The sequence below is a fragment of the Pectobacterium colocasium genome (assembly GCF_020181655.1).
Lineage (GTDB): Bacteria > Pseudomonadota > Gammaproteobacteria > Enterobacterales > Enterobacteriaceae > Pectobacterium > Pectobacterium colocasium.
The window spans coordinates 4,778,909-4,836,579 of the sequence record NZ_CP084032.1 but is presented as its reverse complement, the minus strand read 5'-3'; the positions used below and the strand labels follow the sequence as shown (position 1 = coordinate 4,836,579).

At 52.1% G+C, this 57,671-nt stretch carries 44 protein-coding genes, 1 tRNA gene and 2 rRNA genes (2 of these 47 running past the window's edge); 25 read left to right on the top strand and 22 right to left on the bottom strand.

Going from position 1 to position 57,671, the window contains the following annotated elements; translation table 11 throughout:
• Both LCF41_RS21820 and rrf read left to right on the top strand, forming a co-directional pair.
• Positions 1 to 1,760, top strand: a 23S ribosomal RNA gene (locus tag LCF41_RS21820); it begins 1,146 nt to the left of the window's first position.
• A gap of 135 nt (positions 1,761 to 1,895) precedes the next feature.
• Positions 1,896 to 2,011 (top strand): 5S ribosomal RNA (gene rrf, locus LCF41_RS21815).
• A gap of 192 nt (positions 2,012 to 2,203) precedes the next feature.
• Here the strand turns inward: rrf and LCF41_RS21810 are convergent.
• The 3 genes from LCF41_RS21810 to mobA form a co-directional block, all read right to left on the bottom strand.
• Positions 2,204 to 3,409: an ISL3 family transposase gene (locus LCF41_RS21810; protein WP_225086319.1), complete on the bottom strand. Its 1,206-nt coding sequence runs from the start codon at positions 3,407 to 3,409 to the stop codon at positions 2,204 to 2,206.
• A gap of 70 nt (positions 3,410 to 3,479) precedes the next feature.
• Complete coding sequence (mobB, locus tag LCF41_RS21805; protein ID WP_225086318.1) at positions 3,480 to 4,019, bottom strand: molybdopterin-guanine dinucleotide biosynthesis protein MobB; 540 nt, start codon at positions 4,017 to 4,019, stop codon at positions 3,480 to 3,482.
• A complete protein-coding gene (gene mobA, locus LCF41_RS21800) occupies positions 4,009 to 4,587 on the bottom strand; it encodes a molybdenum cofactor guanylyltransferase MobA (protein WP_225086317.1) in 579 nt (192 codons plus the stop codon). The genes mobB and mobA overlap by 11 nt, the downstream gene beginning before the upstream one ends.
• 407 nt (positions 4,588 to 4,994) lie before the next feature.
• Here mobA and LCF41_RS21795 point away from each other — a divergent pair, with 407 nt between their 5' ends.
• From LCF41_RS21795 to spfP, 5 genes are all read left to right on the top strand, one after another.
• Positions 4,995 to 5,264, top strand: coding sequence for a YihD family protein (locus LCF41_RS21795; protein ID WP_225086316.1), 270 nt, complete (start codon positions 4,995 to 4,997; stop codon positions 5,262 to 5,264).
• 78 nt (positions 5,265 to 5,342) lie between these two features.
• A complete protein-coding gene (locus LCF41_RS21790) occupies positions 5,343 to 6,329 on the top strand; it encodes a serine/threonine protein kinase (RefSeq protein WP_225086315.1) in 987 nt (328 codons plus the stop codon).
• Positions 6,330 to 6,353: 24 nt separating this feature from the next.
• Positions 6,354 to 6,977: a thiol:disulfide interchange protein DsbA gene (gene dsbA / locus LCF41_RS21785; protein WP_225086314.1), complete on the top strand. Its 624-nt coding sequence runs from the start codon at positions 6,354 to 6,356 to the stop codon at positions 6,975 to 6,977.
• A 376-nt stretch (positions 6,978 to 7,353) separates the two neighbouring features.
• On the top strand, positions 7,354 to 10,143 hold the full coding sequence (gene polA / locus LCF41_RS21780; RefSeq protein ID WP_225086313.1) for a DNA polymerase I: 2,790 nt from the start codon (positions 7,354 to 7,356) through the stop codon (positions 10,141 to 10,143).
• Positions 10,144 to 10,305: 162 nt separating this feature from the next.
• The gene (gene spfP, locus LCF41_RS22480) at positions 10,306 to 10,353 is read left to right on the top strand and encodes a small protein SpfP (protein WP_071892919.1); all 48 of its coding nucleotides are present in this window, start codon (positions 10,306 to 10,308) and stop codon (positions 10,351 to 10,353) included.
• A gap of 220 nt (positions 10,354 to 10,573) precedes the next feature.
• Here spfP and yihA read toward each other — a convergent pair whose 3' ends face one another.
• On the bottom strand, positions 10,574 to 11,209 hold the full coding sequence (gene yihA / locus LCF41_RS21775) for a ribosome biogenesis GTP-binding protein YihA/YsxC (protein WP_225086312.1): 636 nt from the start codon (positions 11,207 to 11,209) through the stop codon (positions 10,574 to 10,576).
• Positions 11,210 to 11,385: 176 nt separating this feature from the next.
• On the opposite strand from yihA, the gene yihI reads away from it, so the two are divergent.
• Entirely contained in the window at positions 11,386 to 11,940 is a 555-nt protein-coding gene (gene yihI / locus LCF41_RS21770; protein ID WP_225086311.1) for a Der GTPase-activating protein YihI, read from the top strand.
• 401 nt (positions 11,941 to 12,341) lie between these two features.
• The gene (hemN, locus tag LCF41_RS21765) at positions 12,342 to 13,715 is read left to right on the top strand and encodes an oxygen-independent coproporphyrinogen III oxidase (RefSeq protein ID WP_225086310.1); all 1,374 of its coding nucleotides are present in this window, start codon (positions 12,342 to 12,344) and stop codon (positions 13,713 to 13,715) included.
• A 56-nt stretch (positions 13,716 to 13,771) separates the two neighbouring features.
• Here the strand turns inward: hemN and LCF41_RS21760 are convergent, their stop codons facing one another.
• The 4 genes from LCF41_RS21760 to glnA all read right to left on the bottom strand — a co-directional run bounded on the left by LCF41_RS21760 (position 13,772) and on the right by glnA (position 18,147).
• Entirely contained in the window at positions 13,772 to 13,909 is a 138-nt protein-coding gene (locus LCF41_RS21760) for a YshB family small membrane protein (protein WP_145962345.1), read from the bottom strand.
• Positions 13,910 to 14,052: 143 nt separating this feature from the next.
• The gene (gene glnG / locus LCF41_RS21755; RefSeq protein WP_010298133.1) at positions 14,053 to 15,465 is read right to left on the bottom strand and encodes a nitrogen regulation protein NR(I); all 1,413 of its coding nucleotides are present in this window, start codon (positions 15,463 to 15,465) and stop codon (positions 14,053 to 14,055) included.
• An 8-nt stretch (positions 15,466 to 15,473) separates the two neighbouring features.
• Positions 15,474 to 16,523 carry a nitrogen regulation protein NR(II) gene (gene glnL / locus LCF41_RS21750; RefSeq protein ID WP_010298136.1) on the bottom strand — a complete coding sequence of 350 codons (1,050 nt, stop codon included), beginning with the start codon at positions 16,521 to 16,523 and terminating at the stop codon, positions 15,474 to 15,476.
• 214 nt (positions 16,524 to 16,737) lie between these two features.
• On the bottom strand, positions 16,738 to 18,147 hold the full coding sequence (gene glnA / locus LCF41_RS21745; RefSeq protein WP_015842300.1) for a glutamate--ammonia ligase: 1,410 nt from the start codon (positions 18,145 to 18,147) through the stop codon (positions 16,738 to 16,740).
• Positions 18,148 to 18,516: 369 nt separating this feature from the next.
• Here glnA and typA point away from each other — a divergent pair, with 369 nt between their 5' ends.
• The 4 genes from typA (at position 18,517) to fabY (ending at position 22,675) form a co-directional block, all read left to right on the top strand.
• Positions 18,517 to 20,340, top strand: coding sequence for a ribosome-dependent GTPase TypA (gene typA, locus LCF41_RS21740; protein WP_225086309.1), 1,824 nt, complete (start codon positions 18,517 to 18,519; stop codon positions 20,338 to 20,340).
• A gap of 160 nt (positions 20,341 to 20,500) precedes the next feature.
• Entirely contained in the window at positions 20,501 to 21,112 is a 612-nt protein-coding gene (gene yihX, locus LCF41_RS21735; protein WP_225086308.1) for a glucose-1-phosphatase, read from the top strand.
• A 64-nt stretch (positions 21,113 to 21,176) separates the two neighbouring features.
• Positions 21,177 to 21,614 carry a D-aminoacyl-tRNA deacylase gene (dtd, locus tag LCF41_RS21730; RefSeq protein WP_225086307.1) on the top strand — a complete coding sequence of 146 codons (438 nt, stop codon included), beginning with the start codon at positions 21,177 to 21,179 and terminating at the stop codon, positions 21,612 to 21,614.
• A 119-nt stretch (positions 21,615 to 21,733) separates the two neighbouring features.
• Positions 21,734 to 22,675 (top strand): fatty acid biosynthesis protein FabY, encoded by a 942-nt coding sequence (gene fabY / locus LCF41_RS21725; protein WP_225086306.1) that lies wholly within the window; start codon positions 21,734 to 21,736, stop codon positions 22,673 to 22,675.
• Between the two features lie 289 nt (positions 22,676 to 22,964).
• On the opposite strand, the gene LCF41_RS21720 is transcribed toward fabY, so the two are convergent.
• The 7 genes from LCF41_RS21720 to gmk form a co-directional block, all read right to left on the bottom strand.
• The gene (locus tag LCF41_RS21720) at positions 22,965 to 24,656 is read right to left on the bottom strand and encodes an AsmA family protein (RefSeq protein ID WP_225086305.1); all 1,692 of its coding nucleotides are present in this window, start codon (positions 24,654 to 24,656) and stop codon (positions 22,965 to 22,967) included.
• A gap of 158 nt (positions 24,657 to 24,814) precedes the next feature.
• A complete protein-coding gene (locus tag LCF41_RS21715) occupies positions 24,815 to 26,203 on the bottom strand; it encodes a nucleobase:cation symporter-2 family protein (protein ID WP_225086304.1) in 1,389 nt (462 codons plus the stop codon).
• 208 nt (positions 26,204 to 26,411) lie between these two features.
• Positions 26,412 to 28,493 (bottom strand): ATP-dependent DNA helicase RecG, encoded by a 2,082-nt coding sequence (recG, locus tag LCF41_RS21710; protein ID WP_225086303.1) that lies wholly within the window; start codon positions 28,491 to 28,493, stop codon positions 26,412 to 26,414.
• Entirely contained in the window at positions 28,493 to 29,185 is a 693-nt protein-coding gene (gene trmH / locus LCF41_RS21705; protein WP_225086302.1) for a tRNA (guanosine(18)-2'-O)-methyltransferase TrmH, read from the bottom strand. The genes recG and trmH overlap by 1 nt, the downstream gene beginning before the upstream one ends.
• A 5-nt stretch (positions 29,186 to 29,190) precedes the next feature.
• Complete coding sequence (gene spoT, locus LCF41_RS21700; protein ID WP_225086301.1) at positions 29,191 to 31,290, bottom strand: bifunctional GTP diphosphokinase/guanosine-3',5'-bis pyrophosphate 3'-pyrophosphohydrolase; 2,100 nt, start codon at positions 31,288 to 31,290, stop codon at positions 29,191 to 29,193.
• Positions 31,291 to 31,308: 18 nt separating this feature from the next.
• A complete protein-coding gene (rpoZ, locus tag LCF41_RS21695) occupies positions 31,309 to 31,584 on the bottom strand; it encodes a DNA-directed RNA polymerase subunit omega (protein WP_005968230.1) in 276 nt (91 codons plus the stop codon).
• Between the two features lie 53 nt (positions 31,585 to 31,637).
• Positions 31,638 to 32,261, bottom strand: a complete 624-nt coding sequence (gmk, locus tag LCF41_RS21690) for a guanylate kinase (RefSeq protein WP_039279976.1) — start codon at positions 32,259 to 32,261, stop codon at positions 31,638 to 31,640.
• A gap of 321 nt (positions 32,262 to 32,582) precedes the next feature.
• Between gmk and ligB the strand changes: the two genes are divergently transcribed.
• The 4 genes from ligB to LCF41_RS21670 all read left to right on the top strand — a co-directional run bounded on the left by ligB (position 32,583) and on the right by LCF41_RS21670 (position 37,358).
• Entirely contained in the window at positions 32,583 to 34,274 is a 1,692-nt protein-coding gene (gene ligB / locus LCF41_RS21685) for an NAD-dependent DNA ligase LigB (RefSeq protein ID WP_225086300.1), read from the top strand.
• Between the two features lie 257 nt (positions 34,275 to 34,531).
• On the top strand, positions 34,532 to 36,211 hold the full coding sequence (gene eptB / locus LCF41_RS21680) for a kdo(2)-lipid A phosphoethanolamine 7''-transferase (protein ID WP_225086299.1): 1,680 nt from the start codon (positions 34,532 to 34,534) through the stop codon (positions 36,209 to 36,211).
• 131 nt (positions 36,212 to 36,342) lie between these two features.
• Positions 36,343 to 36,419, top strand: a tRNA-Pro gene (locus tag LCF41_RS21675).
• 414 nt (positions 36,420 to 36,833) lie between these two features.
• Positions 36,834 to 37,358: an Ail/Lom family outer membrane beta-barrel protein gene (locus LCF41_RS21670; protein WP_225086298.1), complete on the top strand. Its 525-nt coding sequence runs from the start codon at positions 36,834 to 36,836 to the stop codon at positions 37,356 to 37,358.
• A gap of 40 nt (positions 37,359 to 37,398) precedes the next feature.
• Here LCF41_RS21670 and LCF41_RS21665 read toward each other — a convergent pair whose 3' ends face one another.
• Positions 37,399 to 39,006: an EAL domain-containing protein gene (locus LCF41_RS21665; RefSeq protein WP_225086297.1), complete on the bottom strand. Its 1,608-nt coding sequence runs from the start codon at positions 39,004 to 39,006 to the stop codon at positions 37,399 to 37,401.
• A 92-nt stretch (positions 39,007 to 39,098) separates the two neighbouring features.
• Positions 39,099 to 40,298, bottom strand: a complete 1,200-nt coding sequence (locus tag LCF41_RS21660) for a BaiN/RdsA family NAD(P)/FAD-dependent oxidoreductase (RefSeq protein ID WP_225086296.1) — start codon at positions 40,296 to 40,298, stop codon at positions 39,099 to 39,101.
• 279 nt (positions 40,299 to 40,577) lie between these two features.
• On the opposite strand from LCF41_RS21660, the gene pitA reads away from it, so the two are divergent.
• Positions 40,578 to 42,083 (top strand): inorganic phosphate transporter PitA, encoded by a 1,506-nt coding sequence (pitA, locus tag LCF41_RS21655; protein WP_225086295.1) that lies wholly within the window; start codon positions 40,578 to 40,580, stop codon positions 42,081 to 42,083.
• 166 nt (positions 42,084 to 42,249) lie between these two features.
• On the opposite strand, the gene uspB is transcribed toward pitA, so the two are convergent.
• Positions 42,250 to 42,585 carry a universal stress protein UspB gene (gene uspB / locus LCF41_RS21650; RefSeq protein WP_225086294.1) on the bottom strand — a complete coding sequence of 112 codons (336 nt, stop codon included), beginning with the start codon at positions 42,583 to 42,585 and terminating at the stop codon, positions 42,250 to 42,252.
• A gap of 574 nt (positions 42,586 to 43,159) precedes the next feature.
• Here uspB and uspA point away from each other — a divergent pair.
• The 3 genes from uspA (at position 43,160) to LCF41_RS21635 (ending at position 46,892) form a co-directional block, all read left to right on the top strand.
• Entirely contained in the window at positions 43,160 to 43,597 is a 438-nt protein-coding gene (gene uspA, locus LCF41_RS21645; RefSeq protein WP_180742131.1) for a universal stress protein UspA, read from the top strand.
• A 291-nt stretch (positions 43,598 to 43,888) separates the two neighbouring features.
• Entirely contained in the window at positions 43,889 to 45,232 is a 1,344-nt protein-coding gene (gene gdhA, locus LCF41_RS21640) for an NADP-specific glutamate dehydrogenase (RefSeq protein WP_203470588.1), read from the top strand.
• A gap of 346 nt (positions 45,233 to 45,578) precedes the next feature.
• Positions 45,579 to 46,892, top strand: a complete 1,314-nt coding sequence (locus tag LCF41_RS21635) for an NAD(P)/FAD-dependent oxidoreductase (protein ID WP_225086293.1) — start codon at positions 45,579 to 45,581, stop codon at positions 46,890 to 46,892.
• Positions 46,893 to 47,080: 188 nt separating this feature from the next.
• Here the strand turns inward: LCF41_RS21635 and LCF41_RS21630 are convergent, their stop codons facing one another.
• The 3 genes from LCF41_RS21630 to prlC all read right to left on the bottom strand — a co-directional run bounded on the left by LCF41_RS21630 (position 47,081) and on the right by prlC (position 51,914).
• Positions 47,081 to 48,976 carry a bifunctional metallophosphatase/5'-nucleotidase gene (locus tag LCF41_RS21630; protein WP_225086292.1) on the bottom strand — a complete coding sequence of 632 codons (1,896 nt, stop codon included), beginning with the start codon at positions 48,974 to 48,976 and terminating at the stop codon, positions 47,081 to 47,083.
• A 152-nt stretch (positions 48,977 to 49,128) separates the two neighbouring features.
• Positions 49,129 to 49,875 (bottom strand): 16S rRNA (guanine(1516)-N(2))-methyltransferase RsmJ, encoded by a 747-nt coding sequence (gene rsmJ / locus LCF41_RS21625; RefSeq protein ID WP_225086291.1) that lies wholly within the window; start codon positions 49,873 to 49,875, stop codon positions 49,129 to 49,131.
• Positions 49,872 to 51,914: an oligopeptidase A gene (gene prlC, locus LCF41_RS21620; protein WP_225086290.1), complete on the bottom strand. Its 2,043-nt coding sequence runs from the start codon at positions 51,912 to 51,914 to the stop codon at positions 49,872 to 49,874. Before prlC ends, rsmJ begins: the two co-directional genes overlap by 4 nt.
• Positions 51,915 to 52,272: 358 nt before the next feature.
• Here prlC and LCF41_RS21615 point away from each other — a divergent pair, with 358 nt between their 5' ends.
• The 4 genes from LCF41_RS21615 (at position 52,273) to LCF41_RS21600 (ending at position 57,523) form a co-directional block, all read left to right on the top strand.
• The gene (locus tag LCF41_RS21615; protein ID WP_225086289.1) at positions 52,273 to 54,822 is read left to right on the top strand and encodes a TonB-dependent receptor; all 2,550 of its coding nucleotides are present in this window, start codon (positions 52,273 to 52,275) and stop codon (positions 54,820 to 54,822) included.
• Between the two features lie 180 nt (positions 54,823 to 55,002).
• On the top strand, positions 55,003 to 55,515 hold the full coding sequence (locus tag LCF41_RS21610) for a sigma-70 family RNA polymerase sigma factor (protein WP_225086288.1): 513 nt from the start codon (positions 55,003 to 55,005) through the stop codon (positions 55,513 to 55,515).
• Positions 55,512 to 56,501 carry a FecR domain-containing protein gene (locus tag LCF41_RS21605; RefSeq protein ID WP_225086287.1) on the top strand — a complete coding sequence of 330 codons (990 nt, stop codon included), beginning with the start codon at positions 55,512 to 55,514 and terminating at the stop codon, positions 56,499 to 56,501. Before LCF41_RS21610 ends, LCF41_RS21605 begins: the two co-directional genes overlap by 4 nt.
• Positions 56,502 to 56,701: 200 nt before the next feature.
• Positions 56,702 to 57,523 carry an energy transducer TonB gene (locus LCF41_RS21600; RefSeq protein WP_225086286.1) on the top strand — a complete coding sequence of 274 codons (822 nt, stop codon included), beginning with the start codon at positions 56,702 to 56,704 and terminating at the stop codon, positions 57,521 to 57,523.
• Here LCF41_RS21600 and LCF41_RS21595 read toward each other — a convergent pair.
• Positions 57,520 to 57,671, bottom strand: partial view of a DUF2623 family protein gene (locus LCF41_RS21595; RefSeq protein WP_225086285.1) — the 3' portion only. The gene runs 148 nt beyond the window's last position; 152 of the gene's 300 nt are visible here — the last part of the coding sequence; its start codon lies beyond the right edge, outside the window; it ends in the stop codon at positions 57,520 to 57,522. The two genes, LCF41_RS21600 and LCF41_RS21595, sit on opposite strands and share 4 nt — an antisense overlap.

Here is a 57,671-nt window from a genome sequence, read left to right as displayed (position 1 = left end):
GCACCGAAGCTGCGGCAGCGACACTCAGGTGTTGTTGGGTAGGGGAGCGTTCTGTAAGCCTGCGAAGGTGGCCTGTGAGGGTTGCTGGAGGTATCAGAAGTGCGAATGCTGACATAAGTAACGATAATGCGGGTGAAAAACCCGCACGCCGGAAGACCAAGGGTTCCTGTCCAACGTTAATCGGGGCAGGGTGAGTCGACCCCTAAGGCGAGGCTGAAAAGCGTAGTCGATGGGAAACAGGTTAATATTCCTGTACTGGGTGTTACTGCGAAGGGGGGACGGAGAAAGCTAGGTTATCCGGGCGACGGTTGTCCCGGTTTAAGCGTGAAGGTGGGTGACTTTGGTAAATCCGGGTCATCGTTAACACTGAGGCGTGATGACGAGTCACTACGGTGATGAAGTAACTGATGCTACGCTTCCAGGAAAAGCCTCTAAGCTCCAGGTAACACCGAATCGTACCCCAAACCGACACAGGTGGTCAGGTAGAGAATACTCAGGCGCTTGAGAGAACTCGGGTGAAGGAACTAGGCAAAATGGTGCCGTAACTTCGGGAGAAGGCACGCTGGTGTAAGGTGAAGTCCCTTGCGGATGGAGCTGAGACCAGTCGAAGATACCAGCTGGCTGCAACTGTTTAATAAAAACACAGCACTGTGCAAACACGAAAGTGGACGTATACGGTGTGACGCCTGCCCGGTGCCGGAAGGTTAATTGATGGGGTCAGCCGCAAGGCGAAGCTCTTGATCGAAGCCCCGGTAAACGGCGGCCGTAACTATAACGGTCCTAAGGTAGCGAAATTCCTTGTCGGGTAAGTTCCGACCTGCACGAATGGCGTAATGATGGCCAGGCTGTCTCCACCCGAGACTCAGTGAAATTGAACTCGCTGTGAAGATGCAGTGTACCCGCGGCAAGACGGAAAGACCCCGTGAACCTTTACTATAGCTTGACACTGAACCTTGAGCCTTGATGTGTAGGATAGGTGGGAGGCTTTGAAGCGTGGACGCCAGTCTGCGTGGAGCCGACCTTGAAATACCACCCTTTAATGTTTGATGTTCTAACGTGGGCCCGTAAACCGGGTTGCGGACAGTGTCTGGTGGGTAGTTTGACTGGGGCGGTCTCCTCCCAAAGCGTAACGGAGGAGCACGAAGGTTAGCTAATCCTGGTCGGACATCAGGAGGTTAGTGCAAAGGCATAAGCTAGCTTGACTGCGAGAGTGACAGCTCGAGCAGGTGCGAAAGCAGGTCTTAGTGATCCGGTGGTTCTGAATGGAAGGGCCATCGCTCAACGGATAAAAGGTACTCCGGGGATAACAGGCTGATACCGCCCAAGAGTTCATATCGACGGCGGTGTTTGGCACCTCGATGTCGGCTCATCACATCCTGGGGCTGAAGTAGGTCCCAAGGGTATGGCTGTTCGCCATTTAAAGTGGTACGCGAGCTGGGTTTAGAACGTCGTGAGACAGTTCGGTCCCTATCTGCCGTGGGCGCTGGAAGATTGAGAGGGGTTGCTCCTAGTACGAGAGGACCGGAGTGAACGCACCACTGGTGTACGGGTTGTGATGCCAATTGCATTGCCCGGTAGCTAAGTGCGGAAGAGATAACCGCTGAAAGCATCTAAGCGGGAAACTTGCCTCGAGATGAGTCTTCCCTGGGTACTTGATACCCCTGAAGGGCCGTTGAAGACGACGACGTAGATAGGCTGGGTGTGTAAGCGTAGCGATACGTTGAGCTGACCAGTACTAATGACCCGAGAGGCTTAACCTTACAACACCGAAGGTGTTTTGAGTGATGATGACTCATAAAAAACAATACTCAGCTTGTTCGAAGATTGGTTCTGATGGTTGTGCAGAGAGAAGCGAAAGCGACTGAAGTGCGACGGTTGGAATGAAACAGAATTTGCCTGGCGGCGATAGCGCGGTGGTCCCACCTGACCCCATGCCGAACTCAGAAGTGAAACGCCGTAGCGCCGATGGTAGTGTGGGGCTTCCCCATGTGAGAGTAGGGAACTGCCAGGCATCAAATAGTGGAAGCCCCCTGTCGAAAGACAGGGGCTTTTTGCTTTCTGCGTTTTGGAGAAGACAACACCGTCAGGAAGACCCATCATGAATCTCTATACTGTGGTGAAAGATCGCCGCTATCAGCCGATTACTGAATGGCTTAGTGTAAACGGCGACCTACTCCGAACTACAGACGGTTATTTTTAAGGTTCATCGCGCTTTACCGGGGAACGCTGCTTTAATTTTCAGGAAGAAGTAGTCGTTATCCCGGTATCCATAAGCCATTCGCTTTAGTACCTTGATTTTGTTATTCATCCCCTCCAGCACACTCGTATTCAGACGATGTTCAGCACTGGCGATTATCCCGCTCACGTAGCCCTTGAGCTTATCTGCGAACTGCTGCAGCGCTTTTATATCGCTCTCCTGAGACTGCCTGTACCATTCATCCCAGCGATGCCGGGCCACCTCCTTATCCGGCGCATACCACAGCTCTTTCAGCGCAGTTTTCATCACGTACACGGTGTTCAGCGGCTGGTTGGCCTCCAGCAACTCTGCCAGCTTTACATCATGACCTGCTGGCAGATTTTCAGCGTTACGCAGCAACAGCCAGCGGCTGCGCTTGATAACCTTCCGGGCTTTCGCGTTGTCACGTAGCTGATTCGCCTGGTCAACCCGCACCCTGTCGATGACCTCGCGACCGAACTTCGCCACCACGTGGAACAAGTCATAGACCACTTCCGCCTGTGGGCATTGCTCCCTGACTTCAAGGTCCAGCGCCGTGTTCATGTCCATTGCGACAGACTCGATAGCCGCGCAGCCTTCCGGTCCCAGCCAGGTGAAGAACGGGCGGAAGGCCGCGCGGCTGCGACCTTCCCCGACCCACAGCACCTGCTGCGTATCAGCGTCCACGACCACAGTGGCATAGCGATGACCTTTAAACAGGGCGAACTCATCCATTATCAGGCGGCGAAGTGTATGTCGCTCTGGCTCCTGCAATTCCCGACGCAAACGGCGGAGGTCGATATTCTTGATGGTGTGCCAGTGCAGGCCTGTCAGCTGTGCTACGTGCTTCACGGGGAGTAGACGGCTAAGAGACTCAACCCAGACGGATAATGTAGAGGTGTAACGCTGCCTCTCAGGCAACCAGGAGATACGTTCGGTGGCAACACCGCAGCAGGCGCAGCGAAGACGACGAACAGGAACCAGAAGGGTGACGCGCCAGTGCAGCAAATCCCGCTCACGAACCTGACGTACAGAGACATCATGAACGGCACAGTCTCTTCGGCCACATCGGCGGCACTGGGGTGCAAAACGGGGGTCTGGGCGAAGCGTAATAAGCAGCGCATCAGATGAGGAATGGGAAAAGGAGTCAACGGTAAAGCCTTCCCAGAAAAGGGAAGAGAGGTTAGCATTCATGGCAGACGGCGGTTGAGTGGTCGGTTAGTGTTTTGGCGAATACAAAACTAACCACTTTTACCGCCGTTTTCTATTGGTTCACGCTTAAGCGCGATGAACCATTTTTAAGCCATTGGTGAATAAAATCAGCAACTTGCTCAGGCTGATTGATATCAAGCACCGGAAGTATGGTGCGTATCTCGGTATCTGCCGCAATAGCGATAACATATTCATCGATCAAATCACTTAATTCTCTGCCCAACGATTGGCGAAATAGGGCTATTTTAGCGATCTTTTCATGTTTAAAGCCCTCAACCAGCACTAGGTCGAGAGTCGAGGCATCCATTTTCTCTACCAGATTGTAAATATTTGGCTCTTCCTGCTCTGGGGTCTCCGTCATTAATGCCCACCTTTGATTGCTGGCAACGATGGTTTGCGCCGCGCCAGCTTTACGCAATTCATAGCTGTCTTTGCCTGGTGTATCAATGTCCATTTGGTGGTGCGTATGTTTAATTAACCCGACTCTAACACCATGATTCATCAGCAGAGGAATGACGTATTTAAGTAACGTTGTTTTACCTGTACCGCTATAAGCGGCGACAGCGAGTAAAGGGAGATGATTAGAACCCACTGCGTTGATCCTCCCAATTAGATAAATCTTCAGGTGAGTTCAGATTGTGAAACGCTTCAGGCTGTTCGTTAAATGAAACGGCTTTTGCTCCAACCTGTTCCATAAATAGCATCAGCTTACGATTTCCGAGATGTAGATAGGTCTCTAGTGGTTCAATAAGATTTTTATTAATTAAGAGTAATGTGGGATGTGGACGCTCTCCGTCAGTGGCATAAGCCGCATTTTCTTCCCCCCGTTTTTGCCACAAGCGATGCACCAGATCGAGGGGGAAGGCAGGGACATCGCAGGGGACGAACACCACCCATTCAGACGTGGCGGCATGTAGTCCACTTAGAATGCCCGCCAGCGGGCCTAAAAAACGCGTATCAGCATCGCTAATAATGCGGCATCCACTTTGCGCATACACAGCCTGATTGCGGTTGGCACTGATAATAACCTCATCGACCTGCGCTCTAAGCCGAGATAGAACGTGTAGATATAGCGGCTTACCGTTCAGTGCTACCAGACCCTTATCGTGTCCGCCCATACGCGTTGCCCGTCCGCCTGCGAGAATAACCCCTGTAATCATTTTACTTCCCAATTATCTATGCCCACTTTCCTCTGTTCTGAAGGTTTCTGAGGGATAACCCTGCACTATTCTCTGAAAACTTTTGTAGAAGACCAAGTTCTTTCCTCATGTACGCAAGGCTGTTATTTTTATCACTATATACCCGTCATACTTCAAGTTGCATGTGCGTTGGCCGCGTTCGGTCACCCGAATCACTTACCAGTGTAAGCTCATCGGGATTCCCTCGCTTGCCGCATTACGAGACTCATAAATGAGCCTCGCCCTAGCGGGTCAACGCATAGCGTTGTTCAAAACGCTAACGTTTTGTCCTGAAACTCGAATTATTTAGGGTATATGCTCAATATCTCTTAGGTAACTTACTGCATATTGAAATTTATTGAGTACAAATCGTTTTTAAGGAGAAAAAAATGAAATGTCATCGCGTTAATGAGTTGATTGAACTGCTGCACTCAGCCTGGCAAAAAGAACCCGATTTAAATCTTGTGCAATTTTTACAAAACCTTGCACAGGAGGCGGGGTTCGAGGGGCAGTTAAATGAACTGACTGATGATATCCTTATTTACCATCTAAAAATGCGTGATGCAGATAAAGAACAAGTCATTCCCGGTTTGAAGAAAGACTATGAAGAGGACTTCAAGACCGCTTTGCTTCGTGCCCGGGGAGTTATTAAAGACTAGTGGAAAGGAATAACACGTTCATGATGCTAACTATTGCACGCATATGTTTTACGTCGTCTCTGACCTATTGTGGCCGCGATGAATAGTTCAGTCTTTAATTTCCAGACGCTGTTCCCTGAGCTGATCATGGATGCCTTGCTGAACGTTGGGCTGCGCGTTGATTCCGGCCTGACGGCGCTAAACAGCTATGAAAATCGGGTGTATCAGTTTACGGATGAAGATCGTAAACGCTTTGTGGTGAAATTTTATCGCCCGGAACGGTGGATCACGGCACAGATTCAGGAAGAGCATATTTTTGCCCAGCAGTTGGCAGAAGATGAAGTCCCTGTTGTCGCGCCCGTTTTGCTTAATGGACAGACACTGAATGTCTATGAAGGCTTTCATTTTGCCGTATTCCCCAGTGTGGGGGGGCGGCAGTATGAAATGGATAATGAAGATCAGCTAGAGTGGGTCGGTCGTTTTCTTGGCCGGATTCACCAAACGGGGCAGAAAGCGTTATTCGCCGAGCGTCCGACGATTGGGGTAAATGAATATCTGCATGAGCCTTATCGGTTGTTGGAAACATGTCCGTTAATACCGCAAATACATCGACATGATTTTTTACAGGCAACCCGTCAACTGATTGATACAGTTGAAACTTATTGGCACAGCGACTGGCGGCCACTGCGTTTGCATGGAGATTGTCACCCTGGCAATATTTTGTGGCGTGATGGCCCGCTATTTGTAGATTTGGATGATGCCCGCAATGGCCCGGCAATACAGGATTTATGGATGTTGTTGCACGGTGACCGACGTGAACAACGTATTCAACTGGATATTTTGTTAGAGGCCTATAGCGAATTTGCGGAGTTTCAGGAGAAAGAGCTCGCACTGATCGAACCGCTTCGTGCGATGCGACAGATTTATTATTTAGCTTGGGTGGCTCGTCGCTGGGAAGACCCAGCTTTTCCGAAAAATTTCCCCTGGATGACGGATGCTGATTTTTGGTTGAAGCAAACGGCAATATTTATTGGGCAAACTCAGCTGTTACAGGAACCTCCTCTGCAGCTAATGCCAATGTACTGAAATTAAATGGAGAGAGTTAAATTTATGAAGAAATTATGGCTTGTGCTGGCTGGCATTGTGTTTGCGTTTAGTGCGTCTGCTGCTGATTTTTCTGATGGTAAGCAGTATGTTACGCTGGATAAACCTGCTACTCAATCCCCTCAGGTGTTGGAGTTCTTCTCATTCTATTGTCCACATTGTTACCAGTTCTCTCAGGTTTACCATATTCCTGATGCTATTCAGAAATCCCTTCCGACTGATGCTAAATTAACAAAGTACCATGTCGATTTTCTGGGGCCATTAGGTAAGGACTTGACTCAGGCTTGGGCGGTGGCAATTGCCTTGGGAGTAGAAGACAAAGTCTCCACACTGATGTTTGATGCTGTCCAAAAAACTCAGACGGTGAAACAACCTCAAGACATTCGTCAGGTTTTTGTCGCTGCGGGTGTAAAAGCGGAAGACTACGACAGTGCATTGAATAGTTTTGTGGTGAAATCTCTGGTTGCACAACAGGAAAAAGCGGCTGCCGATTTGCAACTGCGAGGTGTTCCGGCTGTGTTCGTGAACGGCAAATACATGATAAAAAGCGATGGCCTTGATACCAGTTCAATGGATAATTATGCCAAACAGTACGCTGACGTTGTGAATTTCCTCCTTACTAAAAAGTAATTATTTAATAAGTCATGCGGTTTACCCGCATGACTGTATACCTTTTCGCTGTTCACCTTCTTATCTTTATATCACCCTAACCTACAATGGCTATTTATCTGTTTATTTATATCCACAAATTGGATGACGGTTTATCATGTCTCAAAAATAAACAGTTTATATTATAAATGTATGAAATTAATGAATATAAAAAAAATTCGTAAGATAACAGAAGAGATTAATAATTAACGGGATAAAACTATTCACAAAGTTATCCACAGAAAGATCTTGCGAGGATCCATGCAAAATCAGCCAATATCTTACGTTAAGGATCGTCTCTTTCCCTGACCTATGGCATGCTTAGCGCCATGACAGACAACAACGATCACGGCAGGCTATGGCTCAGATTGCAGAAAACCCTTTAATACTGGTAGACGGTTCATCCTATTTGTATCGTGCTTATCACGCTTTTCCACCGCTAACAAACAGCGCGGGAGAAGCAACCGGTGCAATGTATGGCGTACTGAATATGCTACGCAGTTTGCTGCTGCAATATCAGCCCAGCCATGTTGCCGTTGTTTTTGATGCGAAAGGAAAAACGTTTCGCGATGAACTGTTCGAAAACTATAAGGCTCACCGACCACCGATGCCAGAGGATCTACGCGAACAGATAGAACCTTTGCATAGTATGGTGAAAGCGATGGGACTGCCGCTTTTGGCCGTTTCCGGCGTAGAAGCGGACGATGTGATTGGCACGCTCGCCGTTCAGGCGGAAAAAGCGGGTAAGTCGGTGCTGATTAGTACCGGCGATAAAGATATGGCACAGTTGGTGACGCCAAGCGTGACGCTCATTAATACCATGAATAACACGATTCTGGGCCCGCAAGAAGTGTGTGATAAATATGGTATTCCCCCTGAGTTGATTATCGATTTCCTAGCGCTGATGGGAGATGCATCGGATAACATTCCTGGCGTACCCGGCGTGGGTGAAAAAACGGCGCAGGCGCTATTGCAAGGTCTCGGTGGGTTGGATGCGCTGTATGCCAATCTGGATAAAATTGCCGAGCTTTCTTTCCGTGGTGCGAAAACCATGGCGCCGAAGCTGGAACAGCATAAAGATGTGGCCTACCTCTCTTATCAGCTTGCCACTATTAAAACGGATGTTGAGCTGGATCTCAGCAGCGAGCAGCTTACCGTTAATGAACCGGACGTGGATGAACTGCATCGTCTTTTTTCCCGTTATGAATTCAAACGCTGGTTATCAGATGTTGAATCTGGCACCTGGCTGGAAGGTAAAAAAAGTAGCCAGCCAGTTCAGGCTGTGAGCAAGGCTGTGGTCGAGCAGGCTGCTGAAGAGGGGGATGCTCCTGCGCTTTCTGCCGACGGTTATGTCACGATTCTTGATGAGAAAACGCTGCTCGATTGGGTTGAGCGTTTAAAACAGGCTGACGTTTTCGCTTTTGATACGGAAACCGACGGGCTGGATACGCTTACTGCTAACCTGATAGGTCTATCATTTGCGATTAAACCGGGTGAAGCGGCTTATTTGCCGTTGGCGCATGATTATCTGGATGCACCAGAACAGCTGGATCGCGACAAGGTTTTGGCTTTGTTCAAACCACTGTTGGAAGATGAGAAGCTGCTTAAGGTTGGTCAGAATCTCAAATTTGATAAAGGCATGATGCAGCGGTACGGCATCGATTTACGCGGTATCGCGTTTGATACCATGTTGGAATCCTACGTACTCGACAGCGTGGCCGGTCGCCACGATATGGATAGCCTGGCCGAACGTTATCTGAACCACAAAACCATTACCTTTGAAGAGATCGCGGGTAAGGGGAAAAATCAGCTGACGTTTAATCAGATCGCACTGGAACAGGCTGGGCCTTATGCGGCCGAGGATGCGGACGTCACGCTGCATCTGCACCAGAAACTGTGGGGGAAACTTCAGCCGCATGCAGACCTGTGTCAGGTCTTCCAGACTATCGATATGCCGCTGGTGCCAGTTTTATCCCGCATCGAACGTACTGGCGTGCTGATCGATCCCGCAATTCTGGCGGAGCACTCAAAAGAGCTGACAATCCGTTTGGCGGAGCTGGAAACACAAGCGTATGAGCTGGCGGGCGAAGAGTTCAATCTCTCATCGACCAAGCAGCTACAGGGCATTCTGTATGAAAAGCAAAAGCTGCCAATTCTGAAGAAAACGCCAAAAGGCGCACCGTCAACCAATGAGGAAGTGCTGGCTGAGCTGGCGCTGGATTACCCTCTGCCGAAGCTGATCCTGGAATATCGTGGGTTGGCCAAGCTGAAATCTACTTACACCGATAAGCTACCGCTGATGATCAATCCGGCGACGAAGCGCGTACATACGTCCTATCATCAGGCTGTTACTGCGACCGGGCGTTTGTCTTCCAGCGATCCGAACCTGCAAAATATCCCGGTGCGTAATGATGAAGGGCGCCGTATTCGTCAGGCATTTATCGCGCCGAAGGGCTACAGCATTGTGGCGGCGGACTATTCCCAAATCGAACTGCGTATCATGGCGCACCTATCGGGTGATAAAGGGCTGTTGAACGCATTCGCGAACGGGCTGGATATCCATCGGGCAACGGCGTCAGAAGTGTTTGGTACTGCGCTGGATAAGGTGACATCAGAACAGCGTCGCAGTGCGAAAGCGATCAACTTTGGTCTGATCTACGGTATGAGCGCGTTTGGTCTGTCGCGTCAGTTGAATATTCCCCGTAGCGAATCGCAGAAATACATGAACCTGTATTTTGAGCGTTACCCCGGTGTGCAGGATTACATGGAGCGAACGCGCCAACAGGCCGCGGAACATGGCTATGTGTCTACATTGGATGGTCGCCGCCTCTACCTGCCTGATATCCATTCTCGCAATGCGATGGCGCGTAAAGGTGCGGAGCGTGCGGCGATTAACGCCCCGATGCAGGGCACTGCTGCTGATATTATTAAGAAAGCGATGATCGCGATTGACGACTGGCTACAGAAAGATGCGCCGCAGGTGAAGATGATCATGCAGGTTCACGATGAGCTGGTTTTCGAGATCCACGATTCGGTTATTGAAGAATCAATCAGTAAAATCAAAGCATTAATGGAAGGTTGTATGCAACTGAATGTCCCGTTACAGGTTGATATCGGTACGGGCATGAACTGGGATGAAGCACATTAATGGCTGATTCTCGCGCTATTTCTGTAATTAAATAACAGTATTGTGTGACCTGGTTTAACTTTGTGTAATCGATAACCATTTTCTATGAAAGTAAACAACAAAAAATCCTTTGTTCCCGTGAAAAAATAGGGTAGAGTTAAAGACGTAGGGTACAGAGGTAAGATGTTCTATCTTTCAGACCTTTTACTTCACGTAATCGGATTTGGCTGAATATTAGCCGCCCCGCTCAGTTTTGAGCGGGGCGTTTTTTATGGGGCTTATCCGGGTTTTACCCTCAAAACATTTTTACCACTTAACACACTGGTAGCTACGTGCTGGGTAGCTCGGTGTCAGCACGGTTTCGAGGGTGAAAAGAGCGTCTCTGGTGGGGGAGCATTACGGGAAAGTGGGGCGTGATGCGAGTGAGGATGCTCTGCACCACGCGAAAGGATTATTCTGCTTCTTGTTCTTCTTCAGCGTGTTCCAGCGTACTGAACCAGTTATCCAATTTCTGCCGTAGTTTATCGACGCCGAGTTTTTTCAGTGACGAAAACGCTTCGACCTGAATATCACCCATAAATGGCAAGACAGCCTCGCGAACCGTATTCAACTGTGCCTTACGTGCGCCTGAAGCCAGCTTATCGGCTTTGGTCAGCAGCACTAAGACTGGAAGCTCGACATCGACTGCCCACTGAATCATTTGCTGATCAAGATCTTTCAGCGGATGGCGAATATCCATTAGCACCACAAGTCCCTTCAGGCTGTTACGCTTTTGCAGGTATTCACCGAGCGCACGTTGCCATTTGATCTTCATTTGCTCGGGCACTTCGGCGTAGCCATAGCCGGGGAGATCGACCAAACGCACGCCGTCGGTCACCTCGAACAGGTTGATCAACTGGGTACGACCTGGCGTTTTACTGGTTCGTGCCAGGTTCTTCTGGTTGGTCAGCGTGTTCAGCGCGCTGGATTTTCCGGCGTTAGAGCGCCCAGCAAAGGCCACTTCAATACCGCTATCTGTTGCCAGATGGCGAATATCCGGGGCGCTGATGATAAAACGCGTCATGTGGTAGTTATATTGCTGGGTCACGATGGTTATCTCTATCTGGATCTCTGTCTGGTTGGGGATTATACCTGTAACTGACAATAAAGGCGGGTTTATCTGCCTCAAAGCTCAGCCGTCTGATGTGGACGCTTTTTTATTCGCGGGCTTTCTGCTAGATTCCGCCGGACTTCCCTTATATCTGTGTACCTGAGAACAACATTATGAACCGACCTGTCAAAGGGGCTGCCGATAAGGCAGGAAAACCCAAAGTAAAAAGAAAGACTCGCGAAGAGTTAGAGCGCGAAGCGCGCGATCGGAAGAAAGATAAAAAGCATCGTGGCCACGCGGCGGGTAGCCGAACTCAGGAAAAAGCGTCCACCGACCAGCGTTCTGGTCAGCGTAAAGCAGCCGATCCACGTATTGGTAGTAAAAAACCTGTACAGCTTGGCGTGTTAGACAGCGCCATTGAGAAACCGAAGCCAAAATCGAAGCCTTCTGCGCCTGTAGAGAAAGTCGTTGCTGCCAAGCCGGCAATGTCACCCGAAGAAGAGCTGGAAATGTTAGAAAACGATTCACGTCTGGATGCTTTATTAGATCGTCTGGATAGCGGTGAAACGCTGAGCGCCAAAGATCAGTCATGGGTTGATGAAACGCTGGATCGTATCGATATCCTGATGGAAGAGCTTGGCATTGAGCTGGGTGATGATGACGAAGAAGAACAGCAGGAAGATATGTTGCAGCTTTTAAAACGCAATAATCCGAAAGACGCGTTCTAATCAATGAAATGGCTGTTTCTGTTCCTGATATTGCTGGTTGCGTTTTATCTGCTCTGTCTGTTCAGTAAACTATGGCTATTGTCGAAGCGTAAGCACCGATTGCACCGCGCCTTGTTTAACGGGCGTATGAATCATGCGCGACGCCAACGCCCAAGACAAAAACGCCGGGAGCGTTTTTGAACGTCACAAGGTGACGGCCCTTTAGGGCGAGTCTCAAGGATGAGACGAGTAACAAAACGCCGGGAGCGTTTTTGAACGTCACAAGGTGACGACCCTTTAGGGCGAGTCTCAGGGATGAGACGAGTAACAAAACGTAGGAAACGTTTTTGAGCGCCATTTTTGGTGATCTAAAGGAGGGGAAGGATAACCCACCGAGTAAAAACTGGAAGGAGTGAGCGAATATGTCGATACCGTCCGTTGACTGGGATCTGGCCCTGATTCAAAAATATAACTATTCTGGGCCGCGTTATACGTCTTATCCCACAGCGTTAGAATTCAATGAAGCTTACGATGAGCCTGCGTTTCAACAGGCCATCGTCCGTTATCCGCAGCGACCGCTGTCGCTGTACATCCATATCCCTTTTTGCCATCGGCTGTGCTATTTCTGCGGCTGTAATAAGCTGGTTACGCGTCAGCAGCATAAAGCGGATGAGTACCTTGATGTGCTGGAGCAGGAAATTCGCCAGCGTGCGCCGCTATTCGCCGGGCGAACGGTGACGCAATTGCATTGGGGCGGTGGTACGCCAACCTACCTGAATAAAGCACAAATTAGTCGACTGATGTCACTGCTGCGTGAGCTGTTCTCTTTTTCCGAGCAGGCTGAGCTGTCGCTTGAAGTCGATCCACGAGAAATTGAGCTGGACGTCCTCGATCATCTGCGCGCCGAAGGGTTTAACCGCTTGAGCATGGGCGTTCAGGATTTTAATAAAGACGTTCAGAAGCTGGTCAATCGTGAGCAGGATGAAGACTTTATTTTTGCCCTTATTGAGCGGGCAAAGGCGCTGTGCTTCACCTCAACCAATATCGATTTGATTTACGGCCTGCCGAAGCAAACGCCGGAAAGCTTCGCTTTTACACTACAGCGCGTTGCGGAATTAAGCCCGCACCGGCTTAGCGTCTTTAACTATGCGCATTTACCCAGCCTGTTCGCTGCGCAGCGCAAGATCAAAGAAGCGGATTTACCGAGCGCGGAGCAAAAGCTGGATATTCTGCAACAGACGATTGGGTCGCTGACACAATCGGGCTATCAGTTTATCGGTATGGATCACTTTGCTCGCCCGGACGATGAACTGGCCGTGGCGCAGCGAGAAGGGAAGCTGCATCGCAATTTTCAGGGCTATACGACGCAGGGCGATAGCGATCTGCTTGGGATGGGGGTGTCTGCGATTAGTATGATCGGTGATAGCTATGCCCAGAACCAGAAGGAACTGAAGCAGTATTATGCGCAGGTTAAAGACAAAGGAAATGCCTTGTGGCGCGGGCTGCAATTGACGCGTGACGACTGCCTTCGTCGCGATGTGATTAAGACGCTAATTTGTAATTTCCAGCTTAGCTATGCGCCCATTGAAGCAGAATATACGATCGATTTTAAAACCTACTTTGAGCAGGATTTAGCGTTGCTGGCTCCGCTGGTGGCTGATGGGCTGGTGGATAGTCAGGAGGACGGGCTGGTGGTGACGCCGAAAGGACGTTTGCTGATCCGCAATATCTGTATGTGCTTTGACGTCTATCTGCGTAGCAAGCTCAGAACACAGCAGTTTTCCCGCGTGATTTAGTCAAAAAAACAGCCAGTCGATGTTAGTACCGACTGGCTGTTCTCAAACTTTTGTGATCAACTAAAGAAATTAATCAGTGCAGCACACAATACGGCGGCAATAGCAGCCTGCGGCGAATGGCTTGCCGCGGAGCCAATTTCAGCGCCATGTGTTGCAACGGAAAGTGTTGCAACGGAAATCAATGAGTCCAGCATGGTGTTCCTCCCGAATCAGCGACACGATCATACTGCTGACTCGAGGCAAGTAAAGGACAAATTAGTGACAATTTCGTGCGCCAGATTGTATTTTTTATCACCAGTTTGTTTGTTAACAATTGAGTAATAAAAAAGCAATCTCGCTACTCCATTCCCAGCTCTTTTAGTTTACGCGTCAGAGTATTTCTACCCCACCCCAGCAATCTTGCCGCTTCCTGCTTATGACCCTGCGTATGCCGCAGTGCTGTTGTCAGCAGCGTCCTTTCCATTTCCGGTTGGGCCTCCGCCAGCAGGTTTTGATGACCGGAACGCAGCGCGCGATCGGCCCATTGTGCCAATAGCGTAGCCCAGCTGTCCGGCAGAATATGTACAGTGGAATCTGGTGCCGTGGTCTCGAACAGTTCGGGCGGCAGATCCTGAATCAGTACTTCCTGACCGGCGGCCATGACCGTCAACCAACGACAGGTGTTTTCCAATTGGCGCACGTTGCCGGGCCACGGCAAACGGGTTAGCGCCGTTTCCGCTTCTGGATGCAGATTCTTCGGCTCGACGCCCAGCTCTTTTGCTGTGGCCTGCAAGAAATAACGCGCCAGACGAGGGATATCTTCTCGACGCTCACGCAGCGGCGGTAAATGAACGCGGATCACGTTCAGGCGGTGAAACAGATCCTCACGGAACTTGCCTTCCTGCACGCGCTGTTCAAGGTTTTGGTGCGTTGCCGCGATAATGCGGACGTCTACTTTCACCGCCGCATAGCCGCCAACGCGATAAAACTGTCCGTCTGCCAAGACGCGCAACAGACGTGTTTGCACGTCTAGCGGCATGTCACCGATTTCATCCAAAAATAGCGTTCCGCCATCAGCCTGCTCAAAGCGACCCTGACGAATCTGGTTCGCTCCCGTAAACGCGCCTTTTTCGTGGCCGAACAGTTCTGATTCGATCAGATCTTTGGGAATAGCTGCCATATTCAGGGCGATAAAAGGGGCTTTGGTGCGCGGGCTGTGGCGATGCAGGGCATGTGCTACCAGCTCTTTACCCGTTCCCGATTCGCCGTTAATCAGCACGCTGATCGATGAGCGAGACAGACGGCCAATGATGCGGAAGACATCCTGCATCGCGGGCGCTTCGCCGATAATGTCCGTTGTCGGGCCATTGATCGGCTGGTTACGTACCGGCTGCTGCTGTTCCAGATAATGGCTGATCGCGCGCTCAACCAGCGCAACGGCTTCATCAATATCGAACGGCTTCGGCAAATAGTCGAACGCACCCTGTTGGTAAGCACTGACGGCGGCATCCAAATCAGAATGTGCCGTCATAATGATGACCGGGAGCATCGGGTGGCGCTGTTTGATTTGCTGTAAGAGCGCTAATCCATCCATCCCTGGCATGCGGATGTCGGACAGCAGAACGTCGGGGGTTTGTGTTGCTAACGCATGTAGTACCTGATTTCCGTTCTCAAACGTTGCGCAGGTTAAACCCGCACCAGCAAGCGCGCGCTCAAGCACCCAACGGATGGAGCTATCGTCATCGACAATCCAGACTATCCCTCGTTGCATTGTGAACCTCACTGGCGAATGGGCAGGTAAACCGAGAATTCGGTGTGTCCTGGCCAACTGTTAAATTCAATTTTACCGGAGTGCTGGTCGATCAGACTGCGGGCGATGGAAAGCCCTAAACCGGTTCCCCCTTCGCGCCCGCTCACCATCGGGTAAAACAGGGTGTCCTGGAGTTGAGCGGGTACGCCGGGGCCGTCATCTTCCACGTCAATACGTGCGGCAAGCCGATAGCGCACGCCGTGTAACGTCAGCTGAAAAGCCGTGCGGGTACGAATCGTAATCGTCCCGCCTTCCTCGCCCAGCGCCTGTAGCGCATTGCGGGTAATATTCAGCAGTACCTGTTCAATCTGGTCAGGGTCGTGCGTCAATTCTGGCAGACTGGGGTCATAGTCTTTCACCAGCGTCACGTTATCTGGTTTTTCCAGTGAAACGAGCTGGCAAACGCGTTCGGCGACCTGATGGATACTTTGAGTGACGTGCAGGCCGGGCTGTTGTGGCCCGAGCAGGCGATCGACCAGATTACGCAGGCGATCCGCCTGTTCGATGATGACCTTGGTATATTCCGTCAACGCCGGATCGGGCAACGCTTTAGCAAGCAACTGCGCGGCGCCACGCAATCCGCCAAGCGGATTTTTTATCTCATGCGCTAAACCCCGGACTAAATCACGGGCGGCCTGCTGTTGTGCATGTTGAAGCTGTTCCTGACTGAGACGGCGCTGATTATCCATCGGCGCCATTTCCAGCAGGATAAAATCGTTTTGTACCCGCTGAGCGGTGAGCGACATGATGTGCGCTTTACCATCTACGACGATGGTGACTTCGTTATCCGTAAAACCTTGCCCTGAATCCAGACTTTCACGCAATAAATCGATATTCAGAGAAAAGTATCCCAGCAAATCGGGCAGTGGCGTGCCGGATAATTTACGCGAGCTTTGTGCCAGTAATTGCTGTGCTGCCGGGTTGGAATAGTGAATCGCCAGATCGTTATCCAGCAATAAGATGCTGTTTATCAGGGAATTGAGGATCTGCCCAGCATCGGGCAGCGTGCCTGTTGCCATAACGCAGACTCCCGCACCATCGTGGTGCATTGTAGTGTGAATGATGGATGTTACGTCGCAACGGCCAATGCCGGTGGTGAAAAAAGCCCATCCGAAGATGGGCTGAAGCGTTTCCACGGCAACAAGAACAAACTTCTTAGTATTCTGTTGTTTATCGGGCATGGTTGGGTATCAGCACACCCAACCATGCTGTCGTTATTAAACGCTGTTGTTATTAAACGCTATAGTACAGTTCGAACTCAACTGGGTGCGGCGTCATACGAACGCGGTCAATCTCAGATTTACGCAGTTCGATATACGCTTCGATAGCGTCGTCGGTGAACACGCCACCACGGGTCAGGAACTCGCGGTCTTCGTTCAGTGCAGCCAGGGCTTCGTCCAGAGAACCTGCAACTTTTGGAATCTCTGCTTCTTCTTCTGGAGGCAGATCGTACAGGTTTTTGTCCATCGCATCGCCAGGGTGGATTTTGTTGATGATGCCGTCGAGGCCAGCCATCAGCAGTGCAGCGAAGCACAGGTATGGGTTAGCTGCTGGATCCGGGAAGCGCGCTTCGATACGACGTGCTTTCGGGCTGGCAACAACCGGAATACGGATTGAAGCAGAACGGTTACGGGCAGAGTAAGCCAGCATAACTGGAGCTTCGTAACCAGGGACCAGACGCTTGTAGGAGTTGGTGGTCGGGTTCGCCAAGGCGTTGATGGCTTTAGCGTGCTTGATAACACCGCCGATGTAGAACAGAGCCAGTTCAGACAGGCCGCCGTATTTGTCGCCAGCGAACAGGTTAGTGCCGTCTTTAGACAGAGACATGTGGCAGTGCATACCAGAACCGTTATCACCGAACATAGGTTTTGGCATAAAGGTCGCAGTTTTGCCGTAGGCGTGAGCCACGTTATGCACGACATATTTGTAGATCTGAATTTCGTCAGCTTTTTTGGTCATGGTGTTGAAGCGGGTAGCCACTTCGTTCTGACCAGCGGTTGCGACTTCGTGGTGATGAGCTTCAACAACCAGACCCATCTGCTCCATAGTCAGACACATAGCAGAACGGATGTCCTGTGATGAATCGACTGGTGGAACCGGGAAGTAGCCGCCTTTCAGACCTGGACGGTGACCTTTGTTACCGCCTTCGTATTCTTTACCGGAGTTCCAGTAAGCTTCAACATCGTCGATAGCAACGTGAGAACCGGACGTGCTGCTGCCGAAACGGATGTCATCGAACAGGAAGAATTCTGGCTCAGGCCCAAACAGAACGGTATCGGCAATGCCAGAAGAACGCAGGAAATCTTCCGCACGTTTCGCGATAGAACGCGGGTCGCGGTCATAACCCTGCATGGTGCCTGGTTCAAGAATGTCACAACGAATGATCAGCGTAGAATCTTCGAAGAACGGGTCGATCATCGCTGTGCTGGCATCGGGCATCAGAACCATGTCTGACTCGTTGATACCTTTCCAGCCGCCAATCGAGGAACCATCAAACATTTTACCTTCTTCGAAGAAGTCGGCATTAACTTGATGAGCCGGAATGGTGACGTGCTGTTCTTTACCTTTAGTATCCGTGAAGCGTAAATCAACAAACTTCACTTCGTGCTCATTCAGCATCGTCAAAACATGTTCTGCGGACATACTTGGTTCTCCCGATTGGTCATTTATCGTCGTGGAACGAATATCGTTGTGGATTGATGTTGTTGCCGTGAGTAGACTAAAGCTAAAAGTGTGCCAACTTTTTAAATGTGTGCAATGTGTTGCTACTTGGGGCTTTCTCACGGAAATCCACTGCACCATTATAGTTTAAAGCACCAAAACGGTGCCCTGTATGTGAATTATTGCACTTATTTAGTGCATTTGTGTTCGCTTGTAGCGCTTTTGCACCGTGAAAGGGATCACAAAGCAAGCAGCTCTAGGTTGTTTATCATAGATGCTTGTGATCTTGTTTAGTCCCTCGATTAATACGTGTACAATAGCGCGCTATTTCTAAATGCCTGAGGCAAAGCTGTGATCGAAAATTTGCGTAACATCGCCATTATTGCGCACGTTGACCATGGGAAAACCACCCTGGTTGACAAGCTGTTGCAACAATCCGGAACGTTCGGTGAACGTGTCGAAGCAACCGAGCGTGTAATGGACTCCAACGATTTGGAGAAAGAGCGTGGAATTACCATCCTCGCAAAAAATACCGCCATTAATTGGAAAGACTACCGCATTAACATCGTAGATACCCCGGGACACGCCGACTTCGGCGGCGAGGTTGAGCGTGTAATGTCGATGGTTGACTCGGTACTGCTGGTTGTTGATGCGATGGATGGCCCGATGCCGCAAACGCGTTTCGTGACCAAAAAAGCATTTGCCAACGGTCTGAAACCGATTGTGGTTATCAACAAAGTTGACCGTCCTGGCGCGCGTCCTGACTGGGTTGTCGATCAGGTATTCGACCTGTTCGTGAACCTGGATGCAACTGACGAGCAGCTGGATTTCCCGATCATTTATGCTTCTGCGCTGAATGGTATCGCGGGTCTCGATCATACCGACATGGCGGAAGACATGACCCCGCTGTATCAGGCGATTGTCGATCACGTGTCTCCGCCTCAGGTTGAGATGAATGCACCGTTCCAGATGCAAATTTCTCAGCTGGACTACAACAACTATGTTGGCGTTATCGGCATCGGCCGTATCAAGCGCGGTAAAGTTAAGCCTAACCAACAAGTGATTATTGTTGATAGCGAAGGCAAAACCCGTAACGGTAAAGTCGGTAAAGTTCTGACTCACCTGGGTCTGGAGCGTATCGACGCAACCGAAGCGGAAGCTGGCGATATCATCGCGATCACCGGTCTGGGCGAGCTGAATATTTCCGACACCATCTGCGATCCGCAGAATGTCGAAGCGCTGCCAGCACTGAGCGTCGATGAACCTACCGTTACCATGTTCTTCAACGTCAATACTTCACCGTTCTGTGGTAAAGAAGGTAAGTATGTTACGTCGCGCCAGATTCTGGAGCGTTTGAACAAAGAACTGGTACACAACGTTGCCCTGCGCGTTGACGAAACCGAAGACGCTGATGCGTTCCGCGTTTCTGGCCGTGGTGAATTGCACCTGTCGGTTCTGATCGAAAACATGCGTCGTGAAGGCTTTGAACTGGCCGTATCACGTCCAAAAGTTATTAACCGCGTTATCGACGGCCGTAATCAGGAACCGTTTGAAAACGTGACGCTGGATATCGAAGAACAGCACCAGGGTTCAGTCATGCAAGCCATGGGTGAGCGTAAAGGTGATGTGAAAGACATGATTCCAGATGGCAAGGGTCGTATCCGTCTGGATTACCTGATCCCTGCTCGTGGCCTGATCGGTTTCCGTACCGAATTCATGACCATGACGTCTGGTACGGGTCTGCTGTACTCCACGTTCAGCCACTACGATGACGTGCGTCCAGGCGATATCGGCCAACGTCAGAACGGCGTGCTGATCTCTAACGGTCAAGGTAAAGCCGTCGCGTTTGCGCTGTTCAGCCTGCAAGATCGCGGTAAGCTGTTCCTCGGACACGGTGCAGAAGTGTATGAAGGCCAGATCATCGGTATTCACTCACGTTCTAACGATCTGACAGTAAACTGTCTGACCGGTAAGAAACTGACCAACATGCGTGCATCAGGTACTGACGAAGCAACCACGCTGGTTCCGGCGATCAAAATGTCTCTGGAACAAGCGCTGGAGTTTATTGATGACGACGAACTGGTTGAAGTAACGCCACAGTCTATCCGTATTCGTAAGCGTCATCTGACCGAAAACGACCGTAAACGCGCTAGCCGCGGCAGCAAAGACGTCTAATTTCAGACGGGTTTGTCTGTTACGCAACAGGGCACCTTCGGGTGCCCTGAATTTTATGCGTTTTCTTCCACTTTAACCTTTCCTTATATTTCCTCCCTGTTCAGTTTCGCCATTTCCCGCTACAGTGAAAATCCTACGATTACGTCAGGAGGAGGCTGCCATGCTGTATATTTTTGATTTAGGTAATGTCGTCATTGATATTGATTTCAAAAGAGTATTAGGCGTCTGGAGTAATCTGAGCAGTGCGCCGCTCGCGACGTTGCAAGAACGTTTTGTGATGGGGGAAGCATTTGAACAGCATGAGCGGGGCGAGATTAGCGATGAAGAATTTGCGACCAGACTGTGTCAGGAAATGGGCATCGCCCTGAGCTTCGAGCAATTCACCGCTGGCTGGCAGGCTATCTTTGTCGCATTGCGTTCTGAGGTTATCGACATCATGCAGCGCCTGCGTCAGGAAGGTCACCGCGTGGTGATTCTGTCGAATACCAATCGCCTCCATTGTTCACACTGGCCGGCATTGTTCCCGGAAGTGGGGGCGGCGGCCGACAGAATCTATCTGTCACAAGACATTGGATTACGTAAGCCAGAATTGGCGATTTATCAGTATGTTCTGACGCAGGAAGGCGTGACGCCAGCGCAGGCCGTCTTTTTTGACGATAATGCCGCAAACGTTGATGCTGCCCAGAGTTTGGGCATTCACAGCATTCTGGTGACCGATCGTCAGGTGGTGCCGGATTTTTTTGCTATGCAGGCAACGACAGCTAAAGCATGATTTATATCGCAGGGGCGGACACGGCCTCTATTGGGAATGATGACATCAGGAGTAGTTGGGTTTTATGATTGCGCTAATTCAGCGAGTATCCAGCGCCAGCGTTACGGTAGAAGGCAGTGTGGTTGGGGAAATCGATAAAGGTTTGCTGATCTTACTGGGCGTTGAGCAGGGCGATGACGAACAAAAAGCCACGCGGCTCTGCGAGCGTGTGTTGGGTTACCGCATATTCGGTGACGATAACGGGAAAATGAATCTCAATGTTCGTCAGGCTGGCGGCAACGTGCTGGTGGTTTCGCAGTTTACGCTGGTTGCTGATACGCAGCGTGGCATGCGGCCTGGGTTTTCTCGCGGCGCGTACCCCTCGGAGGCCGACCGTCTCTATCAGTATTTTGTCGGACAGTGCCGTGAGCAAGGCGTTCACACGGAAACAGGGCAGTTTGCGGCGGATATGAAAGTGGCATTGGTGAATGACGGCCCGGTGACGTTCTGGCTACAAACATAGCATTCTACAAACATAGCGTTGCAGGCTCCACCATGGTTATCGCGTGATGTATCAGTTTGTCAGCGGTCTGATTTTATGAACCCCGATGCAATGGGGCATCTCGGTATAGAGGAAGGGTTATGTATCATCTGAGAGTACCTGAAAGCGCAGAAGAACTGGATGCGTACTATCAATTCCGCTGGGAAATGCTGCGTAAACCTCTGCGCCAGCCGCTAGGCTCCGAGCGCGATGCCTATGATGCCTTGGCACATCACCAAACCGTGGTGGATGAGCAGGGAAGGCTGGTCGCAATTGGCCGTCTTTCCATCAATGCGGATAACGAAGCGGCAATCCGCTTTTTAGCGGTTCATCCCGACGTGCGAGGGAAAGGGTTAGGGACGTTGCTTGCGATTACTCTGGAGTCTGTCGCGCGTCAGGAAGGCGTCAAGCGTGTGGTCTGTAGCGCCCGTGAAGACGCAATGGATTTCTTCTCCAAGCTGGGTTTTGTTAATCAGGGGGAGATCACTGCGCCACAAACAACGCCTGTGCGGCACTTTCTGATGATCAAACCGGTGGCGACGCTGGATGATATTTTGCACCGCCCTGACTGGTGCGGACAGCTACAACAGGCCTGGTACGAGCACATCCCTCTGAGTGAAAAGATGGGGGTGCGTATAAGCCAGTACACCGGGAAAAAATTTATCACCACCATGCCTGAAACGGGCAATCAGAACCCGCATCACACGCTTTTTGCCGGCAGCATGTTTTCTCTCGCGACGCTCACCGGTTGGGGATTGATCTGGCTACTTCTGCGTGAGCGGCACCTCGGCGGAACGATTATTCTGGCGGACGCGCACATTCGTTACAGCACACCGGTGAGCGGTCGGCCGAGCGCTGTTGCTGACTTAGGGTCACTGAGTGGCGATCTGGATCGTCTGGCGCGGGGGCGCAAGGCACGCGTGCAGCTAAATGTCGAGCTCTTCGGTGATGACAGTAAAGGGGCGTTATTTGAAGGGGTGTATATCGTGCTGCCTGCTCAACCGGATGCGCCACTGGAAGCAGGCGGGTCGGAAGCGGATTAACTCGCAGTGACCATATTATGATGGCCTTCCTATCGGAACATCACGCTGCATGTTAGCCAGCAGCATCTCGCCATAATAATACACGTGATTCTGACTGTGTGATGTTGCTGATAAAGTCCGTAGAGCGGGAGTAACGGATAGATCGTAAAGACGCTGCAAGTACGTCCATGTAAGCTCGGCTTGCGCCATCCCTGGCGCAAACGCTTTACTCTTCTATTCCGTTACTCCCGTTTCCATTTGGAAAATAGATTTGCCAACGATCTGGCCCCGTGTTTTGAATACCCGATAGTTATTGCGTTTCTGTCACGGTTCCCTGATGCATTTGCTGCCTGATTGGGTGGTCGTTGCTATCCACACCCTGCAACGTACCGTTTAGCGTCGGCTTCAACGGCGTATCGGCGGCGAGCCGCCCATTCAATTGCAGTTGCAGATTCGTATTACCGGTCGGTGCGGTTGCGGGTTCTGGCCATCCCCAACGCGTCAGAACATCCAGCGGTACGGCGCGCCCTGTCAGAGACAGGGAGAAATTACGTGCCGGTTGCTGGCTGATGGCCGCTTTAGCGTCCAGCATGCCATTTTGCGTAAAGGCGCTAAGTTCGTTAATGGCGATCTGGTTATCGTCGGCCACTAGTGCCAGTGAAGGGCGACGCACATCGACTTTATTGAACGTCGCGTCGCTGGCATTAAGATTCAGCGATCCTGCCCATACACCCCACTGGTGGTTGCGAGCCAGCAACAGATTACTGCCGTACCCATCCAGCGCGGTCAATTGGAAGGGGAAATCAGGGTTGATATCGATCAGCAGGTTGCGATTAGCCGTGAATTTCTGCACATTCACTTCTGCCAGCCAGGATGGCAGCGTCGCTTGCCACCGCTGACGCCAATCGCCGGGGAGTGTGTACTCCATCCCTGCGACAACAAACTCATTCAGTTGTAAACGTTGGTTGCTACGTTGCCAGTTGCCGTTGGTTCGCAGTAAACCGCCTTCCCAGCGCGTAGAAAACTGCTTGATGTTAACGCCTGCCGGTGACAAATCCAGATTCACGATAGGGTCGATGAGGTGCATGTTGCCGTTCACAATGTCGGTTGCATTGAACGACAGCGTTCCGCCTTCGCTCTGCCAATCATTCTGCTTAAACGTGACATTTTGCAGGGCAACATCGAGGTCGATAAACGCCCACCCCGGCCCTTCGATACGGGCATCAATCAGATCAAAGCGAGCAACCGTAACGGAAGGTAATTCGGTCACGGGTTGCCAGAAGGCTTCCGGCGTTCTCTGCGTTTGCAAACGGACATTGCTGAGCCGGAGGTTACCGATCTGCCAACTGCCATCTTCTGCGCGACTGGCGTTGCCTGTTAGCTGCCCTTGAGCAACATCGGCACCGAAATTGCTCAGAATCAGCTGGTTATGGTTGATTTCGCCCTGAACCAAGACCTGACTGGCAGGAATATCGTTGAGTTCGAGTGAACGGGCGCTGAGCTGGAATTGCCCCTGTTTGCCTAGCAGATAACCCGCTTCGGGCTGCCAGGGTGCCATTCCACCGTTAATCTGTTGACCATTCAGCCGCCAATCGCCGTCTTTCGCCTGCAGTGCCATCGTGCGCAGCTGTAGCACATCGGCTTCGATAGGGAGTGTGGCGGCCTGAGAGGAAAGATTTAGCGTGCCCCCTTCCAGCTCCAAACTGGCGAAATGGCGCGGATCGGTAATCTGGCGCACGCTAAACCCGGCTGAAACCCGCTTTGCAGCGAGTGTCGGCGGCTGGTTTTTCTGACCGAAACTGACGTCGGTGAATTGGATATGATCGGCTGTTGACCAGTCATGATTGATCTTGCCCAGTGACAACTGGTAGTCGGTGTTCTGGTTTACCCAATTACTCACCCAGCCTGCTACCCAACTGGTTTGCAGTAATACGTATACGACTACCAGCGCTAAAAAGGCCAGCAGCAGTAGGGTCAGCAATAATTTCCCGATAAATTTCATCGTGTCAGTCCATGCCAATCGTCAGGGAGAACTGTTCTTATGCCGCAATTTCCCTGAAGGCTCAATAGGTAATGCTGTTACAGACAGTAAAAAGCGAGCGGTGTTGCATCACCGCTCGCTTTTACATGAAACTGAACAGAAATTATTGCGGGCTGGCGCTATTTTTCTTCGTGTGGGAAGACCAAATTCAGCACGATTGCGGTAATCCCACCAGCGGCAATACCGGAAGACAGTAATGTTTTAATCCAATCCGGCGCGAATTGCAGAATCAGTGGCTGTTGTGATACGCCAAGGCCAACGGCCAGCGACAGCGCAATAATCATGATAGCGCGACGGTTTAGCGGCTCGCGGGACACAATGCGCACACCGGAAGCGGCGATCGTACCAAACATCACGATAGTGGCGCCGCCCAGAACCGGCTCTGGAATATGCTGCACAAATCCGCTAACGGCAGGGAACAGCCCCAGTGCGATCAGCATCAGCGACACCACGAAACCCACATAGCGGCTGGCAACACCAGTAAGCTGGATGACGCCGTTATTCTGGCCGAAGCAAGAATTAGGGAAGGTATTGAATACGGCGGAAAGGCAAGAGTTCAGACCGTTTGCCAGCACGCCGCCTTTTAAGCGTTTCATGTACAGCGGGCCTTTGACCGGCTGCTCAGACACGTCGGAGGTCGCGGTGATGTCGCCGATGGTTTCTAACGATGTCACCATGAAGACCAGCATCAGTGGGATCAACAGGTTCCAGTCAAAGCCTAAACCGTAATACAGCGGTGTTGGCACCATGATGGCCGTATCGTGTTGCGAAGACGTATTTTCCGGCAGCATTCCCATCATCCAGGCACCCAGATAGCCCACCGCCATGGCAATCACCAGCGAAGCAACACGCAGGTAGGGGTTACGTTGGCGGTTCAGCAGAATGATAACCAGTAACACCACTCCAGCCAGCAGTAAATTCTTGGGTGCGCCGAAGGTGTTATTCCCCATTGCGGCATAGCCGCCGCCGATAGAAGTCAGGCCGACCTGAATCAGCGACAGACCAATGATCATCACCACAATGCCGGAAACCAGCGGGGTGATGATACGGCGGGTTAAATGCAGAAAGCGTGAAAGAATGATTTCGGTGAAGGACGCGACCATCAGCGTACCGAACAGCGCCGCCATCATCGTGGGAACGTCCGCGCCACCATTTTTCAGCGCCAGTCCGCCCATAATCAGTGGTGTCACGAAGTTAAAGCTGGTGCCTTGAATAGACAGCAGACCAGAACCGACGGGACCCCAGGTTTTAATTTGCAGAATAGAGGCCAGACCGGAAGCGAAAAGCGACATGCTGATAATGCGCTGCGTATCCTGAGCGGGTAAACCTAATGCCTGACAGATCAGTAGTGCGGGGGTAATCACCGCAACAAACATGGCCAACAGGTGCTGGCTGGCGGCGAACAGCGTTTGCGGCAGCGGCGGCCTGTCTTCAAGACGATAGATGAGTTCACTGCGCTGAGGTGTGGCAGCGGTTTCTGTTTGGGACGTTTCCGTGGTGGTAGTCATGATGTAAGTTGGCGTTCCTGAAACGACAAAGAGCGCATTTTAATGATCTCTTTGTCGAAAGCAAACGTTTGCTAACTCATCTCTTCGATATGAATTTTGTCTGAATGGGCAAGACCTTATTATTTAAGGGGATATGCAATGTCATACTTTCCGCTGCATGCGGGTTGGCGGCGAGGTTTTTAGAAAAAGGAAGAATCTGTGGCTGTGATTAGGCGTTAGTGTAGCGTGCGCGCTCTGGCAGCCAGCGTTCAATGAGCGCAATGGCATGCTCGGGATAGTGCTCATGCAGGTGGCGTGCAACGCGCTGCACCTGTGGGATCAGGTCCTGATCGCGCAGGAGGTCGGCTACTTTGAACTCGGCATTGCCGGTTTGTCGCGTCCCTAATAATTCGCCTGGTCCGCGAATTTCCAGATCGCGCTGAGCGATAACAAAACCATCGTTACTATCGCGTAGAACCTGAAGCCGTTTCTGGGCGGTTTTGCTCATTGGTGTTTTGTAGAGTAGTACGCAGTGAGACGCCACTGCGCCGCGTCCGACGCGACCGCGTAATTGGTGCAGCTGTGCCAGACCCAGACGCTCTGGGTTCTCGATGATCATCAGGCTGGCATTCGGTACATCCACTCCGACCTCAATGACGGTGGTGGCCACCAGCAGTTGCAGCTCGCCCTGTTTGAAAGCCTGCATCACTGCCTGCTTTTCCTGCGCTTTCATGCGGCCGTGAACCAATCCGACCTTGAGATTCGGCAGAGCAGCTTTTAGCTCTTCACTGGTGGCTTCTGCTGCCTGCGCTTCCAGAAGGTCGGATTCTTCAATCAACGTGCACACCCAATAGGCCTGCCGTCCTTCCTGCTGGCAGGCGCTATTCACACGTTCGATGATGTCGCTGCGGCGTGAATCTGGTATGGCGACCGTGGTGACGGGGGTTCTGCCCGGCGGCAGTTCATCAATGACGGACGTATCCAGATCGGCATAGGCCGTCATAGCCAGCGTGCGGGGAATCGGTGTGGCGGTCATAATCAATTGATGGGGATGAAAGCCCTGTTCTTCGCCTTTTTCCCACAGCGCAAGGCGTTGATGCACGCCAAAGCGGTGCTGTTCATCAATAATGACTAATGCCAGCCCGTTGAATTTCACCTGCTGCTGGAAAATGGCGTGCGTCCCGACCACCATGGAAACCTGACCGCTGGCGATGGCATCCTGCTGCGCCTGACGCGCTTTTCCTTTTTGTTTGCCAGCCAGCCAGCCGACTTCAAGCCCCAGCGGTTCAAACCACTGACGGAAATTATGGGCGTGTTGTTCGGCCAATAGCTCTGTGGGTGCCATTAAGGCGACCTGTTTGCCGTTGGCAATGGCACGTAATGCTGCCAACGCGGCGACCAGTGTTTTCCCTGAGCCTACATCACCCTGTACCAAACGCATCATTGGGAAGTCTTTCGCCATATCCGTTTCAATTTCAGCGACGACACGTTTTTGCGCCTGCGTGGGGGTGAAAGGTAGGGCGGCGAGCAACTGCTGCTTCAGGCCGTCGTTCTCCTGTAGCGACGAGGCTTTATGCCGCTGTTCCCCGGCCCGCACGGCGAGCATACTCAGGTTGTGCGCCAGTAGCTCTTCCATAATCAGCCGCTGCTGCGCGGGGTGCTTGCCGTGTTCCAGTTCACTGAGCTGCATATCCGGCGGGGGGCGATGTAACGTGCGCAGTGCATCCGGCAGACTAATGAGCGAGCGGCTCAGGGATTCAGGTAGCAACTCATCAATGGGGTTGGCATCAAGCAATGCCAGCGCCTGATCGGTGAGCTTGCGTAGTGTTGCCTGACGAATACCTTCCGTGGAGGGATAAACTGGCGTGAGTGATTCCTGTAGCTCAACCTGCGTATTATCCCCCTGAACACGATATTCAGGATGGATGATCTCCGCACCGATTTTACCGCGTTTGATTTCACCATAAGCGGTAACACGCTGTCCCGGAGCGAGACTGTTCTTCATTGCGGCGTTGAAATTGAAGAAGCGCATGGTCAGCATGCCGCTGCCATCGCTGATTTGGCAGGTCAACATACGACGGCTGCCAAAGGTGATGTCGTTACGTAGAATTTCACCTTCCACGGTGGCATACATACCGGGAAGGAGGTCGCCAATGGGGTAAAGGTGTGTGCGGTCTTCGTAGCGTAAAGGCAGGTGCAACAGGAGATCCTGCACGGTTTCCAGCCCGAGTCGCGCGAGTTTCGCTGCCTGGCTTGCCCCCACGCCGGCAAGTGTACTCAGCGGTTGGGTGTTAAGCAGGCGGCCTTTCATCAGCACTCCGACGATTGCATCGCGGCCCACCACGGGGTATCCGCGACAATTTGACCCTGATGGTCGATATGAGGGCGAGGCAGCCCTTTACGTTTTGCGACGCGTGCCAGTACCGGATAGCCCCCTTCAAAAAGCAGCCGCTGCTGCTCTTCTTCATCCAGAGGACTGTCTTCGCGCTGATACATGCCAGCGATCTGGCGCTGGCGCTGCGCTTCGTACAGGATCAACGCTGAGGCTACGGAAACATTCAGCGATTGCACCATGCCAGTCATCGGAATGATGATATCCCGATCGGCCAGTTTGAGTGCTTCGGCAGTAATACCGGTTTTTTCTTGTCCGAGCAGAATGCAGGTTGGGCGAGTGTAATCAATTTCCCGAAAATCGACCGCGTGCTCAGACAAATTGGTCGCCAGAACCTGCATGCCCTCGGCTTTCAGGTGACCAACCGCATCACCGATATTGCGGTGGGTTTTCACCTGCACCCAGCTATTACTGCCTGCCGCGGAGGAAACCAGCGTTTTCATCCGGCTGGTGGGCCAAATCGCATGAACCTGATGCACGCCGACGGCATCCGCGGTACGGATAACGGCAGAAATATTATGGGGTTTATGCACTTGCTCCATGCAAATCGTCAGATCGGGCTGACGACAGTTGAGCATTTCTTTTATACGTGCATAACGTTGAGGGGTCATGACGATTAATTTCGGTTACGGTTAACTTTGATGACATCCGGCATTACGCGAATTTTACGCATAATATTGGCCAGATGAACGCGATCGAGGGTGGTGAGACGGATAAAGGCGCTGTATACGCGACCGTCTCTCTCTTCCGTATTGATGCTCTGAATATTGGAGTTCGCGGCGTTGATCGCTGCCGTCAGGTTCGCCAGTGCGCCCTGATGGTTGAACATATCAACTTTGATTTCGGCGATGAACTCTTGCTCCGTCACCTTATCCCACTCTACCGCCATGAATTTTTCAGGTTCTTTTTGATAGCCGCGAATGTTACGACAGGATTCATGGTGAATAACCAACCCTTTACCGGGGCTGACGTGGGCGATGATCGGGTCGCCAGGGATAGGGCGGCAGCATTTGGCAAAGGAGATCATGACGCCATCCGCGCCTTTGATCGGCAACTTGCGCAGCCCGGTTGTTCCCAGTTCCGATTGTTCGTTCAGCAGATTTTTCGCCACGACGACGCTCATGGCATTACCCATACCAATTTCTGCCATCAAATCGTCCAGCGTCGCGAGCTTCATGCGCTCAAGCTCAAGCTGAATAGATTTCTCAGGGATGTCAGACAGTTTACGGCCGTTGCCCAGCGCGTGGTTCAGCAAACGGCGACCGAGGCTTACGGAATCATCACGCTTGAGGTTTTTCAGCATCTGGCGGATTTTGGAGCGCGCTCTGGAACTCACGACAAAGTTAAGCCATGCGGCATTCGGCCTGGCACCTGGCGCGGTAATGATTTCAACGGTTTGGCCGCTGGTGAGCGACTGTGACAGTGGGTAAGGCTGACGGTCGACGCGCGCGCCGACACAGGCATGGCCGATATCGGTATGTACCGCATAGGCGAAATCGACGGGCGTCGCGCCTGCGGGAAGTTCCACAATGCGGCCTTCCGGCGTGAAGACGTACATCTCGTCAGGGAAGAGGTCTGACTTCACGCTTTCGATAAATTCAAATGAGCTACCGGCACTTTGCTGGAGTTCCAGCAGGCTTTGCATCCAGCGTTGGGCGCGTACCTGTGCCGTAGTGCTACTCTCGCCTTCTTTATAGGCCCAGTGCGCGGCAACACCCATTTCCGCCATTTGATCCATGTCGTCGGTGCGAATTTGTACTTCGACCGGCACGCCGTGCGGGCCAATCAAAGACGTGTGCAGCGACTGATAGCCGTTGGCTTTAGGAATGGCGATATAGTCTTTTACCCGACCTGGGCGCGGCTTATACAGGCTGTGAACCTGGCCGAGCACGCGGTAGCAGGTATCGACTTCTTTCACGATCACCCGAAACGCGTAAATATCCATAATGGAATGAAAACGCTGCTCTTTCAGGTGCATTTTGCAGTAGATGGAGTACAGGTGCTTCTCGCGACCGCTAACGCGGCAGGCAATGCCCGCTTCCGTCAGACGTCCTTCGATTTCCGACAGGATTTTCTGAATCATTTCCTTGCGGTTACCGCGTGCAGCCTTGACGACCTCTTTAATGACGCGATAACGGTTCGGATACAGCGCCTCAAAACCCAGTTCTTCCAGCTCGGTTTTGAGGTGATGGATACCCAGCCGATGTGCCAGCGGGCTGTATATTTCCAGCGTTTCGCGAGCAATGCGGCGGCGCTTGTCAGGGCGCAATGAGCCCAGTGTGCGCATGTTATGGGTACGGTCTGCGAGCTTGATCAGGATGACGCGAATATCCTGCACCATCGCCATGATCATTTTGCGAAAGTTTTCAGCCTGCGCTTCTTTCTTATCGCGGAACTTCAGCTTGTCCAGCTTGGAAACGCCTTCTACCAGTTCAGCAACGCTTTTACCGAAAAGCTGTTCCATGTCCTGATAGGTGGCGGGGGTGTCCTCTATGACATCATGCAGCAGTGCCGCCATCAGCGTTTCGTAATCGAGACGCATCTCCGCCAGAATACAGGCGACGGCAACAGGGTGTGTGATATAGGGTTCACCGCTGGAGCGAGTCTGCCCCTCGTGAGCATCACGTGCAACTAAGTAAGCCTGCTGTAAACGTTTGATCTGATCTTCTGGCAGATAACGTTGAATCAGCAGATTAAGGCTTTCAAAAATGTACAAGGGCGACTCGTGGTGTGATTAACGACGGCCTTCAGCAATCGCGGTAACCGCCTGAATCTCTGCGGCTTCCTGCTCTTGCTGTTCCTGACGGTCACGAACATCCAGAATCTGGTTGTTGATCAGACCTTCTTCGATCTCACGCAGTGCGATCACGGTGTACTTATCGTTTTCCTCAGGAACCAGCGGATCTTTGCCGCCAGTCTGGATTTGACGGGCGCGACGAGCAGCGACCAACACCAGGTCAAAACGGTTACCAATTTTCTCTACAGCGTCTTGAACAGTTACGCGTGCCATAATGTGCTACTCCACAGGAAATAAAATGACTGCGCATCATACTGAAAGAGGCGTCAGTCTGCCAATAGTTTGGTGATTAATGCATCATGCCGAACCTGTTGTCTGCTCAAACGCAGACGTTCGGCGCGAATAATGGTTTTCAGATCGAGTAACGCCAGATCGAAATCATCATTCACAATCAGATAATCATACTCGCCGTAGTGCGTCATTTCAGCCACTGCCTGAGACATACGGCGGGCAATGACTTCATCGCTGTCTTGCCCACGACCGCGTAGGCGACGAGCTAGCTCTTCTTTTGACGGCGGCAGAATGAAAATACTGCGCGCGTGCGGCATCTGGGCGCGGATTTGCTTGGCACCTTGCCAGTCGATATCCAGAAAAACATCAACGCCCGTCGCTAATACCTGCTCAATGGCCGGTCGGGATGTTCCGTAGTAATTACCGAAGACTTCAGCGTGTTCCAGAAACTCGTTATCCTGAATCATACGCTTAAATTCATCGACTTCGACGAAGAAATAATGTTCGCCGTGATTTTCTCCCGGTCGTTTAGCTCGAGTGGTATGCGAAATCGATACCTGAGTGTCGTAAAGCGGCTGAGTTTTTAATAACGCCTGAATCAGGCTGGATTTCCCGGCTCCACTGGGAGCAGAAACGATATATAACGTGCCTTGAGCCATAATGAAGTTTTATTCATGGTTACGATGGTGAATGTCGATACGCAGCAGGAGAATGCGTATATCCCCGCATTATACACGCCAATATGTCATCAGTCGCGCTGCGATAAATTCTCTGCTGACTGTTTTTTCGTTATGCCATCGGGCAAATCGTTTTCCAACGTGTTTTTTTGAGATTGCGACGCGTGTTCCTGTCTTTTTTACAGGCGATGCAAACGATAAATCATCTTGCGGCGCATTTAGCATTTCTCTTTTTTGTGCCTCGTATTTTTCTCTCCATTGCTATGTACTGCGGCCATTCGCTAATGGATGGCTGGAGGGATTATGTGGCTCAGGATAGGCGCATTTTTGATCATCATTGTTGTTGGTGGGAGCAGCGGTTTTGCCGCAGCGGCTCAGGTTTGCCCCGATTGGGATAACACGCGCGCCAGCAAAGAAATTGATGCGCTACGCCATCAGTTAGAGCAGTGGGATGATGTGTATTACACCGAGGGGAAAAGCCCAATAGAAGATGATGTTTACGATCAACTGCGGGAACAGCTAAACCAGTGGCTAAGCTGTTTCCAGCCCCAAAAGAGTGTTCCTGTTCGGTTACCCGATCATGGCAAGCAGCTTCATCCTGTTGCCCATACAGGATTGAAAAAATTGTCTGACCGCGGGCAGCTGGTGCAATGGATCGCCCAGCGCGAGGATGTATGGGTTCAGCCAAAAGTCGATGGTGTGGCGGTTACGCTGGTCTATCAGCACGGCAAGCTTGTATCTGCGGTTAGCCGGGGTAACGGCCTGCAAGGTGAAGACTGGACGGAAAAGGTTCGCCTGATTCCGGGAATCCCGCATTTATTGGCCGATGTACCTTCCTCACTGGTATTACAAGGCGAGCTTTTCCTGAAGATGACCGATCATCAGCAGCATATTCAGGGCGGTGTGAATGCGCGCTCGGTGGTGGCGGGGGAAATGCGTCGTCATCAACCCTCTCCTGTGCTGTCACAGATGGGGCTGTTTGTCTGGGAGTGGCCGGATGGCCCAAAAACGATGCTCGAACGTCTGGAGAAGTTGAAGGAAATGGGTTTTGCCATGACGGCGGACTATACCCATGCGATTGGGTCATTCGCCGACGCGGAAAAATGGCGTCATGACTGGTACCACAACCCATTGCCCTTCGTGACGGATGGGGTCGTTATCCGCCAGACTAAAGAGCCGCAGGGGCGCTATTGGCGTAATGCATCGGCCGACTGGGCGATCGCATGGAAATATCCGCCTGTTCATCAGGTGGCGGAAGTCATTGATGTGGCTTTTTCTGTCGGGCGGACGGGAAAGATCGCCGTGGTATTAAAACTTAATCCTCTGCAACTGGATGACAAATCGGTCAGTCGGGTGAATGTCGGTTCACTGTCTCGTTGGAAACAATGGGACGTATTGCCTGGCGATCGAGTGAGCGTCAGCCTGGCAGGGCAGGGGATTCCGCGTCTGGATAGTGTGGTATGGCGGGGGACTGAACGGCCTGCCATCGCTTCCCCCAATGAACATGATTTCCATGCTTTTAGCTGTTTTCGGTATAGCGTGGTTTGTCAGCAGCAATTTCTGGCGCGCTTAGTCTGGTTGAGTGGAGAACATGGGTTAAATCTAGCAGGGGTGCGCGACGGGATGTGGTTACGCTTGATACAGCATGATTTACTGGAAGATGTGCTGTCATGGTTGTTTCTGACGGAGGCACAGCTTAATGCGGTCAATGGCATGGGAGATAAGCGGGCACGAGATATCTACAAGAGCTTGCAGTCGGCACGGCGTATGCCGCTATCTCGCTGGCTACTTGCGCTGGGTTTTCCTATTCCCCGTTCCGCAAGTGGCGCATTGGATCATGTGGATTGGTTAGCATTACAGCAATGGACTGCACAACAGTGGCGGCAGTTCTCTGGTATTGGGGAACGACGCGCAGAAGAGATGATGGCGTTCCTGAAGCACCCGATCGTGGTGGAACTCATTGCCCGATTAGATCGTGAAGGCATAAATAGATAAGCGGTGATGATTTTTCAGGGTAGGTCGAGATTGCACTTTTTATTTTTTCGTGGATTCATTCACATAAAAGGGTCGTTTTTTTTCTGTTTTCTTTATGTAATCATAAGTAAAATTTACGAATTTAAACAATCTAAACCTATTTGCTGTTTTGCGATATAAGATGCGCGAGAGCCTGATTATTTCTGTTGAACTCAGGCATTGGGATGTTGTCGTATAGCTTCAGATAATAAGAAAGGTTTGTTGGAGCACTTGTCATAATGAAGTTTGTAGCATCTTTTTCGCAACCCAAATTATCGTTTGTCCTGGCAATCTACATTGGTCTTTTTCTCAATATCTCAGTGTATTATCGCCGGTTTGATTATTTCTCACTCTCTGCTGGTAACCAGGTCCCAACGTTTATTCCCGCTCTTGTCGAATTGACGGCAAGTATCTTATTTACCTTTTTCCTGATGAGAATTATTTCACTCGGGGGGCGTCGTTTTTATCGAATTATTGCTTCTCTCCTGGTGTTGATTTCCGTTGCCGCTAGCTATTACATGACGTTTTTTAACGTGGTGATCGGCTATGGCATCATTGCTGCGGTCATGACCACAGATATTGATCTTTCTAAAGAAGTTATTGGTTTTCGTTTTCTCTTATGGATGCTGGCGGTGAGTGCGCTACCGCTATTTTTGATCTGGAAGAATTCGCTGCGTCATACGCTGATCGAACAGCTTAAGTCGCCAGGAAAGCGTTTGATTCCTCTTGTGGTTCTTGTCGCCGTCGTGGCGTTGGTTTGGATGCCGCTTCGCTATATGGACAACATGCAGTCGGCGGCTGAGCGGGAATCTAATGTGGATTTGCCGAGCTATGGCGGCGTAGTCGCTCACTCGTATCTGCCCTCTAACTGGTTGTCTGCGTTAGGGTTATTTGCCTACACCAAGTATGATGAGAGTCAGGACTCTTCCAATCTTTTCGATCCGGCTCAGCATTTCACTTATGTTCCGCCGAAAGGCATTGATGATACCTACGTAATTTTCATTATCGGTGAAACAACTCGCTGGGATCATATGGGGCTATTAGGCTACGAGCGGGATACGACGCCAAAGCTATCGAAAGAAAAGAATCTGGTCGCATTCCGTGGTCAGTCATGTGATACCTCAACCAAGCTTTCCATGCGCTGTATGTTTGTGCGAGAAGGCGGAACGGAAGGTAACCCGCAGCGAACGCTGAAAGAACAGAATATCTTTGCTGTATTGAAAGAGCTGGGCTTTACCTCTGAGCTGTTTGCCATGCAAAGTGAGGTGTGGTTCTACAATAGCATTGAGGCGAACAACTACTCTTTCCGCGAAATGATTGCGTCAGAGAAACACAATGATGGTAAATCGGTGCAGGACATGTTGCTGGTTGATGAGGTTAAGGAGTCGCTGGAACGTTACCCCAAGGGGAAACACCTGATTGTGCTGCATACCAAAGGTTCTCACTACCTGTATTCCATGCGTTATCCTCGCAGCTATGCGCGCTATCAACCAGAGTGTATGGGCGTGGATGCCTCCTGTACGCGTGAGCAGTTGATTAATGCTTTCGATAATAGCGTGCTCTATACTGATAGCTTTATTGATAGCGTAATTGATCAGGTTCGGGATAAGAAAGCGATCGTGTTTTATGCTTCCGATCACGGTGAATCAATTGATGAGAACTACCATTTGCACGGTACACCGCGTGAGATGGCGCCGCCTGAGCAGTTCCGCTCACCGATGATGGTATGGACTTCGGATAAATTTCTGGCTGACACTGATAATCTGTATGCGTTTGAGCAGTTGAAAGCGCAGCAGCGCGTTGGCAAAACACATCGTCATGAAGAGCTGTTTGACACGATTCTCGGCTGTTTGGGATATACATCGCCTGACGGCGGTATTAACCCTAAAAATAACTGGTGTCAGAGACCTGCTCAGTGACATGAATCACGGACAAGGACGTCGGTTTCAGGCTGCCAATACAAGGGATGGACACTTTAACGGCAGCCGAAATCCTTTTGCTAAAAAGGTATTGACGCTTCAATAGGGTAGCAGTAAGATGCGCTCGCATTCGGCGAGTAGCGCAGCTTGGTAGCGCAACTGGTTTGGGACCAGTGGGTCGGAGGTTCGAATCCTCTCTCGCCGACCACTTTCTTCTCCCGTAGTCAATCATTTTCCATTCCTTTTTAAATACTATCTATTCGTACGACTCATTTATAAAGCTGTTCGCTTATAAAATCGTCCTTTGTAAAATTATCCCCTTATAAAAATAGGGTTTTATTTCGGCGTTTTCTGGCGTCGTTTATTGTCATATTTCCCTTACTTTTAGTTCAGAATGTTCCCAAAAACTGAACAACAAATTGGGTGTTACTTATCCTTTCTGTTATTTATCTTTTTGTTTTTTAATGATTAAAATAAAAAATCGTTGCCATTGTTTAAAAAAAAGACTGACTTTACCTCACCGTATTTAAATGTAAGTTTATGTGCGGCCAACATTCGCGATATTTATATATTTGCTGTGTTGAAACCGTCTTTTTATTCAAATATGGAAGATGTTTCGATCATGAAAAAAACAACACTGCTGTTTTCCACTCTAATTGCTTGTGCCATGGGAATGTCTGTTGCTCAGGCAACACAAACGGTATCTTTGGGTTATGCTCAGGCGAAAGTCGATGACTTTAAAGATCCAAAAGGGATTACAGCCAAATACCATTATCAGGGTTATTCCGCTCTTGGCATTATTGGTTCTTTCACTTATGTGAGTGCCGAGCAAACAGAGTATTATCAGAATTCAAGTAGTGATGTTTATAAGCTGAAATACTATTCACTCATGGCTGGGCCATCCTACCGTTTTAACGACTATGTCAGCGTTTATGGTTTAGCGGGTATTGGGCGCGGTAAAACCAGCTGGGAAGAGGGCGATGCTGTCCGTGAATCGGGTAGTGAAAGTAAATCCAGCTTTGCTTACGGTGCCGGTATTCAAATTACGCCAGTAGCAAACTGGGCGATTGATATTGGCTACGAAGGCACGAAGATTTATGAAACGCGCGTAGATGCTTTTAATGTTGGCGTCGGTTATCGTTTCTGATTTCTATGATATAGAAAACCGGTGGGTAAATTTCCGCCGGTTAGTCGTTCTTCTTTCCTTCTTCATTTTTTTTCATGAAACTTTCTATCGATTTATTGCCATTGTAGTGAAGCCAGACGAGAAACGATTCATTGTCCATCGGCTTAGCGTAAAGGAACCCCTGAATATATTTGACGCCGCGCTGCTGTAAATACATCAGCTGTTGCTCGGTTTCTACGCCTTCCGCTACGGATTGAAGATTGATGCGATGACTCAAATTAATAATGGCATCTAGAATGGGGGCTTCTTCATCCGGTGATGAAATGGCGCTAACGAATCCCTGATCTATTTTCAGACAATCCAGCGGAAAGTTTTGCAGATAAGAGAGCGAACAGTGCCCGGTGCCAAAGTCATCAATGGCAATCATAAAGCCATCTTCACGCAGCTGATGCAGGCGCTGTATGATTTCAGGGCCGTTGCTGATGAGGTTACGTTCTGTCAGTTCCAGCGTAATGCTTAATGAATGAGAGGTGACCTTCTCGGCGAAGCGGTGTACGTCTGAGACAAAACTAGGATGATGCAAGTGCTCGGCTGCAACGTTGAGCCCCAGATGAAACCCCGGTTTTACCTGCCAACTGGCAATGTCTGATGCGACCAGATCAAATAAATGCCGGGTGATGGGAATAATCATACTTTCTGCTTCGGCGGCAGAGATAAATATATCGGGTCTGATCCACTTTCCATTGCTGCGTCGCCAGCGCAGTAACGTCTCAACGCCGGTGCAGGTTCGCGATTCTGCATCATAGATGGGTTGGTAATAGACGGAAAACTCGCCGTTAGCAATACCCTTACGGATTTCATCGCGGAATAATAACTTACGTTTTTGCCAGTACCACATCGCCGTCGTGAACAGCAAAGAGAGAATAATCGCCAGTGGCAGAAACGTGAAGAATGCCTGCTTCCAGTTGGTTATTTCTTGCGAGGCGGGGGCGGTGACATTGAGGGTAATTGGGAAGCGATTCGATTTGATTTCAAGCGCAGCGGTAGAAAATAGGCCCGTGCGGGGCGTAATCGCTGGACCAGTTTGAATTGGGTGGCCGTTATCCATTTGCAGGATAAGCTGGTAGCCGCGAATTTTGCTTATCGCCATCATGAGGTCGATCAGATATTGCGCATCGACCATGGCGTAAGCGCCGTAACCCGTCAGAGGCATTTGGACGAAGATCAGCGCGGGGCGTTCTTTCACGTTGTCTGAGCCTGCAATTGACAGGCTCCAGCGTTCAGAATAGCGCACCGGTAGCGGCTGTTGAATGACGCGACTCATTGGCGTCAGCGTGTTGCCAAATGTTGAAGAGCAATAGACGTTGGTATTATGGATAACGCCGATAGCACGAAAGTAAGAAAAGACCGAACCAAGACGTTGCAGTTCGTCGCCGATAATATCGCAGGGCTGACCATGAAAGCGCTGGAGGCGATCCACCATATTCCATGCCTGTGTCGAAATATTCTCGGCATGATTCATCGCGATTTGCGCGGTTGATTCCAGGTCACGCTTTACCATTAATCTGGATTCAACAAACGTGAACAGCAATCCAAGCAGCAGCGGCAGCATGCCTGCGATCAGTAGCTGCAACAGATTGATGTTATGTTTGCTACGTCTGGGACTCATCCACATCTCCTTTCTGGCAGCAGAGGCCTATGTAGAGACGTCCTTTTCTCCGTGAATTAAAGGAGAGCGCTGAATAGAGGTTATTATAGTGCTTATTTGCAGAAAGGCAGCGCCTGCGCGCACGCCCAGGCTGAACTCCACGCCCATTGGAAGTTATAGCCGCCGAGCCAGCCGGTCACATCGACCACTTCACCGATGAAATATAGCCCCGGAACCGCATTGGCTTCCATCGTTTTGGAGGACAGCGCACGGGTGTCAACGCCGCCGATGGTCACTTCGGCCGTGCGATAGCCTTCCGTGCCGTTTGGCTGTACGCGCCACTGTTGCAGGCTCTGTTCCATCTGCGTTTGCTGTGCGCTGTTGAGCTGCTTCAACGTGACGTCCGGCAGTTGTCCTAATGCTTGCAGGCATTCAACCAGCCGTTTAGGCAGCCACTGTGCCAGCGTGTTTTTCAGACTTTGGTTCGGATGAGCGGTGCGCTCGTCATTAATGAGCTGGGTGAGGTCGCGATCGGGCAGCAAATTGATGGTGACGAATTCACCCGCTTGCCAGTAGCTGGAGATCTGCAAAATAGCCGGGCCAGAGAGCCCGCGGTGCGTAAATAGAATGTTTTCACGGAACGTCACGCCGTTTTCCGCGGTGACGACGGTAGGCACGGAGACGCCGGAGAGCGTTTGCAGTTGTTCGAGCAGCGGTTTGTGCAGCGTGAAGGGCACTAGCGCGGCGCGAGTGGGGAGCACGTTGAGGCCGAATTGTGCAGCGAGCTGGTAACCGAACGGCGTCGCGCCCAGACCGGGCATGGATAGGCCGCCGCTGGCAACGACCAGCGATGCGCTCTGGAATGATGTGCCGTTGTTTAGTTGGATGGTGAACAGATCGTCTGATTTCTCCACCGAGGTGACTTCACTGCGCAGCCGGAGGGTGACGTTAGCCCGTTCACACTCGGCCACCAGCATGTCTACGATTTGCTGTGCGGAATCATCGCAGAATAGCTGACCGAGCGTTTTCTCGTGGTAAGCGATGCGATGGCTGTTGACCAGGCTGATGAAATCCCATTGGGTATAACGCGCCAGTGCCGATTTGCAAAAGTGAGGATTGTGGGACAGGTACGCCGCGGGTTCTGCATACATATTGGTAAAGTTGCAGCGACCACCGCCGGACATCAATATTTTCCTGCCAGCCTTTTTGCCATTATCGAGCAGTAGCACACGCAGTCCGCGTTGTCCCGCTTGTGCCGCACAAAACATGCCTGCTGCACCAGCACCGATGATGACAGCGTCAAACTGTTCCACAATGCATTTCTCCGATGAGTGATGTTATCTATCTTGGATAGCCGCAGGCCGATAAGCCGTAGGGCGGCAAATTGTAGTGTTGGTTTTTGTTCGATACCAGCGTAACAATTTGCGTATTTTAGTAAAAATATATAATTATTTGATTTTTATTGATTAAGTGATTTCCCCTCCGATCCCCATTACAGATTAAGTCAAAAAAATGTCATATTTTTCTTTTCCCGACCCCTGCTTGTCGCCGATAATGCGCCGCGTTCATGACCACTAAATGGCCTAACGTTTATGCTACATTTATTTGCCGGACTGGATTACTACACCGGCCTGATGTTGATATTGGCTTTGTTGTTTGTACTCATGTATGAAGCCATTAACGGTTTTCACGATACTGCGAATGCCGTTGCCACTGTTATTTATACCCGCGCCATGCGCGCAGAGTTTGCCGTTGTTATGGCGGGTATCTTTAATTTCTTCGGTGTACTGCTGGGCGGCCTGAGCGTAGCCTATGCAATTGTTCACCTTCTCCCCACGGATTTATTGCTGAACGTGAGTTCGGCGCACGGTCTGGCTATGGTGTTTTCCATGCTGCTGGCCGCCATTATCTGGAACCTGGGTACCTGGTATTTTGGTATTCCGGCCTCCAGTTCTCACACGCTGATCGGCTCCATTATCGGTATTGGTTTGACTAACGCGCTGCTGACGAATACCTCCGTCGTGGATGCGTTGAACGTGCCAAAAATGATCAGCATTTTCCTGTCGCTGTTGCTATCGCCGATTGTGGGGATGGTGGTTGCGGGTCTGATGCTGCTGGTGCTGCGTCGGTTCTGGAACAACAGTAAAAAGCGTAAACGTGTACACCTGACGCCTGTCGATCGCGAAAAGCAGGATGGCAAACGTAAGCCGCCATTCTGGACGCGCACCGCGCTGATTTTATCGGCGATTGGCGTGAGTTTTTCTCACGGGGCAAACGACGGTCAGAAAGGTATCGGCTTGATTATGCTGGTGCTGATTGGCGTTGCGCCAGCCGGGTTCATTGTTAACATGAATGCGTCTGGCTATGACATCAGCCGTACCCGCGATGCCGTTGTCAATTTGCAGGAATACTACAAACAGCATGGCGACGCGTTGACGCACGTTATCGACTTGTCTCCTCCTGTGATTCCTGCGCCGGAAAACACGATTCCCGGCAACGGTCAGAAAGAGTTTCATTGCGACAGTTCGCGCGTGATGATTGCGATTGAACGTACACAGAGCCTGCTGAATAACCTGAAAAGTTACGACCAGTTGAACCCTGACGATCGCAGCAGAGTGCGTCGTTTGCTGATGTGTATTTCGGACACGATGGATCGGGTGATCAAGCTGCCAGAGACGTCGGGTGATGATAAACGCTACCTGAGCAACCTGCGTAAAGACATGCTGCAGACGGTTGAGTATGCGCCTCTCTGGATTATCGTCGCTGTCGCCTTGGCGCTGTCTCTGGGCACGATGGTGGGCTGGAAACGCGTAGCGGTGACCATCGGTGAGAAGATTGGTAAGAAAGGCATGACCTACGCACAGGGCGTTTCTGCGCAGGTGACGGCGGCTCTGTCGATTGGTGTTGCCAGCTACACCGGTATGCCGGTTTCCACCACGCACGTATTGTCCTCGGCGGTTGCCGGGACGATGATTGCTGATGGTGGTGGCGTACAGGGCAAAACGATAAGAAGTATCCTGCTGGCCTGGGTGTTGACGCTGCCAATCTCAATGCTGATGTCTGGCACGCTGTACTGGCTGGCGTTGAAGCTGATCTAACTGCGGTCATTCATCACGCATAAAAAACGTAGGGAACGTTTTTCAACGTTGCTTGCGTCATAAAAAAGGCGATTCTGTGGGGAATCGCCTTTTTACTTTTTATCAACGTTCATGGCGTTAATACCGATGATTAGGTTAATACCCGTGATGGTGCCAGTCCCAACGTTTAATACCAGATCGCCATGGCAATCAGGCTGATGACGATAAGGCCACACAGGGCGGTCGTGAGCAGGAATTGTCCCCGCACCCGCTCGCAGCGGCGAATAAACTCAGGGTCGTGATGATCAAGATAGCGTTGTGCGTAGATATAGCCTACCAGCCTGATTTGCTTGCTTGGCTGGCCGTGCGAGGTAAAGAATCCCCCTCCGTCAACGTATTGGTAAAGCAGCGGGTCACAGTCACGCAAAACCAGCAGTAACACGCGCAATGAAGAGTAGTACCTCGCCATATTAATGATGCAGACGATACATAAAGCCCAGAAAAGCGCAAATGTACTAATCATGCTTCCCTCCCGGTCGTTCTATTCGTCAGATACGATGGCCACACATTCCCGTTGTCCACCTGTGGCAGATGACAAGCGTTACGATTATCCGCGACGCCGCTCTACGACATTTGTTTGCGATGTTTTTCTACGAACGAATGTTTTTCTATGAACGAATAGTTATGCCACGCGCTTGCGCACGATTTTATTGTCATTGTGGATAGCCAACAGCATCACGGCTAGCCCCGTTCTCGTGTTTCATCCCAGGGCGCAGCGGACAGGCTCGCCGCCCCCTACTTGTAGTGTAGAAGAAGAATGTTCTTTTGTGCCAGAGAGGCAGGCGCAATCGGCATGAAGGACGATTTTCGGCGAGATAACGCCCTTTCCGAAAGGAGAAGCTGCGCGATTTAACGGCGAAAAGGAGCGGTTTCTACTACACTTATCAATAGAATTAACAGGTTTGAAAACGGGTTGTGATCGACTGAACAGTCCGATAGCGCGGATGAGTGTTATTCTATAATCCGCTGTTAAGTATCAGATTGGCAGGAGAAATAGCTGCTAACCCTTAATTAGTCTTTACGGAAGGAGTCTTATTATGGCTTACAAACACATCCTTATTGCTGTTGACCTTTCTCCAGAAAGCAAAGTGTTAGTGGAAAAAGCCGTTTCAATGGCAAGACCGTACAATGCGAAAGTCTCGTTAATCCACGTCGATGTGAACTACTCCGATCTCTACACGGGGCTTATCGACGTTAATCTGGGCGACATGCAACAGCGTATCTCTGAAGAAACCCAGAACGCGTTGACCGAGCTGTCACAGAGCGCAGGCTACCCCATCAGCGAGACGCTGAGCGGCAGTGGCGATTTAGGGCAAGTGCTGGTTGATGCGATTAAGAAATACGACGCCGATCTGGTGCTGTGCGGTCACCATCAGGACTTCTGGAGCAAATTGATGTCTTCGGCGCGCCAACTGATTAATACCGTGCATGTCGACATGCTCATTGTGCCGCTGCGTGATGATGAAGACGAATAAAAATTAGCTTTTTTTGCATTTTTTTTCAGTGATGAAAGGCATGGCTTCCAGGCTGTGCCTTTTGTTATATAACAAAAACTTATGGCAAATTTTCCTTCCTAAATCGCCAAAAAACCCTTCCTATCTCATTGGATTCTAACGTTTATCTGAAAAGAAAACGCTTGCTTAAATATCCATCGCCAGTGTTATAGTCCAGAGGACACAACATCATTTTCACCGATCCCACAAGCTTCTGCGTGTCTAAAAATAAAGAAGCAGAAGGGAGCTTATTCGTTCAATCAGGAGCTGTTCATGGCACAAATCGTATCTCTGGCGAGTTTTCTTGATTCTGTTCAACAACGCGATCCGCATCAGCCTGAATTTCTACAGGCCGTTAATGAAGTGCTTTCCACTCTGTGGCCTTTTCTGGAGCAGAACCCTCACTATGCGGATTACAGCCTGCTGGAGCGATTGGTAGAACCGGAACGAGTGATTCAGTTTCGCGTGGCGTGGACGGACGATAAAGGTCAGGTACAGGTGAACCGCGCTTGGCGTGTCCAGTTCAGCTCCGCGATCGGGCCATACAAAGGCGGCATGCGTTTCCACCCGTCCGTTAACCTGTCGATTCTGAAATTCCTCGGGTTCGAGCAGACGTTCAAGAATGCGCTGACGACGCTGCCAATGGGCGGTGGTAAAGGCGGTTCGGACTTTAACCCGAAAGGGAAAAGCCAGGGTGAAATCATGCGTTTCTGTCAGGCGTTGATGACGGAACTGTATCGTCATCTGGGTGCGGATACGGACGTTCCGGCGGGCGACATTGGCGTAGGTGGCCGCGAAGTCGGTTTCATGACCGGCATGATGAAGAAGCTGACCAACAACACCGCGTGCGTCTTTACCGGTAAAGGGCTGTCGTTCGGCGGCAGTCTGATTCGTCCTGAAGCAACGGGCTACGGCCTGATCTACTTCACGGAAGCGATGCTGAAACGCCACGGTCTGGGCTTTGAAGGTATGCGTGTTGCCGTGTCCGGTTCCGGTAATGTGGCGCAGTATGCGATTGAAAAAGCGATGGAACTGGGTGCGCGTGTGGTCACGGCATCGGATTCTAACGGCACGGTAGTGGATGAAAACGGGTTTACCCCAGAGAAACTGGCGCTGCTGGAAGAGATCAAAAACAAACGCTATGGCCGTGTGGAAGATTATGCGCGTGAAGCGAAGCTGACTTACCTTGCAGGCAAAACGCCGTGGGAAGTACCGGTAGATATCGCGCTGCCGTGCGCCACGCAGAATGAGCTGGATCTGCCAGCGGCGCAGACGCTGATTGCTAACGGTGTGAAAGCTGTGGCAGAAGGCGCTAACATGCCAACCACGATCCCAGCCACCGACGCGTTCCTGGATGCTGGCGTGCTATTTGCGCCGGGCAAAGCGGCTAACGCTGGCGGCGTGGCGACATCCGGGCTGGAAATGGCGCAGAACGCGGCACGTTTGGGCTGGAAAGCAGAGAAGGTGGATGCGCGTCTGCACCACATCATGCTGGATATTCACAATGCGTGTGTGCAGTACGGCGGTGAAAACAGCCAGACTAACTACGTGCGCGGTGCCAACGTGGCGGGCTTTGTAAAAGTGGCCGACGCGATGCTGGCGCAGGGCGTGGTGTAACGGATGATTCCTCTGGTGCCTGTATTTGCAGGTGCTTAGACCGTTGGAAGACCTATTTGCAGAACGAAAACGGGAGTAACGGAATAGAAGAGTAAAGCGTTTGCGCCAGGGATGGCGCAAGCCGAGCGCACAGGGATGTTTACAGCGTCTTTACGATCTATCCGATACTCCCGCGCGATGGACTATTCGCAGGTGTTTTACCTTTTCACTTATTTCTCTCAGTTTTAGCGACATTTCTTGCTGGACACTGCTTCCCGCCTTTCTTTATCTTAATCAGCATTGCGTATCGTCGGTATTCTGTTCCTGCCTTCCGATACAACCCGTTCTTTTCAAGGCTTACACCATTGTGAAAATCAAACATCTTCCTTTCGATCAGAATCGTAATGGCTGGTCGGCAGATTTTATCGATAAACCGAATTACCCGCAGCAGCGCGGAAAAGCAACGGCGGACTGGCTGGTGATCGGCGCAGGCTACGCGGGAATTGCCTTTGCGCAGCGTCTGGCTGAGCAGCGTCCGGATAAACACATTATCCTGCTGGATGCAGGAGAGATTGGCGACAATGCCTCTGGGCGTAACTCCGGTTTTGTGATCGATTTACCGCACAACATCGGTAGCTCGACGGCGGAGCTGGAAAAAGCGGCCGCTTATCGTCGTCTGTTGCAGTCCGGCGTGGCACGCTTGAAAGAGAAGGTGGATCGCCATGCTATCGCGTGCGACTGGAGCGTGGCGGGGAAATATCACTGCGCGGTCAGTTCGACGTTTAACGGCCTGATCGATACCTATGTGCGTGAATTGGACGATCTGGATGAACCCTATCAGGTGGTGGAAAAAGACGAACTGGCTCGCCGCCTCGGCACGTCTTTCTATCATCGTGCCGTGTATACCCCGAATTGCATTCTGCTAAACCCGGCGGCGCTGGTGGTCGGTCTGGTGGCGAACCTGCCGAAGAACGTGACGGTTTATGCCCATTCCCCTGCGTTGAATATCGAGACCGGATCGCGCATTCGCGTGGAAACGCCCTATGGCGAGATTCAGGCAGATAAACTGATGATGGCGATTAACGGCGCGGCACGCGGTCTGCCGCTGTTCAATGGTCGGGTGTTTGCCGTTGCGACCTTCGCGACGCTGACGGAACCGCTGAATGCGGAACAGCTAGCACGGATTGGCGATATGCCAGACTGGGGCGTGACGCCAGTTAATGCGTTGGCCAGCGCGACGTTACGCTATACGCGCGACCATCGTTTCCTGATTCGGGAACATGTAAAATTTGCCCCGGAGCTGGTCAATAGCGCGGTAGAAACCGGACGCCACGCGCGTCGTCACGCGGCTATTTTTGCCCGGATGTTCCCGCAGTTGAGTGATGTGAAGATGGCGCATACCTGGTCAGGCTTGATTAGCGTAACGCGTAACGGTGCGCCAATTTGGGGGCAGCTCAGCGACAATGTGTACGCGTCCGCAGGCTGTAACGGAGCGGGGCTGTCGAAGCAAACCGCCGCCGGACATATTCTGGCGGATCTGGCGTTGGGCGAGGACAACCCGCTGATTAGCGATATGCAATCGCTCGGACAGGCGAACTACCTGCCGCCACGCCCTTTCCTGGATGTGGGCGTGAACGGCTATCTGACGAGCGAGCGCTGGAAAGCCCGCAGCGAGAGATAGCAGTGTTTGCTGATCGTTGGAAAACCTCTTCGTAGAGTGAAAACGGTGATAATGGAATAGAAGAGTAAAGCGTCCGCGCCAAGGATGGCGCGGCTCGAGCTTACAGGGAGGTACTTGCAGCGTCTTTACGATCTATCCATTATTACCGCTGCACTTTGTCTACTACCCAGATTCCCGCAAGGTGTCGGTTAGTTAATGGCCGCGATAATGGTCAGTTGATCGTTCAGCCGCTGTTTGGTCAACGCGTTGGTGGCGCTGTCGCGCTGTTGCGTCAGTTCCGCCACGCGTTTCTCCCGCTGTGCGGCATCCGGCAGCAGCAGCGTTTTCACGTTGATGGATTGCACGTTGCTGTAGCGGCCGTCGTCTGAGGTCGGTACGCTGATTTTTCCGCTGTTGAGCAGCGATTCGACGATACGGCGTTCGCGCTCATAGCCCTGCAATCCTGCCAGCTTCCAGCGCTGCGGCACCGTGCCCTCGTATTGGCCTTTTTTCACCTCGGTCAGATAGCGGATGGTTAGGTTACGAATCGTGCCTGCCTCTTCGCCATATTCCACTTTGGTATCCGACAGCACCGGGAATTGCATGCCTTCCAGCACACCGCCTTTCTGCGTCAGGTGGCCCATGCGGTAGCTGTTCATGCCCAGACGAATCGGCATGTCGTCGGTAACAGGCGTGCCGTTATTCATCTTCAGGTCGGTAATGCGCTGCCCGGCGGGTTTCGTCAGGTCGATGGTGTACGTCACGCCGTCGAAGAAATCGTTGGTGGAATACTTGGACGCGCGGCGTTGCGGATTAAAGCTGTAAGTCACATCGCCGTCCTGTAGCTGATTGAAGTAATCCGCTGACCATTCCATGTATTTCTTCAGTGCTTTTCCGGTGAGCTGATAAACCGTAATCTCGCCGCCAGCGTATTGATAGTTAAAGGCAATGTCCTTGGCGGAGATGGTGCCGACGTTCATCTTGGGCCGATCGTTATCAATTTGCAGCGCGATAACCTGCGCTTTAGGGGCGTAGTGACGGCTGGCTTCCTGAAACAGGGCGCTGATACCCGTGTCCTGCACGTGTACCTGAGGAATGCCTTTCACGGCATCTTGCGGCACCAGATCGTGTCCGAGGAGCTGCGCAATCGGACGGTTGGCGTTGGCGCGCAGGGTATTGTGATAAGGCTCGTAGATGTCTTCCATCTTGCGGTCAGAATCCACGTCCTTAATCGAATAGGTATAGCTGTCCTTATTGATCAGTACGTATTTGCCGTTCTGTTGTTCAAACTGCAAATCGATGCGCGACAGTGCGCGGCCGTATTTGTCTGGTTCGGTGACAATCACGCCATTTATCACCTCTTTATCTACTTTTACGTGCATATGACCCGCGACGATGGCGGCTAATTCAGGGTTCCCTCGGGCAATGTCACCTACGCCCGTCCCCGGCCGTTGGTTCTCGTTATCGATGCCCATATGGGCGACCAACACGATAGCGTCAACCTTATCGTGGATTTGCTGAATAACGGTTTTTACCGCCCCGACAGGATCGGTGAAGTTCAGCCCTTTCACGCGGTCTGTGCCTTTGGCGAACTCCGCGGTCATCGGCGTATCCATGCCGATGATGCCAATCTTCACGCCCTGTCGTTCGACAATTTTGTAGGCAGGTAAGTAAGGTTTACCGCTCTCCCAAAAAATGTTGCCCGCCAGCGCGGTGCCGTTGAACTGGTCAAGCGAGGTGGAGAGCACATTCAGGCCGAAATCGAACTCATGGTTGCCCAGCACCCAGACGTCATAGTTCAGGGCGTTAAAACCGAGGATCATCGGGCTGGTTTTGTCATTTTTGAAGGTTTCGACAAAGTTGCCCTGAATCGTATCGCCCGCATCAACCAGAATCACGTTAGGCTGCTGTGCGCGAACCTTCTGTACCTGTGTCGCGATCTGACTCAGGCTGCCTGCCATGTTGGCAGTATCGGTGGCGTAATCCCAGGGAACGAACGTGCCGTGCAGATCAGATGTCCCCAGAATCGTAATATTTACCGGTTCCTGAACGGCCATAGCAGAGGTACTCAAACAAAGCAGAAGTGACAAAAGTGTTTTTTTCATTATGTCATCTTAGTGTCATAAAAGGTGATAGCGCGGAATTATGCGATTTGCTTCTCATTAGTGCCACAGACTTTGCAAAAGCAGCGTAGGAAATGCGAAGCAGGCTAAGTTTTTCATCGCCGATACGCTTAGCGTCGCGGCGACGAAATTTTTCAGGCGGGAAGATAGAAATCAAAACGGTGGCTTTTGGTTTCCAGCATGGATTGTGCCGGTACGCCAGCCAGCGGTGGCGCATAGTCCGGCCGCTTCACCACGACGCGTTTTTTCGCCAGCGCGCGCGCGGGTGCCAGCAGCGCATCGGCATCATCATCTGCGCCAACCAGCGACTGAAATACCCGCATTTCCTTCTTCACCAGCGCGCTCTTTTGTTTATGCGGGAACATCGGATCGAGATAAACCACATCCGGCGGCGGCGTGATATCGCGCAGTGCCGTCATACTCGACGCGTGCAGTAGCGTCAGCCGCTCTTGTAGCCAAGAGCCAATTTCTGCGTCCCGATAGCCACGCTGCAACCCGTCGTCCAGCAGTGCTGCAACCACCGGATTGCGTTCCACCATACGTACCCGACAGCCTAGTGCTGCCAGTACAAAGGCATCGCGTCCCAGCCCGGCCGTCGCATCCACGACATCCGGCAGGTAATCTTTTTTGATCCCCACGGCTTTAGCGACGGCTTCGCCGCGTCCGCCGCCAAAGCGACGACGATGCGCCATGGTTCCTGCAACGAAATCGACGAAGATAGCACCGAGCTTCGGCTCATCCTGCTTGCGCAATTCCAGACGCTCCGCAGTCAGCACCAGCGCCATCACCGCATCGGGATCGGAAACCAGCCCCCAGCGTGCGGCCAGAGAAGATAAGGCGCCACTGTCGGCGCCTTCTTCTGCGATTAAGCAGATGCTCATCCTTTGATGCCGTAATGCGCGAGCATGGCATCCAACTGCGGTTCGCGGCCACGGAAACGTTTGAACAGCTCCATTGGCTCTTCGGAACCGCCGCGGGTCAGGATGTTATCCAGGAACGACTGGCCGGTTTCACGGTTGAAGATGCCTTCTTCCTCGAAGCGAGAGTAAGCATCCGCCGCCAGCACGTCGGCCCACAGATAGCTGTAGTAGCCTGCGGCATAGCCACCCGCAAAGATGTGGCTGAACGCATGCGGGAAGCGGCCCCAGCTTGGGCTTGGCACCACGGCCACCTGCGCTTTGATTTCGGCCAGCGTCGGCAGAATCTGTGCGCCTTTCGCGGGGTCAAACTCGGCGTGCAGACGGAAATCGAACAGGCCGAATTCCAACTGACGCAGAATGAACAGTGCGGCTTGATAGTTCTTCGCCTCCAGCATTTTATCCAGCAGCTCCTGCGGCAGCGGTTCGCCGGTTTCGTGGTGACCGGAGATAAAGGCCAGTGCTTCCGGTTCCCAGCACCAGTTTTCCATGAACTGACTCGGCAGTTCGACCGCATCCCACGGTACGCCGTTGATACCCGCGACACCGGCGGTATCGATCTGGGTCAGCATGTGGTGCAGGCCGTGACCGAATTCGTGGAACAACGTAGTGACTTCGTCGTGCGTGAACAGGGCTGGTTTACCGTTGACTGGGCGGTTGAAGTTGCAGACCAGATAGGCGACCGGTTTTTGCAGTTCGCCGTTGCCCTTACGCAGTTTACCCGCGCAGTCGTCCATCCAGGCACCGCCGCGTTTGTGTTCGCGGGCGTACAGATCGAGGTAGAAACTGCCGCGCAGTTCACCACTTTCATCGAACAGGTCGAAGAAACGGACATCCGGATGCCAGACATCCACGTCTTTACGCTCTTTGGCTGTGATGCCATAGATGCGCTTAACGACTTCAAACAGGCCGTTCACCGCGCGGTTTTCCGGGAAGTACGGACGAAGCTGTTCATCGCTGATGGAATACAGGTGCTGCTTTTGCTGCTCGCTGTAGTAGGTGATATCCCAGGCCTGTAATTCATCCACACCGTAGTGTTCTTTGGCGAAGGCGCGCAGCTGCGCGAGTTCTTCTTCAGCCTGTGGACGGGCGCGTTTCGCCAGATCGGTCAGGAAATCGAGTACCTGCTGCGGGTTTTCCGCCATTTTGGTCGCCAGTGACTTGTGCGCATAGCTATCGAAGCCCAGCAGTTGTGCCAGCTCGTGACGCAGCGCCAGCTCTTCCGCCATCACCTCGCTGTTGTCCCATTTACCTGCGTTCGGCCCCTGATCGGACGCGCGGGTGCCGTAGGCGCGGTACATCTCTTCACGCAGCGCCTGATTGGTACAGTAGGTCATCACCGGCAGGTAGCTCGGGATATCCAGCGTCAGCAGCCAGCCATCCTGTTCTTTGGCTTCGGCCTGCGCTTTGGCCGCTGCCAGCGCGCTTTCCGGCATGCCATCCAGCTCGGTGACGTCGGTAATCAGCTTGCTCCAGCCCATGGTGGCATCCAGCACGTTATTGCTGTACTGCGAGCCGAGCTCGGACAAGCGAGCGGAAATTTCGCCGTAGCGTTTCTGTTTTTCCGGCGACAGGCCGATACCTGACAGTTCAAAATCGCGCAGCGCGTTATCCACGGATTTCTTCTGCGCCACGCTCAGCGTAGCGTAATGTTCGCCGTCGCGCAGGCTGCGGTAAGCCTGATACAGGCCAGCATGTTGGCCGACCCAGGTGCTGTGCTCGGACAGCAGTGGTAAACACTGTTCGTAAGCGCCGCGCAGCTCCGGGCTGTTCTTCACGGCGTTCAGGTGGCTGACAGGGGAGAAGATGCGGCCAAGGCGATCGTCGCTGTCTGCCAGCGGCTGGCACAGATTATCCCAGGTAAACGGCCCCGCTTGCGCCACCACGCGTTCTACCGTCTTGCGGCATTCATCCAATGCGGATTGCACCGCAGGGACAATATCTTCCGTCTTGATGCTGGAGAACGGGGGCAGGGTAAATGAGGTCAGTAATGGATTCGTCATGGGGCCGTCCTGATAATTGTGGGTGATCTCGTTGCCGATCGCGTCTTCATCTTGCCGTTCCAGACTGGCTACTGCGGGCAATCCGTTGAAGAAAAAAATACGGCAAGGCGGATATCTACTGCGGATTACTGACTAAGATGGGGTCAAGCGCCGTGAAAATCAATGGTGGAGGGGTTGCCGTTCGTGGCCGAAGGTGCGTTTTGCGGTCGTGGAGGAGCTCCATTGAGTGCCTGAACACGGCTGCTCACGTCGCGTTGAAGAGGTTTTCCTGAAAATTTTTGTACTTTTCCTGCCCGATTTTGTTTTTCGCGTGACCTACCTGATGTGTCTTTTTTTTCAATATTTCAGGGGAATGACAATGGCGATAAACAATTATGATGACGGGTGCATCGCGCATAAACCTGCCTTGGCGCTGGCGCGGGCAGTCCATTTGGCACTGTCTGGCGTGTTGATATTGAGTGCCGGAACGGTCAGTTCGGCCTTGGCGGCGGAAACGGCCGCCAAGGCGGTGGCCCCAACAGTGACGTTCTCCATACCGGCAGGGCCGCTAGGAGCCACGCTACAGGCTGTTGCCAGCCGCGCCAATGTCATTCTCACGTTTTCTCCCGATCAAACGCAGAATAAAACCAGCGGGAGCGTGCAGGGAACCTATACCGTTCAGGAGGCTTTCGCGGCCGCGCTGGCGGGAACGGGGCTGAGTGCGGTACAGACGGCCACAGGATATCGGCTTGAATCCGCGCTTGCCGCCGAGGGAAGCGACGGCAGCCTGATGATCCCGACGCTGTCGGTTGTTGGCGGCACTTCGGACAGCGCCGCCGCTGGGCGTTCCGTGTTGCGTCAGGCCGATGTTGATCGCGTGCAGGCTGATAATATTGCTAGCCTGCTTGATAAACTCCCCGGCGTGTCGATGGCGGGATCTCCCCGTCCAGGGGGGCAGAGCCTGAACATCTGGGGTATGGGCGACATGGAAGACGTCAAAGTCGTGTTGGATGGCGCGCCGAAAGGCTTTGAGAAATACCGTCAGGGTTCGGTGTTTATTGAACCGGAGCTGATTAAGCGTATAGACGTCGATAAAGGGCCGCATGATATTCGCAGCGGCAACGGCGGCTTCGGCGGCACCATCCATGTTGATACCAAAGACGCCAGCGATCTGCTGCTGCCGGGAGAAAATTTCGGTGGGATGGTCAAATACAGCTATCACACTAACGATCGGCAAAATATCTACAGCGGCGCGCTGTATGGCCGCACGGAAGAGGGGATGGCAGATGGCCTGCTCTACATGAGCAAGCGCGATGGCGACAATATTGAACGCCCTGATGGCACGCGCTTTGTCTACTCCACCAGCGACATGGCGTCCTACTTACTGAAGACCAACATCTACCTGACGGATGCTCAGACGCTGACGCTCTCAGCCATGCGCTCCGAATCTGACGGCTGGCAGCCGTTTGCCGCGAAGCGTGACGATATGGCGTCCCCCACGCAGGCGGAAATCGATCGCTACGGTTGGGAAGAGGCCTGGCGGCGCAAGCTGGTTTATCGCGATCAGGTCGATAAAAACTACTCGCTGAAATGGAACATTGCGCCAGAGGATCAGCCGTGGCTGAATCTGACGGCGTCATTTGCTACCTCAAAAACCGAACAGCATGACCGGCGTCCTGATTCAGCTTCACAGAGTAGCTATCTGGGATCGTTGGGGAACGAAAGCTGGGTGAGCTACAAGGATCAGCTTGCGGATGTCAGTAATGAAAGTCTGTTCACTACCGGCCCGCTCGATCATAAGCTGCTGGTGGGTATGCGCTGGCATCAACATAAGCGCGACACGCTGATCTACTATCCATCTGGTAAGAATAACGCCGAGTATAACTACGGCTATTTCCAGCCTTACTATATGCCGGCTGGGGAACAGGAAACCCGTAGCCTGTATGTACAGGATGCGGTGACGCTGGGCAGCGTGACAATTACGCCAGGTGTGCGCTATGACCATGTGACGAACACGGGGAAACCTAACTTTGCGCCACGTTATAACAGCAGTATTCCAGCCGCAGGGCATGACTACAGTAGCGTGACTTATACTGGCTGGTCACCGCGTATTGGGGCGTTGTGGAAAGCGACGGATAACCTCTCTCTGTTTGCCGATGCCAGCCGTACCTGGCGCGCGCCTGTCGTCGATGAGCAATATGAAGTGCAATCTGCGGCGTCCAGCGTGCCGGGAACCAGCCGTAATCTGCAAGTGGAAAGCATCAAAGCATTTCGTCTGGGCGCGATTCTGGACTTCAATAACCTGATGCTGGAAGAGGACAGTCTGCAAATCCGCACGACGCTGTTCCGTAACCGCGGTAAAAACGAAATTTTCTACCGTCGCGGTATCTTGTGTGAAGCGCAAACGCAGAGCGGTACGTCATCATCTTGTGGGCAGCCGCTCTCTAACTACCGTAATCTGCCGGGCTATACCATTGAAGGGGTCGAAATTGAATCCTTCTACGACAGCCGCTGGCTGTTTGGCAGCCTGTCCTTCTCCTCGATTCGTGGCGAGCGCGATGCGTCACCACGTAATCCGTGGGGCAATAAAACCTGGATTGCCGAAATCCCGCCAACCACAGCACACGCTACGCTGGGCACCAAAATTCCGAGCCTGGATATGGCGGTAGGCTGGACGGGAGACTTTGTGCGTAAGCAGGATCGTTCGCCTGCCGATGGCGATCCACTGGCCGATATTTGGGCGTTACCGAAGAGTAAGGGATATGTGCTGCATGGCCTGTTCGCGAGCTGGCAGCCGCAGGCGATAAAAGGATTTGAGGCACGGGTGACGGTCGATAACCTGCTGAATACCGATTACTACCCGTATCTGGGCGAATCCGTGTCCGGCGTAGGGCGCAATGTAAAAATCAGCGTGTTACAACGCTTCTAGTCGCGGTACGCGGGGCAGATATCCTGTCCGCCCCGTTCGCGAAGGGATGTTGCAGGGGCGTAATGCAAATTCAGCAAATTTGAATAATTTCCGTTTCGGAACTTGACAGTCAGAGTGAAAAAACATAAATAAGAACGATTATCATTCTTATATTTAAATGGCGCTCTGGAGTAACGTTCGATGGTGAGGAAAGCGACGGCCAGCGTTAATGACTTTGCTCAGCAGCTCTATTTCGATCACCACCGCTGGTTGTATAACTGGTTGCGCCATAAATTGGACTGTGCCCAGCACGCGGAAGACTTGGCACAGGACACGTTCCTTAGCGTGCTGATGAGCCCGGAACTGCTCACGATTCGCCAGCCGCGCCCGTTTCTGGCCACCGTTGCCCGCCGTTTAGTCGCCAATCATTATCGTCGTAAAAAGATTGAAGATGCCTATCTGGAAGCGCTGAGTATGCAGCCGGATACCTCTATGCCATCCCCGGAAACACGTCTGCTTACCCTCGAAATTCTTGAACAGCTTGATACCGCATTGGACGGCCTGCCCGCACCGGTCAGGGAAGCGTTTCTGCTGGCGCATCTCTACGGCATGCGCTACAGCGAGATTGCCGAACGTCTAAGGGTTTCCAGCAGTTCGGTGAAACAGTATCTGCAACGTGCCAACCTCCAGTGTTTCTTTGCGCTGCCGCTATGAACGATCGCACTTTTTATCGTGACAGACAGGGGCAGCCGATTCAGCCAGACAGCGCGCGTGAAGCGGTGGCGTGGCTGACGCAACTGATGTCCGACAGCGTGACGGAACAGGAACGTCGCGAGTGGCAGCGTTGGCGGGAAGCCTCGCCGGATAACGAACAGGCGTGGCAGCATATTGAATCCGTGTGTGCCAATTTGGGTCAGCTTAACGCGCGGGCTGCCCATCAGAGCCTGTCGACGCTTAATGGTATGCAGCGCCGCAGCGTGCTCAAAGCGCTGGCCGTTCTCTGTCTGACGGGGAGCGCTGGCGTGGCGGGATCGCGCACCGACCTCTGGCAGTCGCTGACGGCGGATTACCAGACGCAGGTCGGTGAACAGCGCCATGCGGTATTGGACGATGGCACGACGCTGCTACTGAATACGCAGACGGCGCTGAATGTGGCCTACGGCGACGATCTACGCCAGCTCACGCTGATTCGTGGTGAAGTCATGATCGAAACCGGTCAGACAGAGAAGGCCGCGTTGTATCCGCGCCCTTTCATTGTGACGACGGCACAGGGAAAGGTGCAGGCGCTAGGTACGCGCTTCAGCCTGCGCGTACAGGATGAGCATACGCAGGTGGCGGTGTATGACGGTGCGGTGAGACTGCATCCGCAGCGGAACGGCCAGGATGGTCAAGTGGTAAAACGCGGACAGATCGCGACGTTCACTACGCAACGCTGCGGCCAGATAGAGACGGTGAAGGCTGAGCCTGCATGGGTGAAAGGGCAACTGCTGGCGGATAATCAGCGTCTGGTGGATTTTGTTGATGAACTGAGCCGTTACCGCAGCGGCGTGATTCGCTGCCAGCCGGAGGTGGAGAGCCTGCGGTTTTCCGGCGTCTTCCCGCTGTCGGATACCGATAATATTTTAGCCGCGCTGGTGGAAGCGCTTCCGGTACAGGTGCGTTATTTCTCTCGTTACTGGGTTCAGATTACTGCGCGATAAAATATCCTGTCAAAATCTAATAACATTACTATTTATGCTGTTTTCACTTTTTTTCTGCCCGATCCTCATGGTTAAGCGACCTACCATTATCAGTTGCTTTTTTATGCCTAACGATGTGATGAAGAACGCATGATGATCTCCCAGGAACCCCATTCATTGAGCCTGTTTCCCCTGTCTCCACGGCGCGGGGCGGTAGGCTAATGGCTGCACAGACGCTGAAATACAATACGATTCGGCCCGCCACGACGGTTCGTTGGGGGAGCGGTTCGCTGTTGGCGTTGGCGCTACACGCCGGGCTGATTGTCTGGATTAGCTACCATGCGCTTGATTCCTCCATTGAAGCACCGCCGCCCGCCATGATGTTAATGGTGGCGGATAGCGTGCAGTCCACGCCCAGCCCCCAGGATGCGCCTGTCGGCCCGCAGCAGACGCTGTCTACGCCGCAAGAGGCGTCAGCCGAACCGGAGAAAATGACGCAGGATGTGCCACCACTGGCGCCTGCACCCAAGCCAGTGATTGCCACGGCGCAAAAGGAAAAGCCGCAGCCGCAGAAAAAAGTACAGAAAAAAAGGGAGAAGCCGGTACAGGAGACGACGCCGCAGGAAGAGATTGCACCGTCGGAAAAACCTCCAGCTCCCGTGACCAGCGCACCGCTGCCGGGCAGCAGTCAGCAAGTCGCCGCACCCTATAACAGCGATGCCGCGCAAATGCGTAAAGGCGTGGCGGACTGGAGCAGTAAGCTGCTGGCACACCTGAGCCGCTATAAGCGTTACCCTGCGCAGGCGGCGCGCCAGCGATTGCAGGGCGTTGCTCAGATTCGCGTGACGTTAGATCGAACCGGAAATGTGCTGGCTGTCTCGTTAGCCAGCAGCAGCGGGGTGATGCCGCTGGATAAGGAGTCTGTCGCCTTACCACAGCGCGCGCAGCCGCTTCCGGCGCCACCAGCTGAGGTGATTGGGGATAACGCGCAGCTTACCATCACGATCCCCATTAGCTTTGATTTACGGGAAACCACCCGCTAGCGAGCGATGTGGGCATCATAGCCTGCATAAAAAAATCGAATTGCATAAGGGTTGCCTTGTTCGGTAAAGAACTCAGCGACTCTCTCTCGTTCCAGCCCGTAGCGGCGTGACAACAACCCTGCCTCAAAGGCGGCCTGCTGACGATCGC

Coding starts and splice junctions, on each gene's coding strand:
- LCF41_RS21810 (WP_225086319.1), bottom strand. CDS start 3,409: ATGAATGCTAACCTCTCTTCCCTTTTCTGGGAAGGCTTTACCGTTGAC.
- mobA (WP_225086317.1), bottom strand. CDS start 4,587: ATGATTACAGGGGTTATTCTCGCAGGCGGACGGGCAACGCGTATGGGC.
- LCF41_RS21795 (WP_225086316.1), top strand. CDS start 4,995: ATGAAATGTCATCGCGTTAATGAGTTGATTGAACTGCTGCACTCAGCC.
- LCF41_RS21790 (WP_225086315.1), top strand. CDS start 5,343: ATGAATAGTTCAGTCTTTAATTTCCAGACGCTGTTCCCTGAGCTGATC.
- dsbA (WP_225086314.1), top strand. CDS start 6,354: ATGAAGAAATTATGGCTTGTGCTGGCTGGCATTGTGTTTGCGTTTAGT.
- polA (WP_225086313.1), top strand. CDS start 7,354: ATGGCTCAGATTGCAGAAAACCCTTTAATACTGGTAGACGGTTCATCC.
- yihI (WP_225086311.1), top strand. CDS start 11,386: ATGAACCGACCTGTCAAAGGGGCTGCCGATAAGGCAGGAAAACCCAAA.
- hemN (WP_225086310.1), top strand. CDS start 12,342: ATGTCGATACCGTCCGTTGACTGGGATCTGGCCCTGATTCAAAAATAT.
- LCF41_RS21760 (WP_145962345.1), bottom strand. CDS start 13,909: ATGCTGGACTCATTGATTTCCGTTGCAACACTTTCCGTTGCAACACAT.
- glnG (WP_010298133.1), bottom strand. CDS start 15,465: ATGCAACGAGGGATAGTCTGGATTGTCGATGACGATAGCTCCATCCGT.
- glnL (WP_010298136.1), bottom strand. CDS start 16,523: ATGGCAACAGGCACGCTGCCCGATGCTGGGCAGATCCTCAATTCCCTG.
- glnA (WP_015842300.1), bottom strand. CDS start 18,147: ATGTCCGCAGAACATGTTTTGACGATGCTGAATGAGCACGAAGTGAAG.
- yihX (WP_225086308.1), top strand. CDS start 20,501: ATGCTGTATATTTTTGATTTAGGTAATGTCGTCATTGATATTGATTTC.
- dtd (WP_225086307.1), top strand. CDS start 21,177: ATGATTGCGCTAATTCAGCGAGTATCCAGCGCCAGCGTTACGGTAGAA.
- fabY (WP_225086306.1), top strand. CDS start 21,734: ATGTATCATCTGAGAGTACCTGAAAGCGCAGAAGAACTGGATGCGTAC.
- LCF41_RS21720 (WP_225086305.1), bottom strand. CDS start 24,656: ATGAAATTTATCGGGAAATTATTGCTGACCCTACTGCTGCTGGCCTTT.
- LCF41_RS21715 (WP_225086304.1), bottom strand. CDS start 26,203: ATGACTACCACCACGGAAACGTCCCAAACAGAAACCGCTGCCACACCT.
- recG (WP_225086303.1), bottom strand. CDS start 28,493: ATGAAAGGCCGCCTGCTTAACACCCAACCGCTGAGTACACTTGCCGGC.
- trmH (WP_225086302.1), bottom strand. CDS start 29,185: ATGACCCCTCAACGTTATGCACGTATAAAAGAAATGCTCAACTGTCGT.
- rpoZ (WP_005968230.1), bottom strand. CDS start 31,584: ATGGCACGCGTAACTGTTCAAGACGCTGTAGAGAAAATTGGTAACCGT.
- gmk (WP_039279976.1), bottom strand. CDS start 32,261: ATGGCTCAAGGCACGTTATATATCGTTTCTGCTCCCAGTGGAGCCGGG.
- ligB (WP_225086300.1), top strand. CDS start 32,583: ATGTGGCTCAGGATAGGCGCATTTTTGATCATCATTGTTGTTGGTGGG.
- eptB (WP_225086299.1), top strand. CDS start 34,532: ATGAAGTTTGTAGCATCTTTTTCGCAACCCAAATTATCGTTTGTCCTG.
- LCF41_RS21670 (WP_225086298.1), top strand. CDS start 36,834: ATGAAAAAAACAACACTGCTGTTTTCCACTCTAATTGCTTGTGCCATG.
- LCF41_RS21665 (WP_225086297.1), bottom strand. CDS start 39,006: ATGAGTCCCAGACGTAGCAAACATAACATCAATCTGTTGCAGCTACTG.
- pitA (WP_225086295.1), top strand. CDS start 40,578: ATGCTACATTTATTTGCCGGACTGGATTACTACACCGGCCTGATGTTG.
- uspB (WP_225086294.1), bottom strand. CDS start 42,585: ATGATTAGTACATTTGCGCTTTTCTGGGCTTTATGTATCGTCTGCATC.
- uspA (WP_180742131.1), top strand. CDS start 43,160: ATGGCTTACAAACACATCCTTATTGCTGTTGACCTTTCTCCAGAAAGC.
- gdhA (WP_203470588.1), top strand. CDS start 43,889: ATGGCACAAATCGTATCTCTGGCGAGTTTTCTTGATTCTGTTCAACAA.
- LCF41_RS21630 (WP_225086292.1), bottom strand. CDS start 48,976: ATGAAAAAAACACTTTTGTCACTTCTGCTTTGTTTGAGTACCTCTGCT.
- rsmJ (WP_225086291.1), bottom strand. CDS start 49,875: ATGAGCATCTGCTTAATCGCAGAAGAAGGCGCCGACAGTGGCGCCTTA.
- prlC (WP_225086290.1), bottom strand. CDS start 51,914: ATGACGAATCCATTACTGACCTCATTTACCCTGCCCCCGTTCTCCAGC.
- LCF41_RS21615 (WP_225086289.1), top strand. CDS start 52,273: ATGGCGATAAACAATTATGATGACGGGTGCATCGCGCATAAACCTGCC.
- LCF41_RS21610 (WP_225086288.1), top strand. CDS start 55,003: ATGGTGAGGAAAGCGACGGCCAGCGTTAATGACTTTGCTCAGCAGCTC.
- LCF41_RS21605 (WP_225086287.1), top strand. CDS start 55,512: ATGAACGATCGCACTTTTTATCGTGACAGACAGGGGCAGCCGATTCAG.
- LCF41_RS21600 (WP_225086286.1), top strand. CDS start 56,702: ATGGCTGCACAGACGCTGAAATACAATACGATTCGGCCCGCCACGACG.